Raw genomic sequence first — 56652 nt, forward strand, 5'->3', positions numbered from 1 at the left:
TGGCAAACAACGCAACAACGATTGTTGCTCACGTTATTTACTGGCCGTTCACAAAATTATCTTTATTTAGCGCCCACCGATACGGATATCGATGGTATTGCGGATCGTGTGGATGATGAAGGTGTGTTGGCCAGTGATGGAGAATTATTGCGGGCTCAATATCAACAACACACGGCCACGTTTCAAGGTTATGAAATAGAAGCGTTGTGGTCGCTGAGCGAACAATTAGGCGAGGGTTGGGATTTGCGTGTATTTACTGATCGTGTGCGTGGTCGTCTTACCGATGATCGTTATTTACCGCGTATGACGCCTCCGCGTGCAGGTGTGGCGATGTTGTATCAGGTGCAAGCATGGTCAGCGGTGTTAGAAAATATGTACATCGCACGTCAAAATGAGCTTGCTGAATTAGAAACGCCGACACAGAGTGCGACCGTGTGGGGCGCGAAACTCGCTTATGATATTGCGTTGGGTGAGCAAACACTGAGTTTATATGCGCGCGGTGAAAATCTTACGGATGAAGTTGTGCGCCGTCATACTTCCTGGATCAAAGCACAAAGTCCGTTGCCGGGACGTAATTGGCAATTAGGGTTGAATTGGAAATTTTAAAAACCAAATGTTTTATATTTTGCGGCCGACAATGACATTCTAAAGGTGCAATTAGGGTCGCTGGCGTGATAAATTTGAGCGAGGTATTGTTGCAAAGCGATACCTCGTTTTTTATTGCAGCGGATAATGATCACGATGAAAAAAATGTTGTTACGTACGTTCCTGTTATTAAGTTGCGCAGGGTCGGTATTATTTATTGATAGTGCACAAGCCGACGAAGAAAAAAATCCAACCGTATTTATCCGGCCCGCCATATTAGAGCCAGCGGTATTGTTTTGGCGGCGCATTTACACTGAAGTAACAACTAAGCAAGGCTTGATTCATGATAATGAACGCCTTGATATTATTTATCAGGCCATTAATTTAGACGTGACTGTTTCTAGGCGTGAGCGTAGCGCTACGATTGAGCGCATTAAAGATCGTTATCGCGATGCTTTATTAAAATTAGCACGCGGTGAGCGTAATGACTTAACGCCTGAAGAGCGGCGTGTCTTAGCTTTGTGGGGCGAATCAACATCCGAAGATGAGTTTAAAGCTGCCGCAGGGCGAATTCGTTTTCAATTGGGACAAGCAGATAAATTTCGCGATGGTTTAGTGCGTTCGGGTCGTTGGATGCCGTTTATTCGTAAAACCTTGAAAGACGCGAACATGCCCTTGGAAATAGCGGCATTACCGCATGTTGAATCTTCTTTTAATCCTAGCGCGTATTCATCTGTTGGCGCTGCGGGGATGTGGCAGTTTACGCGTTCAACGGGTGAGCGTTATATGCGTGTTGATCATGTCGTTGATGAGCGACTTGATCCGTACGTTGCAACCGTCGCCGCGAGTCGCTTGCTGCAATATAACTACAATAATATTAAAAGCTGGCCATTAGCGATCACTGCTTATAATCATGGTCTGGCCGGCGTAACGCGCGCGGCACGAGAAACAGGTACTACGGATATTGAGACGATTATTAAGCAATATAAAGGTCGCGCGTTTGGTTTTGCATCACGGAATTTTTATACGGCATTTTTAGCGGCGGTTGAAGTTAATTCAAACCCTAAGCGTTTTTTAGGTGATATTGAATTGGAACCAGTGGAGCAATCTACCGCGCTAGCGTTACCTTATTATGTTCCTTCCTCACAATTAGCCCAAGTGTTCGCTCTCAGTCGCGAAGAATTACGCGGCTGGAACCCTGCTTTACGGCCACCCGTGTGGGAAGGTAGTAAACATGTGCCGAAAGGTTACTCTTTAAGATTGCCCGCAAAACAATATCCAGCAGCGCCTATGACGTTATTGATGGCTATGCAAGAACGGCATGCGCAGCAAAAACCAGATTTAACGTATCGAGTACGACGGGGTGATTCTTTATCGGCGATTGCGGATCGTTTTAACGTGAGTCCGCGCACTTTAATGGCGTTAAATAATTTAAATAATCAACATCTGGTTCGTGAAGGGCAATTGCTGCGTTTACCAGCTGCGTCTAATGCGCCAGCTGCCGTAATTGCAACTACCAGCGCCACGTCAGTCAGTGATGTTGCAAGCGTTAACACTACTAATGCGCCGGTGATTACTCAGCCTTTAGTGAAGAGTGATGGTTTATATACAGTGCAACCAGGCGATGCAATTTCGACTATCGCCGCACGTTTTGGGGTTTCGCAAACTAATTTAATGTTGTGGAATAATTTAAGTCAGCCGCGTGCCTTATTAGCGGGGCAAGTATTGCGTTTACAAGCACCTATAACAGATGTGAATGTTTTGGCGGGCAGCACAGCAAAAAGTCGTGAGAGTAATCGAGATAATAAAGTTCCTAAAGGTGCAGTCAGCACCGTGTTAGCGGGCACTCAAGCTGAATTACGAGTGCCGACAGAAGATAAAGTGGAAACCGCAGAACCAGTAACTGCGCAAGAAGCAGAATTGATCGCGCCGGTGCAACCCGCTGGTTTGCATCCAGGTTTATCAGCCGATCCTAGTGATTATACGGTTGCGAGTGATGGCACTATTCGTATGCAAGCGGTGGAAACGCTGGGGCATTATGCGGAATGGTTAGATATTCCTACGCAACAATTACGTGATGTCAATCGTTGGTCACGGAATAGCACGGTGAAACTGTATGCCAAAGTAAAATTGGATTTTAGTAAAGTTGATAAAAACACTTTTGAAGCGCGGCGTGCGGCTTATCATCAACAATTACAAGGCGAATATTTTAATCGTTATCAAATTGAAGGCTCTAAAAATCATGTTTTGCGTAAAGGGGAATCGGTTTGGTGGTTAGCGAATAATCGTTACCATGTACCGGTATGGTTATTATTACAATATAATCCCGGTATGAGGTTGGACAAAGTAAAAGCAGGTGATGCAGTCGTCTTTCCTATTGTTCAGCTTAAAGCCGAATCCACGACACCGTAGTGTCATGTCGACGTGCCATAAAATGCGCAACTAAGTTCTAGAGTATTCCTAACGATAATATGACATTCATTCTCTAGATAAATGTAAAGCGAATGAATTAATAAAGACAGGTTGGCAATGACAACAATCCAAAAAGACAATACTGTGTTTACCGTAATTATTGAAATTACGACTGAGCCTGAATATCAAGCAGAGTTAGTGCAGTTATCGCAGGGCAGTCTCGATATTATGGCGACGATGGAAGGTTTTTTGTCAGCCTCTTTATATCGTAGTCATGATGGTACAAAAATTATCCGTCATATTCATTGGCGTAACCGACAAGATCATGATAACTGTATTAAGCACCCGCGTTGGATTGAAGAAGGCCGCGACATTAAGCGCTTCATCGACCAAGGCCGTGGCAACATTATTATGAAAACTTATGATTCAGTAATCAATTTATAACTCACAGCTGCTTTTTTTGAGCTAATTAAATAAGTAGAAATTTATTAATTGAGGTGAGCCGATGCGCATTAAGTGGTTATTCCTCGGCCTAGCGCTGTTATTGGTAGGTTATGTATTTATTTTGTACGCTTTTTTTCAACACCATGCATTTGCATTTGATGTATTTCTGAAAATATCGATTTTATTCTTAGTTATTTTATTTTTGTTTTTTATCGCTTTAATGCACCGTCACATGTTTCCTACTGAGCCTTCAGAAGCAGAGAAATTGCGTGCAGACGAACGCAAAAATGGCTGGGTTAATTTTAAAACCCGCGATTAATGTTTTTTTGGCAATGGATGATTTATATGCCTAGATTGCTCAGCGTGACAGCAATGTCATTCAAAATGGCGGTTAGTCGCGGATATTCAGTTTCAAATTCGGTTATAGATTTTTTTAATTGCACTGCATTGTTATCGTTATCCGTGCTCGAATCTAGTTGGGTTTCAATTTGATTGATTAAATCTAACAGTGCCGTGTGCCGTTCTGTATCAAGACCTTGTGTTTGCGCTAATTCTTGTTTAAGTGCCGCTAAATTATTGCGTATCGATTCGCTAGACATAATAGGGTTCCCGTTTTTAAATTAAGGTGCGCTTGCTTCGGGTGGCAAAGTCCCTAAATCGCTAGCCGGTAAAGGTGCAGGTAATACAGGCGGCGCGTCGATTATTGCTGCAGGCGCAGCGCTTGGTGTAGAGACTGGTTCAGGGGTTGGCGGATTTTCATTAGTAGGCGAGACGCTCTTAGCGGGCGGCACCGGAATATTTTTACGTGCTTCCAGCGCGGAAGGCCCACTAATGAAAGCGCGTGGAGGCAATGGGGCTTGCGCGGGGGGCGGTGCGATTAATCGTTCTTCAACGGTGACCGGCGTGCCTGCGAAAGCGAAATATTGATTAATCGGGGGTTTTTCATAGCTACGTACACGGCCATTGGTTTGAGTAATTTCTAAACGTGAAGCGGCGGTTTGCACACCTAATCCTAAATTCATTGTCCACGCTTGCGACGCGGTTAAACCTTGATTAACTAAAAATTGTTGATGAATAATTCGGCCATTATTTTTTTCCACCATCACGCGCATGTTTAAATAATCCGGTGTGGTAGGAATAGGCAGACTGATTTGATTTGAATCAAAGCCGCCGGAATTAATAAAAGCTTGGCTAGTGCCATCAAAGTTTAGAAAAATAATATCGGTATAACCGTCGGCGTTAACATCTGCGATTAATGGTGAAATGCCGTAGCGTTGATTGTTGATGCCAGCGGCTTTTTCGACCGCAGCGAACATGTCGTTGTCAGTTTGAACTAATAAGCGTCCCGGTTGTTTATAAGCCCAATGCGGCGGAAAGCTCATGTAATTAGATGCAACGACAATATCTTGCAAACTATCTGAGTTGAAGTCGGCCATCACCGCACCCCAACCAAATTCATAATTGGCTAATTTGAGCGCGTCAGCTGTATTGGTAAAATGAAAATCGCCATCGTTATGCAAGAATACCCATTGCGGATGATAACTTTGGCTATCACGTAAATCGCCGCGTGATAAATAGGGTAAAGACATAGTGCCGATATTGGTTACTAAAATATCTACGAAACCATTGTTATCAATATCACCTAATGCGAGTCCCATCGGATAACCATAAAAATCTTGTGTAGGATTAGGTTTTTGTTCAAAGGTGAGATCATGATTATTGCGATAAGTTAAAACTTGTCCAGCATCTTGATTGATTACTAAGTCAGGCCAGTTGTCGTTATCTAAATCCACAAAACTGGCCGTTAAGACATTGTGTTTGTCGCGTAAGCCAGCGGCTGTTGTAATATCACGGAACGTATTGTCGCCATTATTAAGTAACAATAAGCTGGTCGCGGCATATTCTGTGTCATTAAAAGCATGACGATGTTTAAAATAATTTTTTGGATGCATATTGGTGCTAATAAATAAATCTACTTTGCCATCTAAATTAATATCTCCCAATGCAATGGCGGTTGGTACGGAATTGTCATCAAAGGCCACGTCGATTTTTTCGCTAACGAACACACCATTCTGATTACGCAAAAAATACAAGCCACTATCACGCGCGACAAATAAATCGGTAAAGCCATTGTAATCAGCATCAATCGCGGCGGCACCATAAGTCGCATCGCCGGCTTTTTTGGTAATGCCTGATTCGGAATAGATATTAATGAAACTGTTATCTATGTACGTAAATAAACCATCGCCTTGTAAGGCTCCGCCGCCAATAAAAATTTCTGGTTTACCGTTATTGTCGATGTCGATGACCGCGCCGCCTATGAAGGGCAAGGCGCGTAAATGTTTGTAATCATGCGTAAAAGGGATGGGAATGGTCGCGAAAGTTGGGATTTTGGAAACGTTAATGCTCACTGAATAGGGTGGACGATAAAAATAATAGCCCGCATAGCCTAGGCCGCCGAGGAGTAGGAGAAATATAAACAGTGTCCGCAAGCGCATAAGAAAACCTCTGGCAAGTATTAAGTCCCTATCTAGCCGTAGTAAGAATCATGGTCTAGGGGTCGTTTCAATGAAGCTAGCTATAATGTAAAGAAAAAATGCGCATGAAGCCAATTTTCCTAGCAATCAGTGCAGTGCTGATGTGATTTTAGGTCGATAACAGTCGGTTGTTTCGATAGAACTAATTCTTGTTAGGCCACTGTGCTCTCTATGACTACAATGCAGCCTGCATATTCAACAAGGAGTATTTTATGAGCTTACGTTTAGGTGATATCGCCCCAGATTTTACGCAAGAATCTACCCAGGGCGTGATCTCGTTTCATCATTGGATAGGTGATAGTTGGGCAGTGCTGTTCTCTCACCCCGCTGATTACACGCCGGTTTGTACGACAGAGCTGGGCATTGTTGCGCGCCTGCAAACGACGGAATTTAAACCTCGGAATGTTAAAGTGATTGCAGTCAGTGTGGATCCGTTGGCATCACATCATGGATGGGTTAAAGATATTAATGAAACTCAACAATGTGAAGTTAACTACCCTATTTTAGCGGATGCTGATCGTAAGGTTGCTGAGTTATACGACATGTTACATCCCGGTGCTGGGGATAGTTCAACAGTGCGTTCGGTGTTTGTAATTGATCCGCAGAAGAAAATTCGTGCGACTATTACTTATCCGAAAAGCACAGGCCGTAATTTCACAGAAATTTTGCGTTTAATTGACTCTTTGCAGTTAACGGATAACTACAGCGTGGCAACTCCCGGCGATTGGCAGCAAGGCCAAGACGTGGTGATTGTGCCTAGCATTACTGATCCGGTGGTAATTGCGCAAAAATTTCCTAAAGGCCACAAACAAATCAAGCCATATTTGCGTTTAACACCGCAACCTAATAAATAATATTTATGCTATTAAGACTTCTTTGTAAATTGCGGCAAGCGTAGAATTTGCCGTTCTGTTAATCCGTACTGGGACGAGAATATGCAAAAGTTAGTATTAATGACGGGTTTATTATTAGCGACCAGCCTGGTTTGGGCTGCAGGCGATAAAGTAGCTGGGGAAAAAGCCTTTAATAGTAAAGCATGCATGGGTTGTCATGGACCCGCAGGCAAGCAACCGATTGATAAAAGTTATCCGGTGTTGGCGGGTCAGCCAGTGGCTTATACCATCGCACAATTAAAAGCTTTTCAAACGGGCAAACGTGACAATCCTTTAATGAAACCAATGGCGATGCAATTAACGGCACCCGATATTGAAAACATTGCGGCGTATTTAGCGGCACAAAAATAATATCGAATGCTTGATATAACGAAGCCCGCGGAAGCGGGCTTCGTTATGATTTTAAAAATTGTTTTTTATTAAAATTCAAATTTTGCATTGATGGTAAAAGTTTCAACTTCCATTTCGCCTCGCCAATCCGTATCTAAACGATATAATTCTTTTTCTAAGGTGATGTATTTGAAGTCTAAGGCGATACCATAAAAAACATCTGTACCGTTTTCAGAAATATCATCGTTAGCATTGTAGGGTAAGTAATTGTAATAATTTAACTGCGCGCTTTCTGTTCATTTGCCCTCATAACCCCATAGTAATAGACCGATTCTGGCATTTACAGAAAACCACTCTTTACCAATAGGCGACTCAAAGACGCCGGCGGCATAAGCACCTTTGATTTCGCTTTGTTCATGAAAATAATATGAATAGGGAGCGTAGGGTCCAGTGTAAGCAGAGGCTGCTTGTATTTCATATTGCCCGAAATTAATTAAACCACCTTCTATTGCCCATATACCATTAAAGCGAGCGCCACCAAATGTTTTTATTCCATTGGGTTGATCATCGACAAAAAGGTCAACAAGAAAGGGGCTATAGCCGCCATTCGAAGGGTCGGCGTAAAAATATTGGTAAGTGCCGCTGGCTAATGAGTTCTCAATAAATTTATAGGCGCTATTAACCACGCCCACACCAAAATAAGGAACCGGACTAGTATCCAGCGCCGCGATCGCGGATAAAGACCATAAGCTGTTAATTACCAATAGAATTGAAATGACACGTTTTTGCATTAGGAGCGCCCTTAGGAAGTTTGTTAGTATTGCCGCGCACATTTTAAGCATCTTGAGGTGACCTATCAATGACTGCCATGACTACTAAAATTTCTCCGTGGATCGCCCCGTCAATTTTATCGGCGAACTTCGCTTGTTTAGGCGCAGAGGTTGATGCAGTGTTAGCCGCCGGCGCGGATGTTGTGCATTTTGATGTAATGGATAATCACTACGTTCCTAATTTAACGATTGGTCCTTTAGTATGTGAAGCGCTGCGTAAGCATGGCGTGACTGCACCGATTGATGTGCATTTAATGGTGCAACCGGTTGATCGGATTATTCCGGATTTTGCTCAAGCAGGCGCGACCTATATTACGTTTCATCCTGAAGCGTCAGCGCATATTGATCGCACTTTGCAGCTAATTCGTGACAATGGATGCAAATCCGGTTTGGTGTTTAATCCTGCAACACCGTTACATTATTTAGATTACGTTATGGATAAAATCGATATGATTTTATTAATGTCGGTGAATCCTGGTTTTGGCGGGCAAAAATTTATTCCAGCGACCTTAGATAAATTGCGTCAAGTACGACAACGCATTGATGCATCAGGTTATGCGATTCGCTTAGAAGTCGACGGTGGTGTTAAAGCCGATAATATCGCAGCGATTGCGGCTGCAGGTGCCGACACTTTTGTGGCGGGCTCAGCAATTTTTGGTGCGCCCGATTATAAAACGGTCATTAGTCAAATGCGCGCAGAAATTGCGCGCGCGCTTGTTTAATTAATTTTTTCATAAAGTTAGTCTGCATGTATCTTGATAAAAAACCAGAATTGGTTGCTTTCGATTTAGACGGCACGTTAGTTGATAGCGCGCCTGATATTGCACATTGCATAGACCTTATGTTTCGGGATCTAGGCTTGCATGCCACAGATTTACGTCAAGTACGCAATTGGATGGGTGATGGTGTTGAGCGTTTAATTAAACGAGCGTTAACCGGCGATATGAATGGTGAGCCGGCAGCTGGTTTATATGCGAAAGCATTAGATGAATTTCTAGCAGCCTACGCGCAACATTATGCGGTTAAAACTAAAGTGTATCCTGGCGCAGAAAAAGTTTTGAAATATTTAATCAAAGAAGAAATTCCTCTATGTTGCATCACTAATAAACGTCGGCAATTTACTGAGCCTTTATTAGAGCGTTTGAAATTAACGCAATATTTTGCTTGCGTGGTGTGTGGAGATGATTTGCCCGAACGCAAGCCTGATCCGAAACCATTGTTACACGCGGCAACTTTATTGGGCGCTAATCCTAAACGCAGTTTAATGGTTGGCGATTCTGCCAATGATGTGGAAGCCGCGCGGGCGGCGGGTTTTAAAATGATTGCGGTGAGTTATGGTTATAACCAAGGTGTAGAGATTGGGTTATCGCGGCCGGATTTTATCGTTGATTCCCTTAGTGAATTACCGCATTTCGTGTACAACTTATTTTAAGTTCTAAGGTTTTATTGAGCGTCTTATTATGTTGTTAATGATCGACAATTTTGACTCGTTCACTTATAACTTAGTGCAATATTTTGCGGTGTTAGGTGAAAACGTTAAGGTTGTGCGTAATGATGAAGTAAGCATCAGTGCGATTGAACGTTTGCAACCGCAACGCATAGTTATTTCGCCGGGTCCGGGTTCGCCAAATGAAGCCGGTATTTCTTTAGAAGCCATCAAACATTTTGCGGGCAAGTTGCCGATGTTGGGCGTATGTTTAGGCCATCAATGTATCGCGCAAGCGTTTGGTGGTCGCATAGTGCATGCGAATCAATTGATGCATGGCAAAACGTCTGCTATTGCGCATGATTATTCCGGTGTGTTTCATGATTTGCCGCAACCTTTTATTGCCACTCGTTATCATTCTTTAATTGTTGAAACACCTAGTTTGCCGAATTGTTTACAAGTGAATGCGTGGACTTCGTTGTCTGCACCCGCTGGCGCAAGCCCAGTAGAAATTCCCGTGGAAATCCCTTTGGAGATTATGGCTATCCAGCATACCCGTTGGCCTATTGTGGGCGTGCAGTTTCATCCCGAATCTATTTTGACGAGTTGCGGCGCGCAATTGCTAAGGAATTTTCTAGCGATCCCATTACAATAGCGACATTCCGCAGCGACATTCCGAGTGGGTCGTCGCGCTTAACTATTAGCAGAAAGGATCCCCATGAGTTTGCCAGAAGCCATTCGCGCGGTTGTCGCGGGGCAACATCTGAGCTATGCGCAAATGACGGTTGTGATGCAGCTGATCATGACGGGAGAAGCGACGCCGGCGCAAATTGCTGCGTTGTTGGTAGGCTTGCGAATTAAAGGTGAAACGGTGGAAGAAATTGCCGCCGCCGCTACGGTGATGCGAGAGTTATCGGATCGTGTTGATATTCCTGCAAAACATTTGCTGGATACATGTGGCACCGGTGGTGACGGCGTAGGTACGTTTAATATTTCCACGGTGTCGGCGATGGTCGCCGCCGCTGCGGGTGCCAATGTCGCGAAGCACGGCAATCGTTCGGTGACCAGTCGTTCGGGTAGCGCCGATGTATTAGAAGCCGCGGGCGCACGCATTGATTTATCGCCGCAACAAGTCGCAGCCTGTGTCGCAAAATGCGGTGTGGGTTTTATGTTTGCGCCTTTGCATCACAGCGCCACACGGCATGCGGTGAAACCGCGCAAAGAAATTGGTGTGCGAACTTTATTTAATGTCTTAGGCCCTTTAACGAATCCGGCCGGCGCACCCAATCAAGTGTTGGGTGTGTTTAGTCCAGATTTAGTGAAACCGCTTGCTGAAGTATTGCAGCGTTTAAAAAGCGAACATGTGTTAGTGGTGCATGCGGATGATGGTTTAGATGAAATTAGTATTGCCACGGCGACCCAAGTAGCAGAATTAAAAAATGGTGCGGTGCATTGTTATAGTATCCAGCCGGAAGATTTTGGTATTACGCGTCAAGCAATTACTGGCTTACAAGTTACTACCGCCGAAGAAAGTTTAACGATGATTAATAGCGTGTTAGATAATCAGTTGGGCGCAGCCTATGACATTGTTCTATTAAATGCAGGTGCGGCGATTTACGCGGCAAATTTAGCAGACACTTTAATTAACGGTGTTGAGCGCGCGCGCGAAGTTTTAATGAACGGCAGCGCCAAGCGTAAATTTGCCGATTTTATTCAAACCACGCATAACGTGTAACCCCCGTGTTTTTAAAAACGTAATTAGCCGTAAGCGAGCGATTTTGTATGGCCACCGATATTTTACAAAAAATTCTTAATCATAAAGCTCAAGAAATTACCGAGCGCGCAGCGCGTGTGTCATTAAAAGCCATGAGCGAACGTGCCGCCATTGCAGGTGCGCCACGCGGCTTTCGCCAAGCATTAAGCAACAAAATCGCGGCTCACCAAGCAGCAGTTATTGCGGAAATTAAAAAAGCTTCGCCTAGCAAAGGTTTAATTCGTGAGGATTTTGAACCGATTAGCATTGCGCGTAGTTATGCGGCAGGCGGCGCGGCGTGTTTGTCGGTATTAACAGACGAAGCTTTTTTTCAAGGTCATGATGATTATTTAGTGCAGGCGCGTGCTGCAGTTGAGCTGCCCGTATTACGTAAAGATTTTATTATTGATGCATATCAAATTTATGAAGCGCGCGCATTAGGTGCTGACTGTGTGTTGTTAATTGTTGCGGCATTAGGCGATGCCGTATTAGCGGAATTATTAGGATTAATTCGACATTTAAATATGGATGCCTTGGTCGAAGTTCACGATGCAGAAGAATTACAACGCGCGTTGGCAGTGGGTTCGGATTTAATTGGCATTAATAATCGTAATTTGCGCACATTTGAAACTAGCTTAGACACGACTATCAATTTGTTAAGCGCGGTTCCCGACAATGTTTTGTTGGTCACTGAGAGTGGCATTCATACGCATGCAGACGTGGCGAAATTACGCGCAGCGGATGTACATGCATTTTTAGTGGGTGAAGCATTTATGCGAGCGCCAGAACCTGGACAAAAACTCGCCGAGTTATTTAATTAAAATAAAAATAGTTAATTAACGCGCGCCTAATACGACAATTGTTTTTCCATGCGCAGTCACTAAGCCTTGTATTTCTAAATCTTTCAAGACACGGCCTGCCATTTCCCGCGAGCAACCCACGATGCGCGCAATTTCTTGGCGCGTAATTTTTAATTGCATGCCATTAGGATGAGTTACCGCGTCGGGTTCGCGTGCGAGTTCGAGTAAGGTATGCGCGACGCGGCCGGTGACATCAAGAAAAGCTAAATCACATACTTTTTGGCTGGTTTTGCGTAAACGAATGGCAATTTGTGAGGCGAGTTTAAAAATAATTGCCGCATCATTCATGGCCAAGTTTTTGAATTGGTCGTAATGAATTTCAGCAATTTCGCAAGCGCTGCGAGCAATAACCCAAGCACTGCGTGCTACTTGTGGATCGAATAAACCCATCTCTCCAAAAAAATCACCGCTGCTTAAATACGCCAGCACTAGTTCGCGACCTTGATGATCTTCGATCAGTACGCTGACCGAACCTTTAGTAATATAGTAAAGCGTGTCGGGACGATCGCCACCATGAATGATGGTGGTGCGTGCGGCATAACTGCGACGATGACAATGCTGTAAGAAGCGTTCAAGTGCCGGATCTTCTTTGTCGATTTTTTTAAGTGGCATGAACTTGTCCGGTGTTATAAGTTATCCTTTCGCAAAGCATTCTAGCAGCAAATCAAAAGCAGACAACGTAGGAGCTCGCATGAAAGCGCGTGTTAAATGGTTAGACCACATCAGTTTGGTAGGCGAATCTGCCAGCGGTCATTCTGTAGTGATGGATGGACCACCAGATGTAGGCGGACGTAATCTCGGTATTCGTCCAATGGAAATGGTCTTGCTCGGCTTAGGTGGTTGCAGCGCTATTGATGTGCTGCATATTTTACAAAAAGCCCGCCAACCTATTACAGGATGTGAAATTGAATTAGAAGCCGAGCGTGCCGATGCAGTGCCGGCTGTGTTTACCCAAATCCATATGAAATTTATTATTTTTGGTCACGACCTGTCTGATAAACAAGTGGCGCGTGCGGTCGATTTATCGGCTGATAAATATTGTTCAGTTTCTAAGATGCTGGAGCATGGTGTGAAAATTTCTCACAGCTACGAAATTCGCACGACATGAGTACTGATGTATCTAATTGGCCTATGGATTTACCGGCTACCGCGGGTATGCGGCATGTTGCGTTTTATGTGGCGGATTTAGAAGCGTGCGAACAATTTTATACGCGCGTGCTAGGCATGAGCGTGGAGTGGCGGCCGGATGCCGATAATGTATTTTTAACCAGCGCGGGCCAAGATAATTTAGCCTTGCATCGGCGCGCAGCGTCCAATGTTGAAGGTGCCGAGGGTATGCAGCGCTTGGATCATATTGGTTTTATATTACGCAAGATTGAAGACGTAGACCGTTGGCATGCGCATTTTCAGGCGCAACAAGTCCCTATTACCGCGCAACCCAAGACCCATCGAGATGGCGCCCGCAGTTTTTATGCAAAAGATCCTGCCGGAAATAGCGTACAAGTCATTTACCATCCACCAATTTCCGATAAACTCTGACCCCCAATCATTAGGTTCCCCCCACGATTACCCGGAACCCCTTGTCACGAGGATTTACTGCATTGTCTCAGGCCGCCCAGAAAAAATTGAAATTGCATGGTTTTAATAATTTAACTAAAACCCTTAGTTTCAATATTTACGATATTTGCTACGCAGAAACTAAGCAAGAGCAACAAGAATATATTGAATACATCGATGAAGTGTACAACGCTGAACGTTTAACCACCGTGCTAAAAGAAGTTGCGCACATCATTGGCGCAAATATATTGAACATTGCGCGCCAAGATTATGATCCGCAGGGCGCGAGCGTGACCATGTTGATTTCCGAAGAGCCAGTTAAAAATTTAGAAGGCGCGGAAATTGAAAAGCCAGGCCCGTTGCCTGATGCAGTTGTTGCGCATTTAGATAAAAGTCATTTAACCGTGCACACCTACCCAGAAACGCATCCTGAAGAAGGCATTAGTACTTTCCGCGTTGATATTGATGTTTCAACCTGCGGTAAAGTCTCGCCGTTGAAAGCGTTAAACTATTTAATTCATAGTTTTGATTCTGATATTGTCACCGTAGATTATCGTGTGCGCGGCTTTACGCGGGATATTCGCGGCCATAAATTATTTATTGATCACGAAATTAATTCTATTCAAAATTTCTTGTCTTCTGATACGCGTGATCGTTATCAAATGATAGACGTGAATGTGTTCCAAGAAAATATTTTCCACACCAAGATGATGTTGAAAGATTTTGAAATGAATAACTACTTGTTCGGACGACCAAAAGATTTGTATACCGCAGAAGAATTAGTGCAAATAGAAAAATGGTTACGTCACGAAATGGCTGAAATTTTTTATGGCAAAAACATGCCCGTAAAAAGTTAACGGTTAAAAGCTAGTTAACTCCATAAATATTTTTCACCATCGATAAGCGGCAAAGCGCATGACGTTTGCAAGTTGCGTCATGCCGCTTTGTAACCATGGCGGCAAACGGCGCGCGCCAGCGACATGCGCCGCATTCGCGTGTCGGGTTTCATCAGCGTGCATTTGCTGAAGAATAGCGCGACTACGCAGTTCGGTGCTCGATAGCTTATTTAAGTGATCTTCTAAATGTGTTGCCACTTGCCGTTCGGTCTCTTCTAAAAAACCTAAACTCCACGCATCTCCTGCCAGTCCTGCTGCGGCGCCTATACACCAAGAACTGGTATACCAGACTGGCGCCAAATAACTGCGGTGATCTGCTAATTCATCGAGCCGTTGTTGGCACCACGCTAAGTGTTCTTGCTCTTCGGCTGCGGCTTGTAGCAGTGATTTGTGTAATTCTGGCGTTTGAGCGGCCCATGCTTGACCGCGATACAGGGCTTGAGCCGCAATTTCGCCGGTATGATTAATGCGCATCAAAGCGCCTTCATCGCTGCTATCGTTATTGCTAAGTGATTGATCAATCAAGTTTTTTGCAGGATAGCGGTTACTGCGCGCGGGTTTTAGTACACACGTAGCCAGGCCGTGCTGCACTTCGGCCAATAGTCGATCCATAGCATTCAGTTGTCGCACGCTGATTTCCTCTTTATTGGCTTGTTTCAGGAGCCGGCTTTCAGTAAGATTAGCGCCCCTTCGCGCCCGGCTGTCTGGCGCAAGCGGATCGGGACAAAGTGCTTTTCGAATGTCGCTTCAATATCTTATGAATATCTTGGATATTGGTGGCTCTGGGAATCCTTTGAACGACCAGCGAATCGACAATTGTTCGATTCAGCGCGACAGTGATTGTAATGGATAGAATGAAAAATGAAGACGTTTAGTGCAAAAACAGAAACTGTAAAACGCGATTGGTATGTGGTTGACGCCGCTGGCAAAACGCTGGGTCGTTTATCTACCGAAATTGCGCGTCGTTTACGTGGCAAACATAAAGCTGAATATACGCCGCATGTTGATACAGGTGATTACATCGTCGTGATCAATGCTGAAAAAGTCGCCGTAACGGGTCGTAAAGAAACCGACAAAGTTTATTATCATCATACCGGTTACATTGGCCATCTGAAGTCCATTACCTTGGACAAACTACGTGCGAAAGCACCTGAGCGGATTATTGAAACAGCGGTAAAAGGCATGTTGCCAAAAAATCCTTTAGGTCGTGCGATGTTTCGTAAACTGAAAGTATATGCTGGTACCGAACATCAACATTCGGCACAGCAACCCAAAATTCTTGATATTTGATTTAGGTGATCCAAATGGCACAAGCCGAACAATTTTATGGTACTGGTCGTCGCAAAACTTCTAGCGCACGTGTTTTCTTGCGTCCGGGGACAGGCAAGATTCAAGTTAATGATTTAGCGTTGGATGAGTATTTTGGTCGCGAAACGTCACGTATGATCGTGCGTCAGCCTTTAAACACAGTTGCGTTGTTAAATAATTTTGACATCGTTGCTACGGTTGCTGGCGGCGGCGGTAATGGTCAAGCGGGCGCTTTGCGTTTAGGCATTACTCGCGCTTTGATTGAATATGACGAAGCTTTACGCCCACCTTTACGTAAAGCTGGTTTTGTAACTCGCGATGCTCGCGAAGTTGAACGGAAAAAAGTGGGCTTGCGCAAAGCTCGCCGCGCTACGCAGTTCAGCAAGCGTTAAGATCTACGAACCCCTGCAATCGCAGGGGTTCTTTTTTATCCCTCGGTATTTTTTTTCAATATTTTTTCGGCGTGAAGATTTTATTCTTTGAATAAAATGAGCGATTAACTGCGAATAATCTTTATTACAATAAAGGACTAAATAGCCAGCAAAACGCATCTCTGAAGCGCTGCCAAAGAGGACGGGCGTGTAAACGTTCTAGTGAAATTGTTTCAGCCTTTTTAAGGCACTCATCAAAATGTTCTATCATTTGCGCGCCAAACGCGTGATCGTAAATTTCTACAACTAATTCAAAATTCAATCGTAAACTTCGCATATCCATATTGGCCGAGCCGGTATGCATATAAAAATCATCGACAATAAATAATTTTGTATGCGGAAAAGACGTAAGTTGATAATAAACATTCACGCCATCGTTCAGTAATTCCCATAGCATATTGCGCGTTGCCCAATCCACAAAGCGACGGTCGCTTCTACGCGGCAGCAAAATATCCACTTGTACACCGCGTCGTGCCGCTGTTTGTAAAGCGCCTACTATTTCACGCGGCGGTAAAAAATAAGGTGAAATAATTGCTAATCGGCGATTAGCTGCACCGATCGCGCCTAATAGAACAGCGGTTATGCCGTCTTGGTCGTCATCTGGGCCATCCACAATGACGCGACATAAACTCCCCTGTTCTGTTGATAATGAGCTTGGCTTAGAAGAGGTAACGGGGGAATTTTTTGGAACGATTAAGTTTTCACCGGTTACAAATTCCCATTCATCGAGAAACACATTGTAAAGTTGCTGCAAAATAGGGCCGGTAAATCGGAAAGACAAATCAATGATATGAGCTGAAGATTGATCGTCAATAGCACAATGTTGTTTGGCAATATTCATTCCGCCAGCAAACGCAACGGTGTTGTCGACAATAAGAAGTTTTCGATGATTGCGCAAATTAATATGAATATTGGGAGGAAATAATTTTATAGGATTGAACAATCCAACAGGAACACCTGCTTTGCGTAATCTATTGGCCATGCTAAAAGTAACGGGCCACTGGCCATAGCCATCAAGCAAGACCCTAACAGTAATGCCGCGTTGATGTGTTTTTATCAGCGCGTTCATAAATTTTTCGCCGCAGGCATCATTTTGAAAAATATACATCGACAAATAAACATGTTGAGTAGCGTTGGCAATAGCATCAAGCATGACCGGATAAGCGTTTTCGCCATTGTGTAAAGCGGTTACGGAATTGCCCGGCAATAAAGGTGATTGCGTCATAGCCGTAGTGGTACGGATTAATTCGCTGAAGCGAGTATATTCGCCGCCGTTGAGCTGTTGATCCTGTTCTAAATGATTCTTGTGCAGTGAATGTGTTTTATTTTTGCGTAATTTCCGCGCTCGACGTTGAATGCGATTAATACCAAAAAGACAATAAGCCACGGAACCGATGAGAGGGATTAATAAAGACACAATAATCCACATGGCGGCAGCGCGTGAGTCACGTTTGTTAAATAAAGCATGAAATGCAGTAGTGGCACCACAAAGGCTTAACACAAACGTTAAGAACCAATACACATTATTGTTCACTTAATCTACTCCGCGTTGTTTGATGCTGATTTCATTGTTTGCTAATAAACGATAGAAAAATGAAGCTTTTGTTATCATGCCGTAAAATAGCAGCGCCGAAGATATTGCTTCAAGAGGTTATAAGAAACCGTGCTATAGGCCGCTTCCGTAGATTAGGCGATGAAATCTAGGTTAAGAGCTTTTTTTTCGGAATTATGACAACTTGCACGACTAAGTTACCTGGAATTTGTTAGGTAAATTCTTTAAAAATAAGCGCCGCAATATCAATAAACAGTGATCTCATAAAATTTAGCGAGCGTGCAGAACACGAGGGCCATTGCTACTACCTAAGATTAAGACATCCGCCGGGCGTTGCGCAAATAAGCCCACCGTAACTACGCCGGTGATCTGATTAATGGTTTGTTCGGTTTTGATTGCTTCCATGATCTGTAGATTGTGAACATCCAAAATAATGTTGCCGTTGTCAGTTTTAAAATTTTCGCGTAATACCGGATCACCGCCGAGTTTTTTTAAAGCCCGCGCGACATAACTACGCGCCATAGGAATAACTTCAATCGGCAAGGGAAACGTGCCAAGCACGTCTACTAGTTTGGATTCATCAGCAATACAAATAAATTTCTTCGCGACGGCCGCCACAATTTTTTCACGCGTCAGCGCACCGCCGCCGCCTTTAATGAGCTGTAAATAATGATTAGATTCGTCTGCGCCATCGACGTATAAAGGTATCTCGTTGACCGCGTTAAGTTCTAATACTGGAATTCCGTGTTTTCGTAGACGTTCTTCGGTGGCTTTTGAGCTAGCAACGGTGCCTTCAATCAGATGCTTCATCGACGCTAATAAATCAATGAAATGATTAGCGGTTGAACCCGTGCCCACGCCTACAATCGTGCCTTCTTCTACATAAGTGAGTGCTGCTTCGGCGGCTTGGCGTTTTAAGTCATCACTGTTCATGGAAGGTTCCTAATTGTGCGGGTTGATAGGCTAGGCGGCATATTGTGCGTAGGCTTGTATTACAATACAAGACATTATCAGCGACTCAGATTTTATCGAGTAGTCGCCTCACAGTAGGATTAGCAGCGATGCCACCGAATTATTTGCAAAAAATCCTTAACGCTCGCGTTTATGACGTCGCAGAGCGTACGCCTTTGCAATATGCAGAAAAACTTTCCGCGCGTTATCACAATCGTATTTGGTTAAAACGCGAAGATTTACAGCCGGTGTTCTCATTCAAACTACGGGGCGCTTACAACAAAATCTATCAACTGATGCAGCAGCAAAAAGTTGAAAAAGTGGTTTCTGCGTCTGCAGGTAATCATGCGCAAGGTGTAGCGCTTGCGGCGCAACGCTTAGGCATTAAAGCCATCATCGTCATGCCTAAAACCACGCCGCCGATTAAAGTGGAAGCGGTGCGTGCCTTGGGTGCGCGGATTGAATTAGTCGGTGATACCTATGATGAAGCGTACGAATACAGCCTGACCTTGGTAGAAAAAGAAAACGCATCGTATATCCATCCTTATGATGATCCTGATGTGATTGCGGGACAGGGCACGATCGGCATGGAAATATTACAACAACATAAAACCGGCCCTGACATGGTATTTGTGCCAGTAGGTGGCGGTGGTTTGTTGGCCGGTGTGTGTGCATATATAAAAGCTTTGCGACCGCACATTAAAGTCATTGGTGTTGAATCAGAAGATTCGGCTTGTTTAGCCGCCGCGATGCGTGCGGGGAAACGCGTGCGTTTGTCACAAGTAGGATTATTCGCTGACGGCGTGGCGGTGCGTGAAATTGGCAAAGAACCTTTTCGCGTAGTGCATAAAATATTAGATGACGTGATATTGGTGAATACTGATGAAATTTGCGCGGCTATTAAAGACGTGTTTGATGCTTCACGTTCGATTGCCGAACCTGCGGGAGCGCTGGCATTAGCGGGATTAAAAAAATACGTGCAACAACACGATATTAAAAACCAAGAACTGGTTGCCATTGTGAGCGGCGCCAATATGAATTTTGATCGCCTGCGTCATGTATCTGAACGCGCTGAATTAGGTGAACATCGTGAAATGTTAATGGCCGTTAAAGTACCCGAACGCCCCGGCAGCTTTCGCGCGTTTTGTCGCGCCTTAGGTAAACGTAGTATTACAGAATTTAATTATCGTTATGCCGATGCTGAAAAAGCTTATATTTTTGCTGGTATCGAATTAGCACGAGGCCCTGATGAGCAAGCAGAGCTATTAGCGCGTTTAGCCAACAAAGGCTTTGAAGTCGTCGATATGACGGATAATGAAATGGCCAAAATGCATATTCGTTATATGGTTGGTGGTCGCCCGCAAAATTTACAAGATGAATTGATTTTGCGTTTGGAATTTCCCGAACGGCCAGGCGCGTTAATGACTTTCTTAGATAGCATCGGTCAAGCCTGGAATATCACGTTGTTTCATTATCGAAATCACGGTGCAGCGTATGGCCGAGTTTTGGTGGGTCTACAAATCCCCAATAGTGAGCGTGCACAACTGCATAAAAGTTTGCGTGCGTTGGGTTATGATTATCACGAAGAAAGCAGTAATCCCGCTTATCAATTGTTTCTTGGTTGAAAGTTCTTTTAGCTAAGCCGCAGGACATTTTCTGTGGTTTTTTTAAGATGTTGAGCATAAAAAAAGGCCCGCAATGCGGGCCTTTTTAATTCCGAACCTAGGTTCGAAAGGGTTTTGCTTACATAGCAGCTTCAGGAGCAGCCATAGAAGCGGTTTTCTTTTTCTTACCACGGCGCTTTTTCTTGCCTACTTTCTTAGCAACCTTGGCTACTTTCTTTTTCTTACCAGCTTTCTTTTTGCCGGCTTTCTTTTTGCCAGCTTTCTTAGCTACTTTCTTTTTGGCTTTCTTTTTGCCAGCTTTTTTAGCTACTTTCTTCTTAGCTTTCTTTTTGCCAGCTTTTTTAGCTACTTTCTTCTTAGCTTTCTTTTTGCCAGCTTTTTTAGCTACTTTCTTTTTCTTACCAGCTTTCTTCTTGCCTGCTTTCTTTTTGGCTTTCTTGGCTACTTTCTTTTTAGCCTTTTTCTTGCCAGCTGTCTTAGCTACTTTCTTTTTCGATTTACGACGTGCTCCAGATTTCTTTTTTGGAGCGGCTTTTTTTGCAGTTGCTTTCTTAATGGCCATTATTTTCCTCCGGACGAATATGAATTGCCGCAGTGAGTATAAACAAGAATATAAAAAATGCTAGCAAATTTATAAAAAACGCAAGAGTGAAATCAAAAATGCGCAAATTTTTAAAAAATTTGTTGGTGATTGACGAAAAAAGTACGTGTTGGACATGATCAAAGACATTTTTGAGTGTGTTTTAAACCGTGTTGATCGATCATCATCGTTGTTAGCGACCATGATTGGCATTACTCAAGCGTTAAGATCAGTTGCCATTGAGCTGCGGTTACTGGCATCACTGATAAACGATTGCCGCGATGCACTAATGCCATATCGCGTAATGCATCAATTGATTTGAGTTCGGTTAATGTCAGGGTGCGCGTGAATGTTTGGACATATTCCACATCAACGGCGAACCAACGCGCGTGTTCAGCGCTACTTTTTGGATCGTAATAAGGACTTTCTGGATGCCATGAACTTGCATCGGGATAAGCTTCACGAGCAATACGCATAATGCCGACGATGCCAGGTACTGTGCAGTTGGAATGATAAAAGAAGGCTAAATCACCTTGTTTCATCTGATCGCGCATCATGTTTCGTGCTTGATAATTGCGAACACCATTCCAAGGTTCAATGCGATCTTGTTCCAGTTGAGTGATGCTGTAAGTGTCTGGTTCGGATTTCAATAACCAATAAGCCACGAAAAAAATTCCTTAATTGAAGAGAAAAAGTGCGTTAAGCGCGGCAATCATAAAAGGACTGTTCGGTAATCACAAAGTCTAATGACACATCCCAGCTGCGTTGTGGCAATGTATCTTGAAGTTGAAACTCATATGCGAGCCCGACTAACAGCGGTTTTCCACGGATGTGTTGCGTCAAACTGCGATCGTAATATCCACCACCCATACCTAAGCGAATGCCTGTCAGTGTGAATGCTAATAACGGCATGATGAGTAAATCGAGCGTGGCTGCATCGTGCAAAGCTCCCGCAGGATCAACAGGTTCTGCAATATTGAATTGATTAAGTCGTAATGGACTAGCAGAGAACCACGGCGCAAATCGTAATAGTGGTGGCGTTTGCACGATGGGTAAATAGAGTTGTTTACCGTTGTCACGGAGATTTTTTACTATCGCAGCAGGATCTGCTTCGTTGTGTACGGCAAGATAAACGCCGATATGTTGCGCATTTTGTAAAAGGCTTTGTTGACTAAATTGCACCGCAAATTGCTGTGCAGCGTGCGCTTGTTGTGCAGTGCTTAATGCAGCACTACGTCGCGTGCGTAAGCGAGTACGCAAGGCAGCAAGATCAGTGGGATTTATATCTAACATAATTAAAAGTGCGAGCAACCTCCGCAAATACCGTTGCAAACTTTCGACCTTGAACCAGAGGTTCAGGTGGGGAACGATGTCCGATCTTTAGGCTTCCCACTCGAGGTGGGCATGCACACGAACCGGGCAAACAATCCCCGGGGTACTAAAATAGGCTCAAGGATATACCCAGCTCACTATCGAATACCGCAGAGGTTACTCAACGATTTAATTCTAGTTCATTTTGTTCATTAATGGGATGTAAGACAGACGAGATGGATTGTTGCAGCCGACCAATATGGTCTGCTGCTTGTAGGCAATCATGCTCTAGCGTTTTAAGATTTAATAATTCACGGGTGATATTTAAAGCCGCCATCACTGCAATGCGGTCGGCGCCTAAGACTTTGCCGTTATCGCGAATTTCACGCATGCGCTGACTTAAATACTGTGCAGAAGCGCGTAAGGCATCCACTTCTTCTGCTGGGCACGCTACTTGATATTCTTTATCTAAAATCGTAATTGTGACCGGCACACCACTCATGCGTTATTTTCCATCGTCTTTAGGCGACCGATCATGGCTTCAACACGACTTCTCGCCATTTCATTTTTTTCGATTAGGCCTGCGCGTTCAGTCACCAGTTGAGTCTGCTGTTGGCGCAAAGAGTTATTTTCATCGCGCAAGCGCTGACACAGCGCGAGTAATTCACGAAGCTGTAGATCGAGACCTTGTAGGTCTTGGGAAAGGTATTTGTTAGCCATGGCGAAAATGGTATGCCCCGTCTTAACGTTGGTCAACAGCGGAAACAAAATTCCTAAACTGAGTTGAGTATTTTGGCGATTCAGGCAGGAATGGTAGCATTGGCGCCTAACGAACGCATGGGTTGTTAACGAATGAATTACATTGATATTCAAGACGATATTGACGATGTCAGCAGCAGTAGCTCTGCGGCTGAATGTCATGGTGCATTGTGCGGCATGTTCTGCGCGGGTATGCCGGTAGATGAGCAGCATTGGGCGAAAATTGCATTACATGTTGAGCAATTAGAATATTTGCCAATCAACTTGCAGAATTTGTTTAATGAAACCCAACAGCAATTAGATGGACCGGAGCTCGCTTTTAATTTGTTATTGCCGGATGACGATGCGGTTTTAGGTTTACGTGTCGATGCTTTGCGTGATTGGTGTAGCGGATTTTTATATGGCTTGGCCGCTGCTGGGGTCGATCCTAACGCCTTATCTGATGATGAAGAAAACTTACAAGACACGGCAGAGTTATTGCAAGATTTTATGGAAATCACTCGCATGGCAGAACCCGATGATGAAAGCGATGAAGAAAATGCGTTTGCGGTCGAAGAAATCACCGAATATGTGCGGATGGGCGTGTTATTAATTAATGAAGAACTACGCCCACGCCATCAACAGGACGCGCCGCGTCAATATTTACATTAATTCAGCCTATTGAAAAACCGAGTAGCGTAATGAGCACAGATGAATTTGTTCGTCGTCGTCGACAATTAATGCGCAGTATCGGCAGCGATGCAATTGCCGTCATTCCTGCGGCACCTGAACGGATTCGTAATCGCGATGCGTATTACAGCTATCGTCAAGACAGTGATTTTCTCTACATCAGCGGCTTTAACGAACCGGAAGCGGTGTTGGTATTAGTGCCGGGTCGGCCACAAGGCGAATACATTTTATTTTGTCGTGAAAAAGATCCTGAAAAAGAAACTTGGGACGGTCGCCGCGCAGGTCAAGAAGGCGCAACGGCGCAATACGGTGCAGATGATTCGTTTCCGATTAGCGATTTAGACGACATCTTGCCCGGTTTAATGGAAAACCGTGAAAAAGTGTATTACACGATGGGCCGTTACGCCGACTTCGATAAACAAATGATGGTGTGGTTGAATCGCTTGCGTGAACAAAGTCGCGCGGGCGTGCATGCACCGAATGAATTTGTGTCGTTGGAATTCATTTTAAATGAAATGCGTTTATTTAAATCGCGCGCCGAAATCCGTTTAATGCGTAAAGCCGCTAAAATCGCTTGTGACGCACACAAACGCGCTATGCAAGCGTGTCGCCCCGGTATGATGGAATATGCCGTAGAAGCAGAACTGTTGTATGAGTTTCGTCGTAACGGCGCACAGACGGCTTATTCATCAATTGTAGGTGGTGGTGCTAATGGCTGCATTTTGCATTACGTTGAAAACAATGCTGAATTAAACAACGGTGATTTATTGTTAATTGATGCGGGTGCTGAATATGAAGGTTACGCTTCCGATATCACGCGTACCTTTCCTATCAATGGTTGTTTTAATGATGCACAACGCGCGGTCTATGAAATTGTCTTAAACGCACAATACGCAGCGATTGCTGCCGCCATTCCAGGTAATCATTGGAATGATCCACACGATGCGGCGGTAAAAGTATTAACCCAAGGTTTGATTGATTTGGGTTTATTAAAAGGCGATTGCGCGCAATTAATTCAAGACGGAGGATATAGACGTTTTTATATGCATCGCACGGGTCATTGGTTGGGTTTGGATGTGCACGATGTCGGCGATTACAAAATTGACGATGCCTGGCGTTTACTCGAACCCGGCATGGTATTAACCGTGGAACCTGGTTTATATATTAATGCGGCCAATGACATTCCTGAAAAATTTCACAACATCGGTATTCGCATTGAAGACGATGTGTTGATCACTCGCGAAGGCCATGAAGTGTTAACCGCGCAAGCGCCCAAAACGGTGGCTGATATAGAAGCGATCATGGCGCACGCTTGACCCTATGTCTGCACACTCTTATGTCTGAAAAAACGGTTGATATTGCCATTGTTGGTGGCGGCATGGTCGGCGCCACGCTGGCGCTGGCGTTAGCGCAGTACACAAAATTTAGTATTGCCGTCATCGAAGTGCAGCCGTTAACCGCCGCAGCGCCACAAGAGCAATCGAATCATTACGATGAACGCACCGTTGCATTAAGCGAGGGCTCAAAGCGTTTTTTAGCAGCCTTATCGTTATGGGATTTGTTAGCCGCACATGCCGCGCCAATCACCACGGTGCACGTTTCTGCGCAAGGTCAATTCGGCGCCACGCGCATTCACGCTGCAGATGAAAACGTTCCCGCATTAGGTTATGTCGTACCGAATCGCGCTTACGGCGCCGCTGTTGCGCAGTTAATTAAAAAAAATAATAGCGTTATTCAATGGCGCGCACCCGCACGTGTTCAAGCACTGCAATTACATACAGACGATATTGTGTTGCAGCTCGATGCTGCTGGCGTGAATAACATCTTGCGCGCGCGCCTGGTTATTGCGGCTGACGGCAGTGAATCGAGTATTCGTGAGCAACTACAATTGCCGATTGAAAGCTTGGATTATCAACAAACCGCAATCATTGCGAATCTATCATTAAGTCGTGCGCATCACGGCCAAGCCTTTGAACGTTTTACCGCACAAGGCCCGATTGCGTTGTTGCCCTTACGTGCATTACCGCAACAAGCATCGCGTGCTGCATTGGTGTGGACATTACCCACATCTATTGCAACTGACATGTTAGCGTTAAGTGATGCAGAATTTTGTCAGCGCTTACAAGTCGAATTTGGTTGGCGTTTAGGGCGCATTCAACACGCAGGTGTGCGCCAAGCGTATCCTTTGCATAGACAACAATTATTGCAACGGCGCGTTGATCGTCTGGTGTTTATTGGTAATGCCGCGCAAACCGTGCATCCGGTTGCGGGCCAAGGTTTAAATCTTGCATTGCGGGATGTTATGCAACTCGTTGAACAATTATCGCAACAAGACACAGATGCAGGTAATGCAACATTATTACAACATTTTGTAGATGCCTGCGAGGCAGATCGACAAACCACTTTGGCCGTTACGCATGGCTTAATTAAAGGTTTTGTTGCATTGCCTGCGCCATTAACGCAAATGCGCGCATTAGGCTTGGGCGTGTTATCAATGCTGCCGTTTTTAAAACAGCCATTAACTCGTCGCATGATGGGCATGGGCGCAGCCATGTCACCGTTACTACGCGATCACATCCAAGATTCTTTGCAAAATAAGCAGCCTGCGCCATGAGTGCAGCGACATTGAATCGTGAAATGATTGATGTGCTAATCGTAGGCGCGGGCATTACTGGCAGCTTATTAGCACTACAATTACGCGACGCCGGTTTAAACGTTCACATTATTGAAGCCGCAGCAGCGCCCGTGCATACGCTTAAACCACAAAACGAATACAGCCTGCGTGTATCCGCCATCAGTCCCGCATCAGTAACTGCTTTGCAAAGTGTCAATGCGTGGCGACATTTGCCGCAACAACGCATCATGGCTTATCAACGCATGACCGTTTGGGAAAGTCATGGTGCGGCCGAAATTAATTTTAGCGCTACTGAGATTTGGCAAGATCAATTAGGTTTTATTATTGAAAACGATGAATTGCAATTAGCGCTGCTGCAAGAAATAAATCAAAGCATGGCGCACACGATTCATTTTGAATTACAACCTTTGAATTACACCATCACAGACGATGCAATTAACGTGCTTTTATCCAACGGTGAAACCTGTCGCGCGCGTTTAGTCATAGGTGCAGATGGTGCGCGTTCACCGTGGCGTGCGGCGATCAGTAGTAATCTAGCGATGAAATCCTATTTTCAAAAAGCCATCGTCGCGCAAGTGCGCACCGAACACGCGCATCAAAACACGGCATGGCAACGATTTTTGTCAGGCGGGCCCTTAGCTTTTTTACCATTAGCCGATGGCAGTAGTTCCATCGTCTGGTCATTACCGCAAGCACAAGCAGCGCACTATTTAGCAGAAAGCGAGACTGAGTTTTGTGATGCATTAAGTCGCGCGCTCGATTTTCGTTTAGGCAAAGTGCTTAGCTGCGGCACGCGTGCTGCATTTGCTTTGCAACATCTTCACGCCGATCACTACGTCGCACCGCATGTCGCGTTAATAGGCGATGCTGCGCATGTTGTGCATCCACTCGCAGGCCAAGGCGTTAATTTAGGCATAGCGGATGCCGTGTGTTTAGCGGATGTTTTACGAGTAGCTGCGCAACAGAATAAAAAACAGCTGGGTGATCTCTCAGTACTAAAACGCTACGAACAACAACGCCGCGTGATGAACGCAACCATGAGTCTGGCGTTAGATGGTTTGCATCATTTGTATATCAACCAACATCCGCTGGCGATTTGGTTGCGTAACACCGGCGTTAACGCGATAGAGCATTTGCCGATGTTGAAACGGTTGTTGATGCAACAGGCCATGAGGACATAACGCTGGGGGATTTTTTGAAGTTATATGTAGCCTGGATGGAGCCGAATTTATTCGGCGGAATCCGGGAAGATTTTTGCATCAATATGCTCTATTCAAGCTCGGTTTTGTAGGCTGGGTTGAACAAAGTGATACCCAACGTTTATTTATAAAAAAGATAAAAGCATTTTATTAGCCGGTTGCGCACCGGCGGGCGGTTACTTTCTTGTCGCGACAAGAAAGTAACCAAAGAAGCGCTCCCCGATGTCACGTACTGGAATGGAATAAAATTCCATTCCAGTATTCCTTCGTCATCTTTAAAGGCTGACGCGTCGCCTCAACGCAACATCCTGTTGCGATCGGCTCACCTGAACATCCCTGTTCAGGTGTCGCTAGCCTTTAAATCTTCCTCAGCGTGTCATAACGGGCATTAATCGCTAATTTCATAGCAATTAATTAAATTATTTCCAGGTTTCTAATGCCAAAAGGTATGTGAACAGAAGGTATATTCTTGGCGACAGGATCTATATGTTTCATTTGATCATCAAAAAATATATGAGGTTTCAACACTTGGAGAATGTTATTTTTTTCCACTCCTCCTAAGAAAAATGTTTCGTCGGGCAATACGCCCCATTCATTAAGGGTAGTAATTACTCTTTGGTGTGCTGGCGCACCTCGTGCCGTGATAATAGCAATCCGAATTATTCTCTTATAATCGTTTTCGTTGCGTTCTTTTTTAATTTCCATTTTTTGTAAAGCGGATAATTTTTTAAAGAAGTCGCTTAATGGGCCGGGATTGTGAGAAGTGTCCACATTTTTATTTTCATAGTCGTGAAAGTCATCTAGATTTTCTTGTCGTTGATATTGTGTTTCTGCTTCGTCGTCCGCAATTACTCCGTCAAAATCAAAAGCAACACGCAGTTCGTTATCGGTTTCGGCATCTGTGAACTCAGAAGGAATAACAGTACCTGCTGGGTACCCTGCTTTAATAGCTTCCTTAGCATCAGAGGCATTAGCGGACAAGAACAGAGACACGTTAAAGGCTGGAATGTATTTGTAGGGTGATTTGCCTGATAAAAATGCTGCTCTTGTAATATCTAGCCCATAGTGTTTGATAGAATTAAATACTCTTTGGCCTGTATCCGGATCATTTCTTGAAAGTAAGATGACCTCAACCGGCATATCTTCTTGATGATTTTTGTTGATGCCAAGAAATCTTTTTATAAAAGAAAAGGCCACACCTTTTTGTAAAACAACATCCAGGTTTTTTTTTTGATGTTCTCTGTATTTTTCTTCTCCCTCTGCCACAAAAATGGCATGAGACTCTTCTAAGTCAAACAAGGCGCTAGAAGCTATGCCTATAACTAGTTTTTTATTTATAAGGTAGGCCATTCTTGATCCTTCTGAAGAATAATTTCAGGTTAATTTTTCTTTTTGGCAGGCGCTTTTGGTTGGTACATCGCCATAAAATGACTCGGCGAAAATCCGCTCATACGTTGTTCGCCGACTAGAATTAATGGCACGCCTCTGCCATTTAAGCGTTGGTATTCTTGTGCGGCTACAGCTGATGTTTCGATGTCGTATTCGCTGTAGGCAATATTATTTTTTTGAAAAAAATGCTTGGCTGTTTTGCAAACGCCGCACCAGCTCGTGCTGTACATAATCACTTTAGGTGTTTTGGGTTTTTGTTCGCTGACGGGCATGTCGCCAGGAATTCCTGCGCCATAGTTGCTGACTTTGCCTTCAATATTTTTTTCTTGTTGGTCTGCGGGTACGGTTTCGCCGTAATGTACTTGGCCGTTAGCGTCGATCCATTTGTGTAATTCGCCGCTATAGGTGTAGTGGCTTATCATGGCTAATAAAAATAATGCAGCACTGTGTAGTGCGAAGTATTTAGTTTTCATAAAAGTGTTCATTTTTATTAAATTCCATTTGCAGACGTTGTTATGTAACGATGATTAAATTTGCATGGCTACATATAGTGTAATGAAGCATGCGGTTGTTTGTATGACGGCGGCAATTTTTGCATATTGGGCAGTAGTAAAACCCACGGGACTAACAGTTTAGATGAGTTCAGGACTTCTGACTGCTGTTTGGTTTGGCCGTTGAGAGGCTTATTTCGGCAAAATGGCGGGTTTTTAGGGTTCCGGCTGGACTGATTGGGCTGGTATAGTAGCCGCCACCAGTTATGCTGGTTTTTGCAGGAGAGATTCGCCGTTCAGTTTTATGATTGGCGGACGCCGAAGGCGCAACCCACCCGGAAACGCTCAGGCAAAAGGACTGCAAAAACCGTCAATGATGTGGTGTTGGAAGCCCCTTCGCTAAGATGGGGTAGCTGCACTATATATATAGACAAACTGGCTCTGGAGAGTGGCACCCCTTATGAAGATAAGCAGGGCGGTAGCCCACCGAAGGTGACGGCAATACCCTTTATTTTCAATGCGGGTATTCCCAATCTCTCAGGTTCCCGGACAGAGGGGTGACGATCGGCCAAACAGCTCGACGTTTTCTTTAATTATTGCGGCCGACACTCAACGGGAGCCTACATGTCTTTGCGTACACCTTTATACGACGCCCACGTTGTGGCCGGCGCTAAGCTGGTTGATTTTGCGGGTTGGGAAATGCCCATCCATTACGGCTCACAGATGCACGAGCACCAATCCGTGCGCAGCGATGCGGGCGTGTTTGATGTGTCGCATATGACGGTAGTGGATGTTCGCGGCAGTGAAGCGCAAGATTTCCTGCGTTATTTATTAGCGAATGATGTCGCGAAATTAACTGCCAATCCAATTGAAGCAGGCAAAGCCTTGTACAGCTGCATGCTGAATCAACAAGGCGGCGTGATTGATGATTTAATTGTTTATTACTGCGCGCCTGATTGGTATCGCGTAGTGGTTAATGCCGGCACGCGCGAAAAAGATTTGGCGTGGCTGCAAACACAGATTGCCCCGTTTGCGGCAGAGCTAACTGAGCGTACGGATTTAGCGATGTTAGCGATTCAAGGCCCTCACGCGATTCGTAAAACCTTGCCATTGTTGCCGACGCATTTACAAGATGCGGCGGCGAGCGTTGATCGTTTTCAAGCGGTGTTTGATGCAGAACATTTTATCGCGCGCACGGGTTACACCGGCGAAGACGGTTTTGAATGGATATTGCCAGCGGCGCAAGTAGAAAAAGTGTGGCAACAATTATTACAAGCGCAGATTGCGCCGATTGGTTTAGGTGCGCGTGACACCTTGCGTTTAGAAGCGGGCATGTGTTTGTACGGCAATGATTTAGATGAAACGGTTTCACCATTGGAATCAGGTTTAGCGTGGACAGTAGCGCTAGATGCATCGCGCGATTTTATCGGTCGCGCCGCATTAGAAAAACAACGTGCAGCAGGGTTGCAGCGTCGGTTAGTGGGTTTGGTATTAGAAACCAAAGGCGTGTTACGCGCGCATCAAACCGTCAGTGCGATCATCAATGGTGTAAACGTGAAAGGTGAAATCACCAGCGGCACTTTCTCGCCGACATTGCAGCAAGCAATTGCGTTGGCGCGCATTGTATCCACAGAAACTTTAGCGCCGATTGAGATCGGTACGATATTTGAAGTGAATATTCGTGACAAATTATATCCCGCACGGGTAGTGAAATATCCTTTTGTGCGCGATGGCAAATCTTTAATTTAAATCTATTTTTTTAATTGTTTATTGGCAGGAGTATTAATCATGAGTCAAACACCGAGCGAATTACGTTATGCAAAAACCCACGAGTGGTCGCGTGTTAATACCGATGGCACGATTACGGTTGGCATCACCGATCATGCGCAAGCCGCATTAGGCGATTTAGTTTTTGTTGAATTACCTGAAGTTGGCAAAAATGTTAAAGCTGGCGATGCCAGCTGCGTCGTTGAATCAGTAAAAGCCGCGTCTGATGTTTACAGTCCTGTCGCGGGTGAAGTGATTGCGGTGAACACAGCATTAAGTGAAGCGCCAGAATTAGTCAACGAAGCACCGTATGGTGATGGCTGGTTATTTAAAATCAAACCAACTGATGCTGCGGCAGTAAATGGTTTGTTAGATGCTGCGGCTTATCAAGAATCTTTAAGCCACTAATTTTTTTAGTTCATTAATTTAAATTTTACGGAAATTTTTATGCCTTTTATTCCTCATACGCCCGCCGAAGTAACCACCATGTTAGCGTCGGTGGGTGTAAAAAATATCGAAACCTTGTTCGATGAAATTCCAGCGGTGTTGCGTTGTGGTGAGTTAAATAATATTCCTGCTGCGTTAACCGAACAAGAAGTCACGCGTTTAATGCAAGCGCACGCAGTCGCCGATGGGTTGCCTATCTGTTTTTTAGGCGCTGGCGCGTATGAGCATCATATTCCCGCCGCAGTGTGGCAAATCACTACGCGCGGTGAATTTTATAGCGCGTATACACCGTATCAACCCGAAGCCAGCCAAGGCACATTGCAATTGATTTATGAATATCAAAGCATGATGTGTAGCTTGACCGGTTTAGATGTATCAAATGCCTCGTTATATGATGGTGGTTCAGCATTAGCCGAAGCGGTATTAATGGCCGTACGTGCGAATCGCAAAAGTCAAAGCCGTAAAATTTTAGTACCAACGACCGTAAATCCTTTGTATCGCAAAGCCACGCACGCGATTGTAAAAAATCAGCAAATTGAATTAGTGGATCTACCGTTTAATGCGCAGCAAGGTGTAGTGTCGACAGACACTTTAAAAGCGCATGAAGGCCAAGATTACGCCGCATTAGTGATTCAGCAACCTAATTTTTTTGGTTGTTTAGAAGATGTCGATGCGTTAACTGCATGGGCGCATCAACAAGGCATGATAGTCATTGCAGTGTGCAACCCAATGACCTTAGCGGTGTTAACACCACCGGGACAATGGGCGCAGCACGGTGTTGATATTGCGTGTGGTGATGGCCAGCCTTTAGGTATTCCATTATCAAGTGGTGGACCGTATTACGGATATTTATGTTGCAAGTTGGAACATGTGCGCCAAATGCCCGGACGCATTGTGGGTCGCACACAAGACATCGAAGGCCGCGAAGGTTTTGTGTTGACGCTGCAAGCACGTGAACAACATATTCGCCGTTCTAAAGCGACATCAAACATTTGTACCAATCAAGGTTTGATGGTGACGGCATCAACTATTTTTATGTCCATCATGGGCCCGCAAGGTTTGCAACACGCCGCCGCTGCAAGTCATGCTAATACGCGTTATTTAGCAGCAGAGCTTGCGAAATTAAAAGGCATCCAACAAGTTTTTAGTGCGTCGTATTTTCATGAAGTCGTATTGCGTTTAAATAAACCCGTTAAAGCAGTGCTCGCAGAACTTGCGCAGCATAATATTATTGGTGGTTATGATCTTGGCGCAGACTATCCAGAATTAGAAAATTGTTTATTGTTGTGCGTGACCGAAACGCGCAGCGTCGCTGACATGCAGCAGTATGTCGCGTTGATACAAAAATTAATTTAAAGGCGAATGATGTCATGTTGATATTTGAACAAAGCGTTAGCGGTCGTTGCACGACTAGCCAATTTCCGGCGATTGATGCGCAACAAGCATTAGCTGATATTCCTGCACAGTGGCGTCGTCAAGATAAACCCGTGTTGCCAGAAGTATCAGAGTTACAAGCGGTGCGGCACTACACACGGTTATCGCGCAAAAATTTTTCCATCGATACAGAATTTTATCCATTGGGTTCGTGCACGATGAAATACAACCCACGCGCGTGTAATAGTTTGGCGATGTTGCCAGGTTTATTAAATCGTCACCCACTTGCGCCCGATACACATAGCCAAGGTTTTTTGGCCATCATGTTCGACTTGCAAGAAATCTTAAAAGAAGTAACCGGCATGCGCGGTGTATCGTTAACACCGATGGCGGGTGCGCAAGGTGAATTTGCCGGCGTTGCAATGATTCGTGCGTATCACGATGCGCGTGGTGATCATGCGCGTGATGAAATTTTAGTGCCCGATGCCGCGCATGGTACTAATCCAGCGACTGCGATTATGTGCGGTTATAAAGTTCGCGAAATTCCTACCAATGCAGAAGGTGACGTGGATTTGCCTGCATTGCGTGCCGCGATTGGTCCACAAACCGCCGGCATCATGTTAACCAATCCTTCTACGCTGGGCGTGTTCGAACGCAACATCAAAGAGATTGCCGACATTGTGCATACCGCAGGTGGATTGTTGTATTACGACGGCGCGAATTTAAATGCCATTCTTGGCAAAGTGCGTCCCGGCGATATGGGTTTTGATGTGATTCATATGAATTTGCACAAAACTTTTTCTACACCGCATGGCGGTGGTGGCCCAGGGTCGGGTGCTGTAGGTGTATCTGAACGTTTGTTATCTTTTTTGCCGGTGCCGTTGGTGGCGCAAGAAGGCGCAACTTATCGTTGGTTAAATGAACAAGATCGTCCGCAAAGTATTGGACGTTTATCTGCCTTTGCAGGCAATGCAGGTGTATTGTTACGCGCTTACGTTTATATTCGTTTGCTGGGTCGGCAGGGCATGCCGCGAGTAGCGGAATACGCTACGTTAAATGCTAATTACTTAATGGCGGAATTAGCCAAACGTGGTTTTGATTTAGCGTTTCCAAAACGGCGCGCCAGTCACGAATTTATTGTAACGGTAAAACAACAAGCAAAAAATCTAGGTGTAAATGCGCTCGGCTTTGCCAAGCGTTTATTAGACAAAGGGTTTCACGCGCCGACGGTTTATTTTCCGTTGTTGGTGCCAGAATGTTTGTTAATAGAACCAACCGAAACTGAAGCTAAAGAAGACATTGATCGTTTTATTGCGGCGATGGCAGAAATTTTACAGGAAGCAGAACACACGCCCGATTTAGTAAACGGCGCGCCGCATACCTTACCGGTGCGGAAGCTGGATGAAGTTAGAGCGGCGAAGCAATTAGATTTGCGTTGGCGCGCGCAGCCACTGCAATAATGATGTGAATAAAAACGCGCAGTAGTAATTAATCAGATTATTTATTGAGCTAACAAAAAGGAACGACTATGCGTGCAGCAATATCCACAACGCAAGCCGATGGCATGAAAGCCGCATTGCTCAGTGAGCAAATTAAATTATTGATCGCGCAATCACCCACCAGCATTGCGATGAATTTTTTGCTGGTGAGTTTTGTAGTCATTATTTTTAGCGACAGCTTGCCGCCGTTATTTGCTTTAGGTTGGTGGTTTATGCAGGCGTTGTTATTCGCCGTGCATTACGGCACCTACATCGCCTTTCGTCGAATGAGTCCAGTAAAGATTAATTACGCGCGTTGGCATCGATTATTATTAGTAGGCGCCGTAATTGGCGGCTTGTCTTGGGGTTTAGGTGTGACGTACATCATTGATGTCACGCTGCAAGAAACCCATATCTTTCTTATCATCTTGCTTATCTCTTTAGCGTCTGCGGGCATTACTTTAGCGGTGCGCTTGGAAATGTATTATTTATTTCAAATATCCGTTTTGCTACCCGCAATCATTTGGCTGCTTAGCCATCAAAATATCACCAATATAATATTAGGTGTGTTCTTGATGATTTATACCGTAGCCATGTGGTTGTTTGCTTATCAAATGCATCGCACGTTGACACGTTCGTTTCGTTTGCAGCTAGAAAATCAAGGCTTAGCCAATTCTTTACGACATTCGAATGCACGCTTACAAGTGTTGAATGAAGAACTAACGCAGCTATCGGCAACCGATAGTTTAACCGGCGTTGCTAACCGCCGTTACTTTGAAGAAAGATTAGCGTATGAATTCTCACGCGCAATGCGCGATCACACGCCATTATCGGTAATGATGATTGATGCCGATTATTTTAAAAATTATAACGACAGTCTTGGCCATGTCGCCGGCGATGAATGTTTGCAGCGTTTAGCTTTATGCGTACGCGATTCCTTAAAACGTCCGGCCGATTTAGTCGCACGTTATGGCGGCGAAGAATTTGTCGTCATGTTGCCGAACACCGACGCGCAAGGTGCGCATCGTTTAGCAGAAGAAATTCGTACGCATTTAAAAGAGATGAAAATGCCGCATCCTGATTCACCACTAAATGGTCTGGTCACCATGAGCTTTGGTATTTGTGGCGTCATGCCAAAAGAAAATACCAGCAAAGAAACACTTATTAAACGCGCCGATGAAGCTTTGTACATGGCAAAAGCCGCAGGCCGTGATCGCGTGCAAAAACTGGAATACATTTAAAAATATCGACAGCGATGAGGTTGCGAATATGTTAATAATAAAACGCATGTTAGTAGTAGGATTGGCGCTAAGTTTGTTAAACGCGTGTTCTGGCGAACCGCCAAAAAACATCGGTGTACGTGATGGTTTGTTAGCAGCATGTCCCGATACACCGAATTGCGTGCAAAGTCAGACTAAAGAATTGCCTAGCTACATCGAGCCTTTAGTTGTTGCTGTCAATGCTGATATTAATATAGCGGGCGCAGATACAGCAGTTGCTGATGCGACTGCAGGCGCGGCTGCGATTACGCAAATAGCTAGCATCATTAACAGCTTGCCACGCACTAAAATTATTAATCAAACGGAACATTATTTACGCGCGGAATTCACCTCGCGCTTAATGCGGTATGTAGATGACGTAGAATTTTATTTCGATGCAAAAAAAGGTGTATTGCAAGTACGTTCAGCATCGCGCATGGGGCATTCCGACATGGGCGTAAATCGTGAACGCATTGAACACATTCGCGATTTATACAAAGCTAAAATTGAATCATATACACAAAAATGATTTTTTGCAGGCGTGCGTTAACTTTAATTCACTAAACCCCACTTAATTGGGTTAGGCGCGCCACAAAGTCCAACATCCCACCATAATAAAACCAACACCCGCCAAATAACGTAAATAACGCTCAGGCACATACGCGCTGACCCACTGCCCAGCGATGACACCAATTGCAGCCGCTAATATTAATGCGGTAGCAGATGCACCAAACACCACCCATTTGCTAACGGTTTTGTCGGATGCGTATAACATCGTAGCTAGTTGAGTTTTGTCGCCGATTTCTGCAATAAACACCGTTGCAAAAATTGTTATAAACGTGCGCCAGTCCATATATATTCCTTGTGTAATTTAAATCTAAAAAATATCTTAGATTATCGATCGTTCATTATGAACGAGACGTTGCTCGAAGCAAAAAATAAAAAATAGCCTGGATAAAGCCGAATATATTCGGCGGAGCGTGGTTGTCGCCGCCTTGGCGGTTTACAACCACGGCCTACCCCTTGCGGGTGCAATCCGTGAAGGCTTTTTGTGTGAGCATCCGATTACCAATGGCCAAGGCGGTTACGGCAGTCAGCAATTCGGCTACGACAGCGTCGGCAATCGTTTATCGCTGGTTAACAACAGCCAAACTCAAAACTATCAATACCCAAGCACTACGCATCGCTTAAGCAGCATCACCGGTAATCAAGCAACGAGTCTTACCTATGATGCGAATGGCAACACCTTAACTAAAAGCGGCATGACGTTTACCTACGATGCACGTAATCGCCTCGTCAGCGCCATTAACGGCAGCAACAATGCTAGCTACAATTATCTGGCCACTGGCGCACGTTCTACCAAAGTGTTGAATGGCACAACCAATATTTATCATTACGATTTAAACGGAAAACTCATCGCTGAAACGAATGCCACAGGCCAAACGTTACGCGAATATGTTTATCTTGATAATCAACCATTGGCGTTAATCAATGCGAGCAATAGTGCGATCTATTACTACCATACTGATCAATTAAGTACACCGCAGAAATTAACTAATCAAACCCAAGCGATTGCATGGGATGCGAGTTATGAGCCGTTTGGCAAAACCAATGTAGCCGTACAACAAGTCACGCAAAACCTGCGTTTTCCCGGACAGTATTTTGACAGTGAGACCAACTTACACTACAACCACTTTCGAGATTATGATCCATCAATCGGACGATATATTGAGAGTGATCCGATTGGATTACGAGGTGGGGTGAATACATATGGATATGCGTTACAAAACCCAGGACGTTACAAGGATATTTTTGGCTTAGAAACATATCAATGCACTCGGCCTTTAAACGTTCTTCCTATTAGCATAGGACTTCTACACCATCAATATATTTGTGTAGGAAATGAAAAAGAGGGTTATACCTGTGGAGGATTAGGTCCTACTGGAGACATTAATGGTAGTCCTGGCCAAATAGAACCAGACAAATATAAACCAGACAACTGTAAAAAAACTCAGGACAAGGACGATTGCATAGAAAGCTGTATTAAGAAAAAACTGAGTGAACCACCACCATATTATGATATTCGATTAAACAATGGAGCAAATTGTCAAACCTATGCGCCTAATACAGAAACTGAATGCGTTATGATATGTGCTATGAAAAAACCATGAGTTTTAAGTTAAAGTTATTAGCATTTATTTGGTTGATTATTAGTATTCCACTGAGTATTGGCCAATCCTCGGGTGGTGATACTGCGGTTTTGTCGTTTTGGTTGGCTTTAGTGTGGCATGCACCATTTAGTATTATTTGGAGTTTTTATGTGGAGTCTTATATTTCAGATATGTTCCCATTATTGCGCTCGCTACGCATTTTTGATGTTTTTGGAGATATCTTAATAATTAGTGGATCATTTATGTTTTGGTTTGTCTGGATTCCCAAGGTGCGAAATTTTTTGTATAGAATGAAAGAAAAATATTTAAGTGATTAGAGCGGAAATAAGGGGGCGCCTTGAATTCAAGCGAATCAAGGGGTAGCGAATCAAGGGGTCAGACTCCTTGATTCTAAAGTGCTCTCACTGCTAAAGTGCCTGCCATTGACTGAATGAGCAGAGAACTACACACCATGCCCCGCCTCCCGCGTTTTGTGATTCCCGGCCAACCGCAACACATCATTCAGCGCGGCAATGATCGCCAAGATATCTTTCGATCCAACGATGACTATTCCTTTTACCTAGAAAAGCTGGGTGAAGCGGCTGATAAACATCGTTGTGATATCCATGCCTATGTACTGATGACGAATCATGTGCATTTATTAATGACGCCGCATGAAGAAAACAGCATTAGCAAAGTCATGCAATCTGTTGGGCGATATTACGTACAGTATTTTAACCATAGCTATAAACGCACCGGCACTTTGTGGGAAGGGCGTTACAAAGCAGCTTTAATAGACAGTGAACAATACTTATTAACCTGTATGCGTTATATAGAACTTAATCCCGTCAGAGCACGAGACATGGTCAAACACCCAGCGGATTATCCCTGGTCAAGTTATCGGCATAATGCCTTGGGCGAAGCTAATCCTCTGATCGCCGCACACAAAGAATACAAACGATTAGGTAAAGACCAACTTGAACGCCAAGCCGCCTATCGCCAACTGTTTCGTACCCGTATCGCGGAGCAAACGTTAGAGGCCGTAAGAGATGCAACCAACAAAGCATGGGTGTTAGGCAGTGATCGTTTTAAACGGCGGATGGAAAAACAACTGGATAGAGCGGTAGAATCAGCAGGCCATGGCGGGGATCGGAAATCGATGGCTTACCTTAAAGATCAAGGAGTCTGACCCCTTGATACTATGTGACCCCTTGATACTATGAAATTGTTGGGCATGCTATACCACAACTTCTAGATGATGAGATGCATACAAATTCTGTCGAACTTGAGAATATAGTGAATCGAGAAAATGGCACACAAGAAAGAAAGGGGCACGCGCACACAACGCGCGATTATTAAAATATGAAAAAATTGCGTATTTTATTGCTGGTATTATTGTGTGTGCAGTCAGCATATTGTTTTTCCTCAGCAGGAATAAATTTTGCAGAAGGAATAACATTTTTAGATATTACAAAAAAAAATGCAAATAAGTTTAATGTAAGCGTGACCTTCACCGAAAAAATTTATTCATATGCTGTGGCTACGTATTATAGATATAGAGTAATGTGCCCTCTTAAAACAGAACTAGGTTTAACATTTAATCGTGCTATATTTTGGATAGATTATAGAGGAGATGACAGGGAGCAGTTTGGAGCAGAAATAAAAATGGATATGGTTTCTGATAAAAATGGATTAAGCGGGGATATTACCATCACAAAAAATATAGCAAAAAATTTACGCGTTTATTGTGACTATCATTCCGGCCAGAGTGCTTATTCTACAAGATATGTTATCTATATTGGGACCTTTACGAATCAATAGGGAATCACTTGAATTCAAGAATCAAGTGCAACATTGAATAATCCCTTAAAGCGCGAATGCGGAAAATGTTTTGTTTGCTGCTGTGAGCGTATTGTTAATATCTTCCGCACTATGCGCACTCGACACAAACCCTGCTTCATACGCCGATGGCGCAAGATAAACTCCTTCGTTTAGCATGCCATGAAAAAAGCGTTTGAATTTTTCGGCGTCACAGGCCATGACATCGGCAAAACTATTTACTTGTTTTGTTTCGGTAAAAAATAAACCAAACATGCCGCCGACTTGGTTGGTGGTGAAAGCAATGTTGTGTTGTTGTGCGGCGTGTTGTAAGCCGCTTAATAAATCGCTAGTGGTTTGTGTGAGTTTTTCAAAAAAATTCGGCGCTGAAATTAACTCCAAGGTTTTTAAACCGGCCGTCATCGCGATGGGATTGCCGGATAATGTACCTGCTTGATAAATGGGTCCTAGCGGTGCCAATTTTTGCATAATGTCTTTACGTCCACCGAATGCACCCACTGGCATGCCGCCACCGATAACTTTGCCCAAAGTAGTTAAGTCTGGTGTGATGTTGTACAGCGCTTGCGCGCCACCCAGTGCAACACGAAAGCCGGTCATGACTTCATCAAAAATTAATAATGCGCCGTATTGATCACACACCTCACGCAAGCCTGCTAAAAAATCCGGCGCAGGTGGAATGCAATTCATATTACCCGCAACGGGTTCAACAATAATGCAGGCGATGTGTTTACCTTTTTGTTTGAATAAATCTTTTACAGCTTGCAGATCGTTATACGGCAATGTCAGTGTGTGTGCGGCTAATGCTTTGGGTACGCCGGGTGATGTTGGTTCGCCGAGTGTTAATGCGCCGGAACCGGCTTTGATTAAAAATGAATCGCCGTGACCGTGATAACAACCTTCAAATTTTAAAATATCATCACGACCCGTGTAGCCGCGTGCTAAACGAATGGCGCTCATCGTCGCTTCGGTGCCGGAGCTCACCATGCGCACCATTTCTATTGATGGAATTAATTGGCAAACACGTTCGGCCATTTCGCTTTCTAATTGTGTGGGCGCGCCAAAACTTAAACCTTTCGTTGCTGCGTGTTGCACGGCAGCGATGACGTCGGGATGTGTGTGTCCGACAATCATCGGGCCCCATGAACCGACATAATCAATATAACGTTTGCCTTCGCTATCAAAAAGATACGCACCTTGCGCACGTTCGATAAAAACCGGGGTGCCACCGACACCTTTGAAAGCACGCACCGGTGAATTTACACCGCCAGGAATATGTTGTTGGGCGCGTTCGAAGAGGGTTTTGGAATCAGAAAAGTGGCCAGCGCTCATGCGAATATCTCAATGAAGGGAAGACGTGAATCAATAGCGTTGGATTATAAACGTCTAAGGCTTTTGAAGCAGTAGCGCGAGTTGCCTTGTGGCTTCTTGAATATCGGGTTGGTCGAAAATGGCAGAAACCACAGCGAGCATGTCTACCCCACTGGGTAATAATGTCGTGGCATTGTCGGCGCTAATGCCGCCGATGGCGCAAATCGGAATGGCCAGCGTTTGTTTGGCCATTTGTAATAAATCAATGCTGGCTGCTACTGCATTGGGTTTAGTGCGCGAGGGAAAAAAACTCCCGAACGCGACGTAATTAGCGCCACTGCGTTGTGCGATTAAGGCTTTATCTAGCGAGTGATAACAGGACACACCGATGATAACGTCATCGCCTAATTTGTCGCGCGCGCGGCGCGGGTCTGTGTCTTCATCGCCCAAATGAACGCCGTCGGCGCGACAGCTGCGCGCCAGTTCTACATCATCATTAATAATGAGCGGCACCGCATAACGTTGACAAAGATATTGCAGCGCTTCGGCTTCGCGGAAACGTTCGGCGGTGGAGCCGGTTTTATTGCGATATTGAATAATTTGCGCGCCACCTAAAATCGCATCTTCTACGGCGCTGGCTAAATGCGAACTCGGAATTAAGTTAGCATCGGTAATGGCGTATACACCACTTAAGCGATAGCGCGATTGCCAATTACTCATCGTCGTCGCCATCTTCAAAGTCTTCAGGGGTTTCTTCATCTTCGTCAGATCCTTCTGCCCAAAATAAACGATTAGGATGCCATTGACCCATTCCCAATCGATAACCGCCAACTAAGCTTTGCCAGGTATAAGCTTGCGCTTCTTCAATGGCTTGCACCGGATCGGTGCCTTGCGCTAATAAACCGGCAATTGCGGAAGCGAGCGTACAACCGGAACCGTGATATGTATTAGGTAACCGATCCCATTCGTAGGAGTGTAGTTCTTTTTGCTGATGGAATAGGCGATTGATAACTTTAGTCGTGTTTTCATGGGTGCCGGTGACTAACACATATTCGCAGCCCCATTCTTGTAGTGCCGCGCAGGCGGCTAGCGAAGAATCTGCTTCGGGCACCAGCAGACGAATTTCATGGCTATTCGGTGTCAGCACATCAATTTGAGGTAATAACAACTCACGCATCATGTCGAGCATGCCGGTGTCGGCGAATGCTAAACCGCCGCCTGCGGCGAGCACCGGATCCATCACCACGGGAATATGCGGATAGTCGCGCAACAATAAACTGACCGCTTCGATAATTTCTTCGCTGCCTAATAATCCTAATTTAATGACATCGACCGACATATCTTCAAGCACTTGGCGCGCTTGTTGGCTGACCAAAGTGGCATCTAAGGGGTTAATGGTTTTGACGTTACAGGTATCTTGAACCGTCACGCAGGTGACTATTGGCAACGCTTGCACGCCTTGGCTTAAAATCGCCTCGATATCGGCGCATAAGCCCGCACCACCACTGGGATCATTTCCCGAAATCGTCATTACGGTGGCAACTGTGGTCATAACATTCCTCTGGTGAATCTCTGGCGAAAGTGAAGTCGAAGTTTACTCTGTGTCAGCAAGCTGGGAAAATGCACACTTCGGAATTAAAAAACAGCAGTGAGAATACCTCAATGAAGTGTTATATGTGTGTGGTCTGTGGTTATATCTATGATGAACAAAAAGGCGATCCTAAACACGGGATTCCCGCCGGCACCAAATGGGATGATGTCCCGGAAAATTGGTTGTGTCCTGATTGCAGCGCCGTTAAATCTGATTTTCAAATGATTGAAATCTAGTTCGACACTTTTTTAATTTCCTAACATGCTAAATTTTTCCTTATGGCGCCAACGCGTAAGCGATCGCGCGGCGCATCATCGCGTCTGGGTTTTAGCCTTCCCCATGATATTGTCGAGTTTAACGGTGCCGCTGTTAGGTATCGTCGATACGGCCGTGGTGGGACATTTAGCCAGTGCGCATTATATGGGTGCGGTGGCGATCGGCAGTTTGATTTTTAATTTTTTGTTTTGGGGTTTTGGTTTTTTGCGCATGTCTGCGACGGGTTTGACCGCGCAAGCGTTTGGACAAAATGATGAGCACGCTATTCGAACCATTTTATGGCGTTCTTTATTGTTAGCCGCCATCTTGGCTTTTATTCTGTTATTACTTTCACCGATATTATTAAGCATTGCTTTGCACTGGCTACAGGCCAGCGCACAAGTGGAACCACTCGCTGCGGAATATTTTCATATTCGCGCGTGGGCAGTGCCGGCTATCTTAATGCGGTTTGTGATTATGGGTTGGTTGTTGGGTTTGCATAACGCCCGTGGCACTTTATGGATTTTATTATTAGTAAATGGTTTGAATGCTTTATTAGATATTATTTTTGTCGTGTACTGGCATTACGACGTGGTGGGTGTAGCGTGGGCGAGCACCATCGCGGATTACGCAGGTTTGTTATTAGCTTTTTATTTAGCACGTAAACAATTGCAGCTTTATAAAATAAATAACGCCCCTAAGGTTTCGTGGATTACTTTATTTAATGGGCGAGAAATTTGGCAGTTATGGAAGCTCAACCAAGACATTTTTATTCGTACTTTATTAGTTATTAGCGCGTTTTCTTTTTTTACCGCGCAAAGCGCAACATTTGGTGATACCACGTTAGCAGCCAATACCGTTTTATTAAATTTAGTATTGTTATTGGCGTTTGCTTTAGATGGTTTTGCGCATGCGGCGGAAGCATTAATAGGTCGCGCCATTGGACGAAAAGATCGTTTGCAATTTAAGACAGATGTTTGGATCACCGGTTTGTGGTCGGTGGTGTCGGGTGTGTTGTTCACATTATTATTTTGCTTAAGTGGTCACACCTTGATTCGTTGGATGACCAGTATTACTGCCGTGCAACAAGTGGCTGATGAATATCTTATTTGGTTAATAATAAGCCCGCTGATTAGTATTTGGGCGTTTTGGTTAGATGGCATTTTTATCGGTGCAACACGCGTGGTGATATTACGCAACAGCATGATTGTGGCAATAGTGATTTATAGCAGCGTTTGGTATTTAACAACCGCATGGGCTAATCACGGTTTGTGGTTAGCGTTATTGAGCTTTTTAGGTGCACGGGGTTTAGTGTTAGCGTTGAGTTACCATTGGATAGAACGTCGTGAAGGATTTATTGTCGGCTAAGTATTTAGTGAATGTGCAAATCACTGTGTTGTAAACGAATCACTTCTGCGCGCACGCGTTCGGCTTCATCATCGCTAACATCCATGTGCAAATAATGTTGGTAATCTTTTAAAGCCGGCAAATAACAATCCAGTTGTTGATAGAGTTTGCCGCGCATTAAATATTCATCGGCATTATCAGGCGTCAGCCGAATAATCCAATCACTGTAATGCAGCGCTTTTTCAGCGGCGGCTTTTTGGATATGAATGACGCGCAAGTTACGCAGTAAACGCACCAAAATAGCTTTGTTGCTAGCAGGCGCTAAATAATCTTCTAATGATTCGTCGGTCTCGAGTTCAACGTGTTGTTCTAGGCGTTCGTAAAGTTCGGTTTCATCTAAGGACATGCCACCAAAAAATGGATCTAATACAATCGCGCCGCCGGCAACATTAAAGCGTACTAAGAAATGTCCAGGAAAACACACGCCTTCTAAATCTAAACCTAAGCGTTTGCCGATTTCCATATAGATGATGCTCAGTGAAATCGGAATGCCGCTTTTACGATCAAGCACATCGTTGAGCAAACTATTACGCGGATCATAATAGTCATCTAAGTTGCCACTAAAACCTTGTTGCTTGAATAAGTAATTATTTAATGTTTCTAGAATATGTTCGGCATCGGTGGCGTCATTGAGCTGATGTTGCACAGCCTTCGCATGCGCGTCAATTTGCGCAAGATAAGTGGGAACGTCTAAATCGGGGTATTCGCGCTGAGCAATAAACAAAGCGGCTTGGATTAAATCAATGTCGTGGTCGGCAAGACCCGCGAGCTGCTCAAAGTTGTTTAGCATGAATCGTTTATACCGTAAAAAAGTGACGCTGCAAAGCAAGCAGGCTTAAAAGTGTCGTTGTCATCAACGTTAAATGTTTGTTTTGTATGATGTTTTAGAGTTTGCTGCAAAAATCTCGACACGCCTGTTGAGATTTGGTTGAGATTCGCGCATAAGCATCCGTTGAGCGCGGTAAATCAACCGATGTGTGTCGCGGATTTGAGCCTGATATCTGGGTTTGATATTCGACAAAGCGCTAGTCGGCTGCTTAGAATCGCCATGCCCAGCCAGCGCCCTATGCTGACTGATGTAAGTGAGTAGTGCGGGAGCGGTTTGATGTCCAGTCGTAGCATTCAATTATCAGATGCCTTGTATGACTATATGTTGTCGGTGTCTTTGCAAGAAACCAGTTTGTTGCAGCGGTTACGTCTTGAGACCGCAGAGTTGCCCGATGCGCGTATGCAAATTTCGCCCGAGCAAGGCCAGTTTATGGCTATGTTGGTGGAGTTAATGCAGGCGCGGCGCATTATCGAAGTAGGCACCTTTACCGGTTACAGCGCTTTATGTATGGCGATGGCGATGCCTGCCGATGGCGAGATGGTCTGTTGTGATGTAGAAACGGAATGGACGGATATTGCGCAAAAATATTGGGAAGAAGCGGGTTGCCGATATTTAATTGATTTACGCATTGCGCCGGCGGTAGAAACCTTGGATCAGCTATTGTTGCAAAAACGCCAAGGTCATTATGACTTGGTTTTTATTGACGCGGATAAAGGCAATTATGACGCCTATTATGAACGTGCCATACAGCTCGTTCGTCGGCGTGGATTAATCATGATTGATAACACGCTGTGGGGTGGTTCGGTTATTGATGGCAATAATCAAAAACCCGATACCTTGGCAATTCGCGCGTTAAACCTAAAACTGGTGCAAGACTCGCGCGTGCAAGTTTCCATGTTACCGTTAGGTGATGGCCTAACATTAATTCTTAAAAAGTAAAATGCGTCAGCACGCTTAGTCATCAAACCGTCATATTTAAAATATAAAGCTGTAACACTCGTTCGCCAAAATCCGCTTGTTTTTAATTGTAACCAACCATCAAGGGTGGATAGCTCATGAAGAATGTACGTACATTGTTGATCGCTTCTGCGGTAGCGGCCAGCGTAGTATCCCCAATGGCAGCAGCTGAACTAAAAGTTTATGGTAAAGCTAGCTTGTCATTGGAAAATGCAGAAACCAAAGGCATTTCAAGCGTTAGATATTTAACAGCGGGTGATGCGGCAAGCCGTGTTGATACCACCACTTTAGATGATAAATGGCAAGTAACCAGCCATGCATCACGTTTTGGTGTCAAAGGTGATAATGAATTAAATGATTGGTTGAAAGCTGTATACATCATGGAATGGGAAATAGACATGGCTGATAACACCAATAGCAGCGCTGACCACATCAAAGCGCGTAATCAGTATGTTGGTTTAAAAAGTAATTCCTTCGGTGAAATCATTATTGGTCGTAACGATACGCCAGTAAAAACTGCACAAGGTAAAATTGATTTATTTAATGATTTGCCGGGTGACATTAAAAACGTCATGGAAGGTGAACAACGTCAAAACAATATGATTCAGTACAGCACGCCTAATTTCTTGGATCTTGTGCAAGCTAAATTGATGTTAGTGCCTGGTGAATCTGGTGCGCAAGGTTATGACGATCCGTCAACTGCCGCTAAAGATTGCGATACGCTTTCTACGCCTGAAGATGAATGCACACTGAGCGTACGCGATGGTATTGCTGATGGTAAGTCGCTCTCTGTTGTTGTTGAACCTGGTAATTTTTATATTGCAGCAGCAGTGGATATGGACATGCCAGCAAAAAATAGCGGTACCAATTTCACTATTAAAAATGGTGGTGGTGCAGCAATTGACTATACCCCAAATCAAGGTTTTAACGGTTATACATCCGCTTTTCGTTTTGTTGACACTACGCGTTTAGTGTTTATGTATAAAGTAAAAAGCTTTGGTGGTGGTGTGTTAGTGCAAAGCTCGGAATTGTCCAATACCAATGGAAACGTTGCAGCAAATACAATTACTGCTGCTAATCCTAATGCTAGAAGTAATCCGGGCAAAGAAGAGTCAATTATGTTTAGTGGTTATTACAAGTTAGCCTTCGCTAAATTTAAGGGTCAGCTGATTGAAACTGAGAATTTTGCAGGTGATGATATTGATGCGACTTCATTAAGCGTTGGCGTAGACTTCCAATTGGGTGAAAAAACCATATTGGGTGTCTATAACACGCAAAATGAGTTCGAACACAATGGCGTTTCGATTGCCAATTTTGATGGTTTAGGTAATGCCTATGCTGCTAATGCCGGCACCGTAAGCGAAGTAAACACCTTCGGTGTGAATTTAGAACATAGTTTCTAATTTATAATAAGTAAGTTCTATATGAAGCGCCCTTTTAAATAAGGGCGCTTTTTTTATGTCTGGTGTTTTGTATTTTAAGAGTGTGCGTTATTAGATATATAAAATGCGATTTAGAAAGTCAGACTAAGGCAGAAAAGTTTTTACAAACCCGCTGATACAAATTGATCGCGCAAACGATTGGCGCAGGCTTGCCAGCTTTGTTGCAAAGCAAAATCTCGACAGGCTTGTCGATCTAGTTTTAGCGCGCCTTCAATAGCAAGGGCGAGATTCTCGTTTAACACGCCGGTAATGCCTTGTTGTACGACATCAAGCGGGCCCGGCACTGGATAGGCTGCCACGGGCGCACCGCACGCCATGGCTTCTAACATGACTAAACCAAAGGTATCGGTGCGTGATGGAAATACAAACACATCGGCCTTTTGAAAATAGTCGCGTAACTCCGCGCCGTATTTAAAGCCGACAAACTCTGCATTCGGGAAACGTTTTTGAAAACCAACACGACTAGGGCCGTCGCCGACAATAATTTTGTGGCCGGGGATGTCTAGTTTTAAAAAATCATCAATGCTTTTTTCCACCGCTACGCGGCCGACGTAGATCATCACCGGATTTTTCGGGTCGGTCGGTTTACGATTAGGATTGGGGTAATAAAGCTGAGTATTAACACCGCGGCCCCACACCACCATATTATTAAACCCTTGCTGTTTTAAATCACGTTCCATGCTGGGCGTGGTGACCATGATTTTTTGACTGGGTTTATGAAACCAACGGAGAAAAGCATAACCACTGGAAACGGGGATGAGTGATAAACGTTTATTAATGTATTCAGGAAACTTAGTATGAAACGAAGTAGTGAATTTATAACCGCGTCGCGTCATATAATGCCGCGCCGCGATGCCTAAGGGGCCTTCAACAGCGATATGCATAAAGTCGGGTTGAAATGCTTTGATATGTTTGCCGACATCCCATAAATTTAAGCTCAGATCAATTTCTTCATAACCCGGGCACCTAAACGATGTAAACAAACCGGGTTGCAAAATTAAAATTTCAAAACCTTGTTTTTCTAATTCGTGCGTGACGTTTTTGATCGTGGTGACTACGCCATTTGTTTGTGGTTCCCAGGCATCGCTTACAATTAATAATTTCATGAAGCAATAGCCTCCTCGGCGAGATCCGTTTCGTTTTCTAAATGAGTCCAATGCACTAATTCAATATGGCCGTTGAAGTCTTCGATTAAAGCGGTGCAAGATTCAACCCAGTCACCACAATTGTAATAATCGATATTATCAATCCGTCGAATTTCGGCGTGGTGAATGTGACCACAGACAATGCCGTCATAACCACGGCGTTTGCATTCGTCGGCTAACGCTTGTTCATAATCACCAATAAAGCTGACTGCTTGTTTGACGCGATGTTTTAAATAACCGGACAATGACCAGTAACCATAACCAAAATGTTGTCGGCAATAATTAAACCAGCGATTAAGCAGCAAAGAAAATTCATACGCTTTGTCGCCGAGGATCGCCAACCATTTATGATAACGCACGACCACGTCAAATTCATCACCATGCACGATTAATAAACGTCGACCATCACGCGTCAGGTGCGCGGCGCGATCCACTAAATGTATATTGCCAAAATCAGTATCGCTATATTTACGAAGGAATTCGTCATGATTACCGGTTACATAGGTAACCGTCGTTTCGCGTTTCGCCATAGTCAAAATACGGCGAATAACATTGCTATGAGATTGTGGCCAATAAGCGGATTTACGCATGCGCCAGCCGTCAATAATATCGCCGACCAGATAAAGATTTTCACAGTGATGAGATTTTAAAAATTCGGTGAGATATTCTGCTTTGCAACCGCGGGTGCCAAGATGGGTGTCTGATATCCAAATAGTGCGGACGCGCCGTTTCTTTTTTGATTCACTCATGCCGATACCTGCTACGAGACGCGGCTGAGAATAATAGGCTTTGATGACAAATTGCTAACTGTCACATGAATTAAATATGACAGTTCATATTTGCTGTAACTGTCACAAAAATGACATGAAGCGTGGCTAAGGTGGCGCCGGCAATGACAGGAGTTATACACATGTTAGCCACAATGCAGAAGCAGACCTCAGCAATGCTCAATATTTTTAATATGACTGATAAGGCTTACGTTGATTTGAATCAAGGTCGGCTTAACAATTATTTTATTGATAATTTGTTTCAGGGTTATAACGGTACCGAAGGTTTAGATTTTATTGATTACGCCTTAGATCGTTGGAACGTTAAATATTTAAGCACGCAACAAAGCCGTTTAAATATTCCCGCGACCGGCCCCGTGATTCTGGTGGCGAATCAGCCCGCCAATTTGGCAGATGTATTTGCTTTGCTACATTGTGTCGCTGATGTGCGTGATGATGTGAAGATTGTATTGCAAGGGCATATTGCAGCGCTGCCCATGTTACAGCGCCGTGTCATTCCCGTGCAGCAACAGGGTAAACATATTAGTCTATCGACGATTCGTGAAATTCAAACTGCATTGCAGGAACAACGGGTCATTATTATTTATCCGGCAGCCAAGCCGGCCAAGATCAGCGCCTCTGGCATGAAAGACGGTCGTTGGGGCACTGCGTTTATTCGCTTAGCGATGAAATCCGGTGCATCGATTGTAACCGCGTGTATTGAAAGTGGTTCGGCGCGTTTGAAATTGCATTCCAGTATTTTGCCGCCGTTCTTGCATAAGATGGCGGAAAAGTCGTTTAAGCAACCGTTGTATGAAATAAAAATTAATATTTCAGAATCGATTACCAGCAATGAGCTGATTAAATTACCAGTGGCGTTGCGCGAAAAAGCCAAATTATTAAAACGTCACTTATATGCTAGCGCAAAAGGTAAGCGTTCTTTATTGTCCACCGAGCGCACTATTAGCCATCCGCAAAATCCATCGGCCGTGCGTCGCGAATTAGATCAAGCCGATTTATTAGGCGAGACTCAAGATGGCCATCGAATTTTTTTATACGATTACAAAACAGATTCATCGTTGATGCGCGAAATTGGTCGTTTGCGTGAAATGAGTTTCCGTGCAGTAGGTGAAGGCACTGGCCTATCACGCGATTTGGATTTATATGATCAATATTATCGACACGTCGTATTGTGGGATGAGCGCAATCTCGAAATAGTCGGCGCGTATCGTCTAGGTGAGTCTGCAAACATAATGGCAAATAAAGGTGTAAGCGGTTTATATACCACCAGCCTGTTTGATTTTATGCCAGGCATGCAACCTTATTTAAATAATGGTTTAGAGTTAGGCCGTAGTTTTGTGCAACCTAAGTACTGGGGTAAACGCAGTTTAGATTATTTGTGGTTTGGTTTAGGCGCGTATGTGCGTAATCATCCGGAAGTACGTTATTTATTTGGCCCGGTAAGTTTGAGTGATCATTACCCCGTATTAGCTAAAGATATGTTGATACATTATTACCAGCATTATTACGGCGCCCAAGAGGTGTATGCAAAACCACGTTTGCCGTATGTGATACAAGCAGCAAATGAAAATCGCATGCAGAGTTTATTTAAAGGTGATGACGTTGAAGCTGATTTTGTCACCTTAAAAGAACAGCTCATGCATATTAACGTGCGCATTCCTACTTTATATAAACAATATACTGAACTCACTGAGCCGGGCGGCAGTCAGTTTTTGGCTTTTAATGTTGATCCTAATTTTGGTTTTTGTATCGATGGTTTAGTGTTGGTCGATGTAATGTCAATCCGCGATAAAAAACGTAAACGCTATATCGGTTAAGTTATAGCGTTTGACAGCTAGAAAAACTACTCGCTAATTGTCGTAGCAGTGCTGGATAGATAGCTTGATTTTGCGTAACACCGCTAACGCCTAAATGGTCTAGTGGGATTTTTTTGATGGCCGTATTTTCCGTTAATAATGCCACGTATTGTTCGCCCAAGCGTTTTTCATAAAAAACGCAATCTATTTTTGTGTTTAATACCTGCTTGCGTAATTCATTTAAACGGCGCGCGCTAGGAATGTGCTCGTTATCTAAGGCGACTAATCCTGCGGGCGCTAAGCCATATTCTTTTTCGAAATATTGATAACCGTCATGACTGATAATATAGCGCAGCTTTTTAAGAGGTTGCATTTCTTTTTGTAAATCTTTTTCTAACGTGCTTAGTTGTGCAATAGCGGCGTTACTATTTTTTTGCCACACAGAAATTTTCGCAGGCGCTACCTTGATAAGGTGGTTAGTGATTGCCAATACTATTTGTTTCGCGTTCTTAATCGATAACCACATATGCGGGTCGATAGTGTGAAGATTATTTTGTGTATGATCGTGCGCGTGGTCCGCTGTATGTAAATCAAAACCACGATTTTGCAGAATAGACAACGTCGTTAACGATTGCAGTTGTAAAATCCGAAAGGGTTTGCGAGTGTTAGTGCTGCCTTCCCAAATACGTCCTTCTAATGTTGGTCCAACACCAATTACTAAATCTGCGTTCATCAACTGTACACGTTGTGAGGGTTTGAGTTGGAAATCATGCGGGTCAGCATTCGACGTTAACAGTGTTGTGACTGTCGCGTGCTCGCCGGCAACCATACTGGCAAGACTGGCTAAAGGCGCCAAGGTCGCAACAATGTGTAAGCGGCCACCATTTGTATCTGTAGCAGCTGTAGCCGCATGCAGCGTCGTTGATACGCTTAGTGTCACGCTCAGTAACGCGCTTATATATAGAACAAATAGAGGTTTGGGCATAGGCTTTCAGTATAATGATCGGCTTGAAATTAAACGTTAATAGGTTGCGTATGCCGCAAACGCTTTTGGTTGCTGAGCAAGTCACATATGAACGTCACGGTCAGTGCATTGTCCATGATGTTTCGCTAAGACTCCAGCCCGCAGAAATTGTTAGTTTAATCGGCCCCAACGGCGCAGGTAAAACGACGTTGGTGCGTTTACTGTTAGGGTTGGTCGCGCCTACGCACGGACGCATCACACGCAAGTCGGAATTACGCGTTGCTTATTTGCCGCAGCGCTTTACAGCGGATCCGGTTTTTCCTATGAGCGTGCAACGCTTTTTGGATGTTGGCGTGCGACACAGTGCTCAGATGCGCATTGATATAATGCGCGAGATTGGTATTGAAGCGTTGGGCACACGGGCGTTGCATAGTTTATCGGGTGGTGAATTACAACGAACGTTGTTAGCGCGTTGTTTGTTGCAACAACCTGAATGGCTGGTGCTCGATGAGCCTGCGCAAGGTGTTGATGTTGCAGGGCAGCAATCTTTATATAGTTTGATTGCGCGCATTCGTGATCGTTATGGTTGTGGCATTTTAATGGTGTCACATGATTTGCATTTAGTAATGAGCGCCACCGATCAAGTCGTCTGTTTAAATCGCCACATTTGTTGTTCTGGCAGACCAGAATCTATTCGTCAACATCCTGAATTTTTACAATTGTTTGGTCCGCATGCGGCACATGATGCGGATGGATTTGCCGTCTATACACATGAACATAATCATCATCATGATTTGCATGGAGATGTCGTTGATGAACATTGAGTTTTGGCCAGACTTTGTTTGGCGCGCATGGATTGCCGGCGCTTTAATTGCTTTAGTGGCAGGGCCTATGGGTTGTTTGGTTGTATGGCAACGCATGGCGTATTTTGGTCACACGTTATCGCACAGTGCTTTGTTGGGTGTCGTTATTGGTTTAACGTTCGGCTTGTCGATTGATGTGGGAATTTTTTTAGTCTGCATCGCGGTCGGCAGTTTATTGGTGTTATTGCAAAGTAAAACCTTAGCGGCAAATCGCTGGTTACCTAATGACACCTTACTCGGCATTATGTCGCATAGCTTATTAGCGTTAGGCGTATTGTTGTTGGCTTTGCAACCCAATTGGCGAGTGAATTTAAATAGTTATTTATTCGGCGATATTTTATTAGTCAGCTGGCACGATCTTATCAGTGTTGCCATTGTGGTATTTATTGCATTAGCGGGTTTGTGGTGGATTTGGAATCGCGTGTTAGCGATTGCTGTGAATGCGGATGTTGCTCAGATAGAAGGTGTCGCCGTGCAACGCGTGCGTTTTATCATGATGGTGTTGCTGGGTTTAGTGATGGCCTTGGGTATGAAGTTAGTCGGTATTTTAATGATTGCATCATTATTAATAGTGCCTGCTGCGAGTGCGCGACCATTTACTAAATCACCGGAAAGCATGGCGATATTGGCAGGAATATTTGCGCTGCTGGCGGTGAGTTTGGGTTTGGTGCTGTCTTGGTATACGGATGTGCCGGCGGGTTCCGCCATCGTGGTGGTGAGTGCGATAGGATTTTTATGTGCGTTGCCGTTTGGCCGTAAACAATTTTAATTTTCGGTGGAACGGCATGCGCCGTAAACAATTTTAATTTTCGGTGGAACGGCATGCGCAGTAAACAACTTTGAGTTAATTCACTTTAATTTAGTTTGTAATATTAGCTTGTAATACGGCATGCGCATCCGCTACCCATTGACGCGTGTATTGCGCTAATGCACGTTTATCCCACTGCGGGTCGAGTTGTTGCACTTGACCGAAATGCACATACACATCAATGATCGGTACTGAAAATACGCGGAAAGCATGTTTAGCAAAAGTATCGTTGCCAATAAAAGCGAGTTTTTTTTGTGGTAAAGCAGAGCTGCGATATTGCAAGGCAACGGCTTGCACCACTAAACCAAAGTCGGCAGCAGGTTGTAATAAACGGGTTTTAAAAGGCGCTACTTGATCGCCGTTGGTAGTAGTGCCTTCTGGGAAAAGTAAAATACCTTGTTTATGAATTAGGCGCGTCGCTAAAGCCTCGCGTAATTCCGTGAATGAATCATGTTTGCCGCGTTTTACAAATAAAGTACCACCATGATAAGCCACCCAACCAATAATTGGCCATTGCCGCACTTCGGCTTTAGAAACAAACGAGGCAGATACTAATGATTGCAAGACAGGAATATCTAACCAAGAAATATGATTGGATAAAAACATCGCACTGTCAGTAGCCGGCGTACCCGATACGTGCACACGTAAACCTAAACGTTTGCATGCACCTTTTGACCAAGCATTAATAGAACGCCATTCGGCTGGGGTTCTCGTTTCGGGAGGATTTTTTAATAAAAATAATACTAAGTGGACTCCGCGTAGTACTTGGATAAAAACACTGATGATTCGCCAAAGGCAGCGCAGGGAGCGCCAGAAAGATGTCACGAACGTATTTTCCTTTATTTGAAGTATAAGTACAGGAGTAGCGAGTTTAAGCAATGGCAATTGCAACAGATTTATTAACCGGAATTTTAAAAAAGAAAGTAGTGCCTTTGTTAATCTCGGATTGTACGCCAATCGCGCCGCCGTAGGCTTCAAGAATTTGTTTGCAATAAGCCAAACCTAAACCGGTGCCGTGTTGTTTGGTGGTGAACATGGCTTCGAAAATATGTTCTTGATCTTGATGGCGAATACCGCAGCCATTATCGGTGATTAAACATTCCACAAAACCATGATGGAATTGGGTTTTAATAAGTAATGTTGGGTTTTGCGTTTTGTTCGTGGCATCAACGGCATTTTTAATCAAGTTCGCGATCAGTTGATTGAAATGATTGGGCACGCCCAGGAAACTGGGTAACAGCATTAGCTCGGTTGAGGTTTTAATTCTATAAGCGAATTTTTTATCTAATTTAAAAAACTGTAATTGTTTTTCTATAACGATATTGAGATCAACATCTTCGGTATGACTTTGTAGATCCGCGCGTGCAGAAGATAAAATAGAATCTACGATTTGATTTAATTCTTCTGCCGCTTGGTAAATGTGAAACAGACTTTGGTCATCAGGATATTGTTTGTGCAAAATTTTAGAATTCAAACTAATGACATGCAAAGGATTACTTAAGTTATGCACGATCTGCGCGGTGTGCGTACCGATGAAAGCCATTTTTTCGGCTTGTAGCAATTGTTCGGTGCGCGTTTTTACTTCTTTTTCCAGCGTTTGATTAATATTGCGTAGGCTTTTTTCCGCATGCAGTAATTTTGTGAAAACGCTCACTTTGGCTTCAAGTTCTTGGCGAATAAAAGGTTTGGTAATGTAATCGTCCGCTCCGCAGGCATAACCTTGCAAGACTTCATCAATCATTGCTTTGCCTGATACCAGCAAAATTTTACTTAAGCCGGTTTCATCTAATTCACGCATGCGTCGACAAATAGTATAACCATCTTCGCCGGGCATGATGACATCGAGTAATACCACGCAAGGTGCGTGTTGGAGAAACAGTTTTAAACCTGCTGCGCCGTCATTGGCGCTGATCACGTGATAGGGCTGGTCGAAAATATGATGCGCAAGCCGTCGATTGCCTGGTTCGTCATCAATCACCAACAGAATATGTTTGCTGTCCATCATCGTCGCCATTGTAAGGGCTTTCCTACAAGGCGGCAGTTAAAAGCGAATCTTTATGTGACGGAACTAACAGAAGTGTCGCATGGGCGGTAGGTCACGCTCAGCTTATATAAATAGGGTAAAAGTACTGCCCAGATGATTGCGAGTACGCAATATCCTGTGGGGTTTACATATTAGAAACGCCAGTGAATATAACAAGCTGCCCCCAAATAATGCCCATAACAGCATTAAGCAGACGGGAATAATCAAGCCGTTATCATGCGGAAATTGTAATAAATCTAATAGCGCTAAAGTGGAATCAATACAAAAATCGATGGTGGCGCACAGCGATACCACTGTAGTTCGCGTAGTCGTTGTTGACTGATTAAGGATTGCGCCATGAAGTATATGGCTACCCTTTCGAGATAACTTAGTCACTTTTATGTCACGGGCATAGCGTATGCTGAGGCCGAACCATGAAAAAGCAGCTTGTCCTTGTTGGTCTAAGCCTTCCAAATTAAGCGACGGTGGCGGCAGTGGTTTACTTGTATTGGCCGGCATAACAAACAACCTTGTGAAGTTTGTATAAGTTATAGCGTCATTTTTAGACAAAAAGCTTACAAGCTGCAATTAATGAAATAGTTAAAATGTTGATAGTGCCCAGATTTTGAGAGCGTATCCTTTTTTAAAACAAGCACTTACCTGCTGTTTTAGGCTCTTAAACAAAGCGTTTTGTGGCATAATAAGCGCTACAAAAACTTATACAAAAGCTCTCTAATTA

At 44.2% G+C, this 56652-nt stretch carries 63 protein-coding genes, 1 other RNA gene and 2 riboswitches (1 of these 66 running past the window's edge); of the genes, 38 read left to right on the forward strand and 26 right to left on the reverse strand.

Annotated elements, in window-relative coordinates:
- The 4 genes from H0W44_03850 to H0W44_03865 all read left to right on the forward strand — a co-directional run.
- Positions 1 to 606, forward strand: the final stretch of a protein-coding gene (locus H0W44_03850) for a TonB-dependent receptor (GenBank protein MBA3581567.1). 1446 nt of this gene lie to the left of the window's left edge; only the last 606 of its 2052 coding nucleotides appear in the window; the start codon falls outside the window, past its left edge; it ends in the stop codon at positions 604 to 606.
- A gap of 144 nt (positions 607 to 750) precedes the next feature.
- Complete coding sequence (locus H0W44_03855; GenBank protein MBA3581568.1) at positions 751 to 2997, forward strand: LysM peptidoglycan-binding domain-containing protein; 2247 nt, start codon at positions 751 to 753, stop codon at positions 2995 to 2997.
- 117 nt (positions 2998 to 3114) lie between these two features.
- Complete coding sequence (locus H0W44_03860; protein ID MBA3581569.1) at positions 3115 to 3441, forward strand: antibiotic biosynthesis monooxygenase; 327 nt, start codon at positions 3115 to 3117, stop codon at positions 3439 to 3441.
- Between the two features lie 61 nt (positions 3442 to 3502).
- Complete coding sequence (locus H0W44_03865) at positions 3503 to 3760, forward strand: hypothetical protein (GenBank protein MBA3581570.1); 258 nt, start codon at positions 3503 to 3505, stop codon at positions 3758 to 3760.
- Positions 3761 to 3782: 22 nt separating this feature from the next.
- Here the strand turns inward: H0W44_03865 and H0W44_03870 are convergent, their stop codons facing one another.
- Positions 3783 to 4040 (reverse strand): DUF4404 family protein, encoded by a 258-nt coding sequence (locus H0W44_03870; GenBank protein ID MBA3581571.1) that lies wholly within the window; start codon positions 4038 to 4040, stop codon positions 3783 to 3785.
- A gap of 21 nt (positions 4041 to 4061) precedes the next feature.
- Positions 4062 to 5852: a CRTAC1 family protein gene (locus H0W44_03875; GenBank protein MBA3581572.1), complete on the reverse strand. Its 1791-nt coding sequence runs from the start codon at positions 5850 to 5852 to the stop codon at positions 4062 to 4064.
- A gap of 338 nt (positions 5853 to 6190) precedes the next feature.
- Between H0W44_03875 and H0W44_03880 the strand changes: the two genes are divergently transcribed.
- Together H0W44_03880 and H0W44_03885 are read left to right on the forward strand one after the other, a co-directional pair.
- Complete coding sequence (locus tag H0W44_03880) at positions 6191 to 6832, forward strand: peroxiredoxin (GenBank protein ID MBA3581573.1); 642 nt, start codon at positions 6191 to 6193, stop codon at positions 6830 to 6832.
- An 81-nt stretch (positions 6833 to 6913) separates the two neighbouring features.
- Entirely contained in the window at positions 6914 to 7222 is a 309-nt protein-coding gene (locus H0W44_03885) for a cytochrome c (protein MBA3581574.1), read from the forward strand.
- A 275-nt stretch (positions 7223 to 7497) separates the two neighbouring features.
- Here the strand turns inward: H0W44_03885 and H0W44_03890 are convergent, their stop codons facing one another.
- A complete protein-coding gene (locus H0W44_03890) occupies positions 7498 to 7992 on the reverse strand; it encodes a hypothetical protein (GenBank protein ID MBA3581575.1) in 495 nt (164 codons plus the stop codon).
- A gap of 77 nt (positions 7993 to 8069) precedes the next feature.
- Between H0W44_03890 and rpe the strand changes: the two genes are divergently transcribed.
- The 5 genes from rpe to trpC all read left to right on the forward strand — a co-directional run bounded on the left by rpe (position 8070) and on the right by trpC (position 12031).
- Entirely contained in the window at positions 8070 to 8753 is a 684-nt protein-coding gene (rpe, locus tag H0W44_03895; GenBank protein MBA3581576.1) for a ribulose-phosphate 3-epimerase, read from the forward strand.
- A 26-nt stretch (positions 8754 to 8779) separates the two neighbouring features.
- Entirely contained in the window at positions 8780 to 9463 is a 684-nt protein-coding gene (locus tag H0W44_03900; protein ID MBA3581577.1) for a phosphoglycolate phosphatase, read from the forward strand.
- A gap of 28 nt (positions 9464 to 9491) precedes the next feature.
- Positions 9492 to 10112: an aminodeoxychorismate/anthranilate synthase component II gene (locus tag H0W44_03905; protein ID MBA3581578.1), complete on the forward strand. Its 621-nt coding sequence runs from the start codon at positions 9492 to 9494 to the stop codon at positions 10110 to 10112.
- 63 nt (positions 10113 to 10175) lie between these two features.
- On the forward strand, positions 10176 to 11192 hold the full coding sequence (gene trpD, locus H0W44_03910) for an anthranilate phosphoribosyltransferase (GenBank protein MBA3581579.1): 1017 nt from the start codon (positions 10176 to 10178) through the stop codon (positions 11190 to 11192).
- 47 nt (positions 11193 to 11239) lie between these two features.
- Positions 11240 to 12031, forward strand: coding sequence for an indole-3-glycerol phosphate synthase TrpC (trpC, locus tag H0W44_03915; protein ID MBA3581580.1), 792 nt, complete (start codon positions 11240 to 11242; stop codon positions 12029 to 12031).
- A gap of 15 nt (positions 12032 to 12046) precedes the next feature.
- Here trpC and crp read toward each other — a convergent pair whose 3' ends face one another.
- Entirely contained in the window at positions 12047 to 12682 is a 636-nt protein-coding gene (gene crp, locus H0W44_03920; GenBank protein MBA3581581.1) for a cAMP-activated global transcriptional regulator CRP, read from the reverse strand.
- A gap of 79 nt (positions 12683 to 12761) precedes the next feature.
- Here crp and H0W44_03925 point away from each other — a divergent pair, with 79 nt between their 5' ends.
- The 3 genes from H0W44_03925 (at position 12762) to speD (ending at position 14484) form a co-directional block, all read left to right on the forward strand.
- On the forward strand, positions 12762 to 13178 hold the full coding sequence (locus H0W44_03925) for an OsmC family protein (protein ID MBA3581582.1): 417 nt from the start codon (positions 12762 to 12764) through the stop codon (positions 13176 to 13178).
- Positions 13175 to 13609, forward strand: a complete 435-nt coding sequence (locus H0W44_03930; protein MBA3581583.1) for a VOC family protein — start codon at positions 13175 to 13177, stop codon at positions 13607 to 13609. The genes H0W44_03925 and H0W44_03930 overlap by 4 nt, the downstream gene beginning before the upstream one ends.
- Positions 13610 to 13671: 62 nt before the next feature.
- A complete protein-coding gene (speD, locus tag H0W44_03935; GenBank protein ID MBA3581584.1) occupies positions 13672 to 14484 on the forward strand; it encodes an adenosylmethionine decarboxylase in 813 nt (270 codons plus the stop codon).
- A gap of 33 nt (positions 14485 to 14517) precedes the next feature.
- On the opposite strand, the gene coq7 is transcribed toward speD, so the two are convergent.
- Positions 14518 to 15135 carry a 2-polyprenyl-3-methyl-6-methoxy-1,4-benzoquinone monooxygenase gene (gene coq7, locus H0W44_03940; protein MBA3581585.1) on the reverse strand — a complete coding sequence of 206 codons (618 nt, stop codon included), beginning with the start codon at positions 15133 to 15135 and terminating at the stop codon, positions 14518 to 14520.
- Between the two features lie 249 nt (positions 15136 to 15384).
- Here coq7 and rplM point away from each other — a divergent pair, with 249 nt between their 5' ends.
- Both rplM and rpsI read left to right on the forward strand, forming a co-directional pair.
- A complete protein-coding gene (gene rplM, locus H0W44_03945; GenBank protein MBA3581586.1) occupies positions 15385 to 15813 on the forward strand; it encodes a 50S ribosomal protein L13 in 429 nt (142 codons plus the stop codon).
- A 14-nt stretch (positions 15814 to 15827) separates the two neighbouring features.
- Positions 15828 to 16223: a 30S ribosomal protein S9 gene (rpsI, locus tag H0W44_03950; GenBank protein MBA3581587.1), complete on the forward strand. Its 396-nt coding sequence runs from the start codon at positions 15828 to 15830 to the stop codon at positions 16221 to 16223.
- Positions 16224 to 16347: 124 nt separating this feature from the next.
- Here the strand turns inward: rpsI and cls are convergent, their stop codons facing one another.
- On the reverse strand, positions 16348 to 17796 hold the full coding sequence (cls, locus tag H0W44_03955) for a cardiolipin synthase (GenBank protein ID MBA3581588.1): 1449 nt from the start codon (positions 17794 to 17796) through the stop codon (positions 16348 to 16350).
- Positions 17797 to 18084: 288 nt separating this feature from the next.
- Positions 18085 to 18747: a ribose-5-phosphate isomerase RpiA gene (rpiA, locus tag H0W44_03960; protein ID MBA3581589.1), complete on the reverse strand. Its 663-nt coding sequence runs from the start codon at positions 18745 to 18747 to the stop codon at positions 18085 to 18087.
- Between the two features lie 128 nt (positions 18748 to 18875).
- Here rpiA and ilvA point away from each other — a divergent pair, with 128 nt between their 5' ends.
- Positions 18876 to 20390, forward strand: coding sequence for a threonine ammonia-lyase, biosynthetic (gene ilvA, locus H0W44_03965; GenBank protein ID MBA3581590.1), 1515 nt, complete (start codon positions 18876 to 18878; stop codon positions 20388 to 20390).
- 118 nt (positions 20391 to 20508) lie between these two features.
- On the opposite strand, the gene H0W44_03970 is transcribed toward ilvA, so the two are convergent.
- The 6 genes from H0W44_03970 to H0W44_03995 all read right to left on the reverse strand — a co-directional run bounded on the left by H0W44_03970 (position 20509) and on the right by H0W44_03995 (position 23001).
- Positions 20509 to 20952 (reverse strand): hypothetical protein, encoded by a 444-nt coding sequence (locus H0W44_03970; GenBank protein MBA3581591.1) that lies wholly within the window; start codon positions 20950 to 20952, stop codon positions 20509 to 20511.
- Between the two features lie 230 nt (positions 20953 to 21182).
- Positions 21183 to 21635, reverse strand: coding sequence for an EVE domain-containing protein (locus H0W44_03975; GenBank protein ID MBA3581592.1), 453 nt, complete (start codon positions 21633 to 21635; stop codon positions 21183 to 21185).
- Positions 21636 to 21669: 34 nt separating this feature from the next.
- Positions 21670 to 22263 carry a 5-formyltetrahydrofolate cyclo-ligase gene (locus tag H0W44_03980; GenBank protein MBA3581593.1) on the reverse strand — a complete coding sequence of 198 codons (594 nt, stop codon included), beginning with the start codon at positions 22261 to 22263 and terminating at the stop codon, positions 21670 to 21672.
- Between the two features lie 14 nt (positions 22264 to 22277).
- A non-coding RNA gene (gene ssrS, locus H0W44_03985) (6S RNA) lies at positions 22278 to 22461 on the reverse strand.
- A 1-nt stretch (position 22462) separates the two neighbouring features.
- On the reverse strand, positions 22463 to 22783 hold the full coding sequence (locus H0W44_03990; protein ID MBA3581594.1) for a cell division protein ZapA: 321 nt from the start codon (positions 22781 to 22783) through the stop codon (positions 22463 to 22465).
- A complete protein-coding gene (locus H0W44_03995; GenBank protein MBA3581595.1) occupies positions 22780 to 23001 on the reverse strand; it encodes a TIGR02449 family protein in 222 nt (73 codons plus the stop codon). Before H0W44_03995 ends, H0W44_03990 begins: the two co-directional genes overlap by 4 nt.
- Positions 23002 to 23133: 132 nt before the next feature.
- On the opposite strand from H0W44_03995, the gene H0W44_04000 reads away from it, so the two are divergent.
- Genes H0W44_04000 through H0W44_04015 form a run of 4 tightly spaced genes read left to right on the forward strand, consistent with a single transcriptional unit; the run spans position 23134 to position 27525 of the window.
- Entirely contained in the window at positions 23134 to 23691 is a 558-nt protein-coding gene (locus H0W44_04000; protein MBA3581596.1) for a UPF0149 family protein, read from the forward strand.
- A 29-nt stretch (positions 23692 to 23720) separates the two neighbouring features.
- Positions 23721 to 25025 carry a Xaa-Pro aminopeptidase gene (gene pepP / locus H0W44_04005; GenBank protein MBA3581597.1) on the forward strand — a complete coding sequence of 435 codons (1305 nt, stop codon included), beginning with the start codon at positions 23721 to 23723 and terminating at the stop codon, positions 25023 to 25025.
- 20 nt (positions 25026 to 25045) lie between these two features.
- Positions 25046 to 26323, forward strand: a complete 1278-nt coding sequence (gene ubiH / locus H0W44_04010; GenBank protein ID MBA3581598.1) for a 2-octaprenyl-6-methoxyphenyl hydroxylase — start codon at positions 25046 to 25048, stop codon at positions 26321 to 26323.
- A complete protein-coding gene (locus tag H0W44_04015) occupies positions 26320 to 27525 on the forward strand; it encodes a UbiH/UbiF/VisC/COQ6 family ubiquinone biosynthesis hydroxylase (protein MBA3581599.1) in 1206 nt (401 codons plus the stop codon). The genes ubiH and H0W44_04015 overlap by 4 nt, the downstream gene beginning before the upstream one ends.
- Before the next feature lie 432 nt (positions 27526 to 27957).
- On the opposite strand, the gene H0W44_04020 is transcribed toward H0W44_04015, so the two are convergent.
- Together H0W44_04020 and H0W44_04025 are read right to left on the reverse strand one after the other, a co-directional pair.
- Positions 27958 to 28893: a 5'-nucleotidase gene (locus H0W44_04020; protein MBA3581600.1), complete on the reverse strand. Its 936-nt coding sequence runs from the start codon at positions 28891 to 28893 to the stop codon at positions 27958 to 27960.
- 29 nt (positions 28894 to 28922) lie between these two features.
- The gene (locus H0W44_04025; protein ID MBA3581601.1) at positions 28923 to 29405 is read right to left on the reverse strand and encodes a glutaredoxin family protein; all 483 of its coding nucleotides are present in this window, start codon (positions 29403 to 29405) and stop codon (positions 28923 to 28925) included.
- A gap of 287 nt (positions 29406 to 29692) precedes the next feature.
- A riboswitch (glycine riboswitch) is annotated at positions 29693 to 29794 on the forward strand.
- A gap of 60 nt (positions 29795 to 29854) precedes the next feature.
- Positions 29855 to 29986, forward strand: a riboswitch (glycine riboswitch).
- 61 nt (positions 29987 to 30047) lie between these two features.
- Between H0W44_04025 and gcvT the strand changes: the two genes are divergently transcribed.
- The 6 genes from gcvT (at position 30048) to H0W44_04055 (ending at position 36277) form a co-directional block, all read left to right on the forward strand.
- Positions 30048 to 31172, forward strand: coding sequence for a glycine cleavage system aminomethyltransferase GcvT (gene gcvT, locus H0W44_04030; GenBank protein MBA3581602.1), 1125 nt, complete (start codon positions 30048 to 30050; stop codon positions 31170 to 31172).
- A 39-nt stretch (positions 31173 to 31211) separates the two neighbouring features.
- Entirely contained in the window at positions 31212 to 31598 is a 387-nt protein-coding gene (gcvH, locus tag H0W44_04035) for a glycine cleavage system protein GcvH (protein MBA3581603.1), read from the forward strand.
- Between the two features lie 39 nt (positions 31599 to 31637).
- Entirely contained in the window at positions 31638 to 32993 is a 1356-nt protein-coding gene (gcvPA, locus tag H0W44_04040) for an aminomethyl-transferring glycine dehydrogenase subunit GcvPA (GenBank protein ID MBA3581604.1), read from the forward strand.
- A gap of 14 nt (positions 32994 to 33007) precedes the next feature.
- A complete protein-coding gene (gene gcvPB, locus H0W44_04045; protein ID MBA3581605.1) occupies positions 33008 to 34471 on the forward strand; it encodes an aminomethyl-transferring glycine dehydrogenase subunit GcvPB in 1464 nt (487 codons plus the stop codon).
- A gap of 68 nt (positions 34472 to 34539) precedes the next feature.
- Positions 34540 to 35730, forward strand: coding sequence for a GGDEF domain-containing protein (locus H0W44_04050; protein MBA3581606.1), 1191 nt, complete (start codon positions 34540 to 34542; stop codon positions 35728 to 35730).
- Between the two features lie 28 nt (positions 35731 to 35758).
- Positions 35759 to 36277 (forward strand): DUF1499 domain-containing protein, encoded by a 519-nt coding sequence (locus tag H0W44_04055; GenBank protein MBA3581607.1) that lies wholly within the window; start codon positions 35759 to 35761, stop codon positions 36275 to 36277.
- A gap of 51 nt (positions 36278 to 36328) precedes the next feature.
- Here H0W44_04055 and H0W44_04060 read toward each other — a convergent pair whose 3' ends face one another.
- Complete coding sequence (locus tag H0W44_04060; protein ID MBA3581608.1) at positions 36329 to 36601, reverse strand: TMEM165/GDT1 family protein; 273 nt, start codon at positions 36599 to 36601, stop codon at positions 36329 to 36331.
- A gap of 127 nt (positions 36602 to 36728) precedes the next feature.
- Between H0W44_04060 and H0W44_04065 the strand changes: the two genes are divergently transcribed.
- From H0W44_04065 to H0W44_04080, 4 genes are all read left to right on the forward strand, one after another.
- Complete coding sequence (locus H0W44_04065; protein ID MBA3581609.1) at positions 36729 to 37919, forward strand: RHS domain-containing protein; 1191 nt, start codon at positions 36729 to 36731, stop codon at positions 37917 to 37919.
- Positions 37916 to 38236: a hypothetical protein gene (locus tag H0W44_04070; GenBank protein ID MBA3581610.1), complete on the forward strand. Its 321-nt coding sequence runs from the start codon at positions 37916 to 37918 to the stop codon at positions 38234 to 38236. The genes H0W44_04065 and H0W44_04070 overlap by 4 nt, the downstream gene beginning before the upstream one ends.
- A 134-nt stretch (positions 38237 to 38370) precedes the next feature.
- Positions 38371 to 39087: a transposase gene (locus H0W44_04075; protein MBA3581611.1), complete on the forward strand. Its 717-nt coding sequence runs from the start codon at positions 38371 to 38373 to the stop codon at positions 39085 to 39087.
- 173 nt (positions 39088 to 39260) lie between these two features.
- On the forward strand, positions 39261 to 39719 hold the full coding sequence (locus H0W44_04080; protein ID MBA3581612.1) for a hypothetical protein: 459 nt from the start codon (positions 39261 to 39263) through the stop codon (positions 39717 to 39719).
- Between the two features lie 45 nt (positions 39720 to 39764).
- Here H0W44_04080 and hemL read toward each other — a convergent pair whose 3' ends face one another.
- From hemL to H0W44_04095, 3 genes are read right to left on the reverse strand one after another with little or no spacing between them, the layout of a single operon-like run.
- Positions 39765 to 41066, reverse strand: coding sequence for a glutamate-1-semialdehyde 2,1-aminomutase (hemL, locus tag H0W44_04085; GenBank protein ID MBA3581613.1), 1302 nt, complete (start codon positions 41064 to 41066; stop codon positions 39765 to 39767).
- A gap of 54 nt (positions 41067 to 41120) precedes the next feature.
- On the reverse strand, positions 41121 to 41765 hold the full coding sequence (locus tag H0W44_04090; GenBank protein ID MBA3581614.1) for a thiamine phosphate synthase: 645 nt from the start codon (positions 41763 to 41765) through the stop codon (positions 41121 to 41123).
- On the reverse strand, positions 41758 to 42597 hold the full coding sequence (locus tag H0W44_04095) for a hydroxymethylpyrimidine/phosphomethylpyrimidine kinase (GenBank protein MBA3581615.1): 840 nt from the start codon (positions 42595 to 42597) through the stop codon (positions 41758 to 41760). Before H0W44_04095 ends, H0W44_04090 begins: the two co-directional genes overlap by 8 nt.
- Positions 42598 to 42707: 110 nt before the next feature.
- Here H0W44_04095 and H0W44_04100 point away from each other — a divergent pair, with 110 nt between their 5' ends.
- Entirely contained in the window at positions 42708 to 42872 is a 165-nt protein-coding gene (locus tag H0W44_04100) for a rubredoxin (GenBank protein MBA3581616.1), read from the forward strand.
- A gap of 25 nt (positions 42873 to 42897) precedes the next feature.
- On the forward strand, positions 42898 to 44259 hold the full coding sequence (locus H0W44_04105; GenBank protein MBA3581617.1) for an MATE family efflux transporter: 1362 nt from the start codon (positions 42898 to 42900) through the stop codon (positions 44257 to 44259).
- A 4-nt stretch (positions 44260 to 44263) separates the two neighbouring features.
- Here the strand turns inward: H0W44_04105 and H0W44_04110 are convergent, their stop codons facing one another.
- The gene (locus H0W44_04110; GenBank protein ID MBA3581618.1) at positions 44264 to 45088 is read right to left on the reverse strand and encodes a tetratricopeptide repeat protein; all 825 of its coding nucleotides are present in this window, start codon (positions 45086 to 45088) and stop codon (positions 44264 to 44266) included.
- A gap of 315 nt (positions 45089 to 45403) precedes the next feature.
- Between H0W44_04110 and H0W44_04115 the strand changes: the two genes are divergently transcribed.
- Both H0W44_04115 and H0W44_04120 read left to right on the forward strand, forming a co-directional pair.
- Positions 45404 to 46066, forward strand: coding sequence for a class I SAM-dependent methyltransferase (locus H0W44_04115; GenBank protein ID MBA3581619.1), 663 nt, complete (start codon positions 45404 to 45406; stop codon positions 46064 to 46066).
- 116 nt (positions 46067 to 46182) lie between these two features.
- The gene (locus H0W44_04120; GenBank protein MBA3581620.1) at positions 46183 to 47487 is read left to right on the forward strand and encodes a porin; all 1305 of its coding nucleotides are present in this window, start codon (positions 46183 to 46185) and stop codon (positions 47485 to 47487) included.
- A gap of 140 nt (positions 47488 to 47627) precedes the next feature.
- Here H0W44_04120 and H0W44_04125 read toward each other — a convergent pair whose 3' ends face one another.
- Both H0W44_04125 and H0W44_04130 read right to left on the reverse strand, forming a co-directional pair.
- On the reverse strand, positions 47628 to 48632 hold the full coding sequence (locus H0W44_04125; GenBank protein MBA3581621.1) for a glycosyltransferase family 1 protein: 1005 nt from the start codon (positions 48630 to 48632) through the stop codon (positions 47628 to 47630).
- On the reverse strand, positions 48629 to 49420 hold the full coding sequence (locus H0W44_04130; GenBank protein ID MBA3581622.1) for a UDP-2,3-diacylglucosamine diphosphatase: 792 nt from the start codon (positions 49418 to 49420) through the stop codon (positions 48629 to 48631). Before H0W44_04130 ends, H0W44_04125 begins: the two co-directional genes overlap by 4 nt.
- 161 nt (positions 49421 to 49581) lie before the next feature.
- On the opposite strand from H0W44_04130, the gene H0W44_04135 reads away from it, so the two are divergent.
- A complete protein-coding gene (locus H0W44_04135) occupies positions 49582 to 51276 on the forward strand; it encodes a GNAT family N-acetyltransferase (protein ID MBA3581623.1) in 1695 nt (564 codons plus the stop codon).
- Position 51277: 1 nt separating this feature from the next.
- On the opposite strand, the gene H0W44_04140 is transcribed toward H0W44_04135, so the two are convergent.
- A complete protein-coding gene (locus tag H0W44_04140; GenBank protein MBA3581624.1) occupies positions 51278 to 52195 on the reverse strand; it encodes a zinc ABC transporter substrate-binding protein in 918 nt (305 codons plus the stop codon).
- A 95-nt stretch (positions 52196 to 52290) separates the two neighbouring features.
- Between H0W44_04140 and H0W44_04145 the strand changes: the two genes are divergently transcribed.
- Both H0W44_04145 and H0W44_04150 read left to right on the forward strand, forming a co-directional pair.
- On the forward strand, positions 52291 to 53043 hold the full coding sequence (locus H0W44_04145) for a metal ABC transporter ATP-binding protein (protein MBA3581625.1): 753 nt from the start codon (positions 52291 to 52293) through the stop codon (positions 53041 to 53043).
- Complete coding sequence (locus H0W44_04150) at positions 53033 to 53851, forward strand: metal ABC transporter permease (GenBank protein MBA3581626.1); 819 nt, start codon at positions 53033 to 53035, stop codon at positions 53849 to 53851. The genes H0W44_04145 and H0W44_04150 overlap by 11 nt, the downstream gene beginning before the upstream one ends.
- 90 nt (positions 53852 to 53941) lie before the next feature.
- Here H0W44_04150 and H0W44_04155 read toward each other — a convergent pair whose 3' ends face one another.
- The 3 genes from H0W44_04155 to H0W44_04165 all read right to left on the reverse strand — a co-directional run bounded on the left by H0W44_04155 (position 53942) and on the right by H0W44_04165 (position 56432).
- Positions 53942 to 54715, reverse strand: a complete 774-nt coding sequence (locus tag H0W44_04155; GenBank protein ID MBA3581627.1) for a 1-acyl-sn-glycerol-3-phosphate acyltransferase — start codon at positions 54713 to 54715, stop codon at positions 53942 to 53944.
- A 46-nt stretch (positions 54716 to 54761) separates the two neighbouring features.
- Entirely contained in the window at positions 54762 to 55904 is a 1143-nt protein-coding gene (locus tag H0W44_04160; GenBank protein MBA3581628.1) for a response regulator, read from the reverse strand.
- A 93-nt stretch (positions 55905 to 55997) separates the two neighbouring features.
- On the reverse strand, positions 55998 to 56432 hold the full coding sequence (locus tag H0W44_04165; protein ID MBA3581629.1) for a DUF2878 family protein: 435 nt from the start codon (positions 56430 to 56432) through the stop codon (positions 55998 to 56000).
- Between the last annotated feature and the right edge of the window lie 220 nt (positions 56433 to 56652).

This window comes from Gammaproteobacteria bacterium (assembly GCA_013817245.1).
In the GTDB taxonomy this organism is placed as follows: Bacteria; Pseudomonadota; Gammaproteobacteria; order HTCC5015; family HTCC5015; genus JACDDA01.

Bases quoted from the DNA above. Each gene is read 5' to 3' on its own strand.
- H0W44_04075 (MBA3581611.1), top strand. From the start codon at position 38,371: ATGCCCCGCCTCCCGCGTTTTGTGATTCCCGGCCAACCGCAACACATC.
- H0W44_03990 (MBA3581594.1), bottom strand. From the start codon at position 22,783: ATGAGTGGTGTGCCGGTCACAATTACGATTTTAGATAAAGAATATCAA.
- H0W44_04100 (MBA3581616.1), top strand. From the start codon at position 42,708: ATGAAGTGTTATATGTGTGTGGTCTGTGGTTATATCTATGATGAACAA.
- pepP (MBA3581597.1), top strand. From the start codon at position 23,721: ATGAGCACAGATGAATTTGTTCGTCGTCGTCGACAATTAATGCGCAGT.
- H0W44_04070 (MBA3581610.1), top strand. From the start codon at position 37,916: ATGAGTTTTAAGTTAAAGTTATTAGCATTTATTTGGTTGATTATTAGT.
- H0W44_03890 (MBA3581575.1), bottom strand. From the start codon at position 7,992: ATGCAAAAACGTGTCATTTCAATTCTATTGGTAATTAACAGCTTATGG.
- rpiA (MBA3581589.1), bottom strand. From the start codon at position 18,747: ATGAACAGTGATGACTTAAAACGCCAAGCCGCCGAAGCAGCACTCACT.
- H0W44_03905 (MBA3581578.1), top strand. From the start codon at position 9,492: ATGTTGTTAATGATCGACAATTTTGACTCGTTCACTTATAACTTAGTG.
- H0W44_03880 (MBA3581573.1), top strand. From the start codon at position 6,191: ATGAGCTTACGTTTAGGTGATATCGCCCCAGATTTTACGCAAGAATCT.
- H0W44_03855 (MBA3581568.1), top strand. From the start codon at position 751: ATGTTGTTACGTACGTTCCTGTTATTAAGTTGCGCAGGGTCGGTATTA.
- ilvA (MBA3581590.1), top strand. From the start codon at position 18,876: ATGCCACCGAATTATTTGCAAAAAATCCTTAACGCTCGCGTTTATGAC.
- gcvPA (MBA3581604.1), top strand. From the start codon at position 31,638: ATGCCTTTTATTCCTCATACGCCCGCCGAAGTAACCACCATGTTAGCG.
- H0W44_04000 (MBA3581596.1), top strand. From the start codon at position 23,134: ATGAATTACATTGATATTCAAGACGATATTGACGATGTCAGCAGCAGT.
- H0W44_04025 (MBA3581601.1), bottom strand. From the start codon at position 29,405: ATGAAAACTAAATACTTCGCACTACACAGTGCTGCATTATTTTTATTA.
- H0W44_04120 (MBA3581620.1), top strand. From the start codon at position 46,183: ATGAAGAATGTACGTACATTGTTGATCGCTTCTGCGGTAGCGGCCAGC.
- H0W44_03970 (MBA3581591.1), bottom strand. From the start codon at position 20,952: ATGGCCATTAAGAAAGCAACTGCAAAAAAAGCCGCTCCAAAAAAGAAA.
- H0W44_04165 (MBA3581629.1), bottom strand. From the start codon at position 56,432: ATGCCGGCCAATACAAGTAAACCACTGCCGCCACCGTCGCTTAATTTG.
- H0W44_04115 (MBA3581619.1), top strand. From the start codon at position 45,404: ATGTCCAGTCGTAGCATTCAATTATCAGATGCCTTGTATGACTATATG.
- H0W44_04080 (MBA3581612.1), top strand. From the start codon at position 39,261: ATGAAAAAATTGCGTATTTTATTGCTGGTATTATTGTGTGTGCAGTCA.
- H0W44_04020 (MBA3581600.1), bottom strand. From the start codon at position 28,893: ATGGCCTACCTTATAAATAAAAAACTAGTTATAGGCATAGCTTCTAGC.
- rpsI (MBA3581587.1), top strand. From the start codon at position 15,828: ATGGCACAAGCCGAACAATTTTATGGTACTGGTCGTCGCAAAACTTCT.
- H0W44_04015 (MBA3581599.1), top strand. From the start codon at position 26,320: ATGAGTGCAGCGACATTGAATCGTGAAATGATTGATGTGCTAATCGTA.
- H0W44_03930 (MBA3581583.1), top strand. From the start codon at position 13,175: ATGAGTACTGATGTATCTAATTGGCCTATGGATTTACCGGCTACCGCG.
- rplM (MBA3581586.1), top strand. From the start codon at position 15,385: ATGAAGACGTTTAGTGCAAAAACAGAAACTGTAAAACGCGATTGGTAT.
- H0W44_04145 (MBA3581625.1), top strand. From the start codon at position 52,291: ATGCCGCAAACGCTTTTGGTTGCTGAGCAAGTCACATATGAACGTCAC.
- H0W44_03900 (MBA3581577.1), top strand. From the start codon at position 8,780: ATGTATCTTGATAAAAAACCAGAATTGGTTGCTTTCGATTTAGACGGC.
- H0W44_04060 (MBA3581608.1), bottom strand. From the start codon at position 36,601: ATGGACTGGCGCACGTTTATAACAATTTTTGCAACGGTGTTTATTGCA.
- H0W44_03885 (MBA3581574.1), top strand. From the start codon at position 6,914: ATGCAAAAGTTAGTATTAATGACGGGTTTATTATTAGCGACCAGCCTG.
- H0W44_04105 (MBA3581617.1), top strand. From the start codon at position 42,898: ATGCTAAATTTTTCCTTATGGCGCCAACGCGTAAGCGATCGCGCGGCG.
- H0W44_04055 (MBA3581607.1), top strand. From the start codon at position 35,759: ATGTTAATAATAAAACGCATGTTAGTAGTAGGATTGGCGCTAAGTTTG.
- H0W44_04150 (MBA3581626.1), top strand. From the start codon at position 53,033: ATGAACATTGAGTTTTGGCCAGACTTTGTTTGGCGCGCATGGATTGCC.
- H0W44_04090 (MBA3581614.1), bottom strand. From the start codon at position 41,765: ATGAGTAATTGGCAATCGCGCTATCGCTTAAGTGGTGTATACGCCATT.
- rpe (MBA3581576.1), top strand. From the start codon at position 8,070: ATGACTACTAAAATTTCTCCGTGGATCGCCCCGTCAATTTTATCGGCG.
- trpC (MBA3581580.1), top strand. From the start codon at position 11,240: ATGGCCACCGATATTTTACAAAAAATTCTTAATCATAAAGCTCAAGAA.
- H0W44_03865 (MBA3581570.1), top strand. From the start codon at position 3,503: ATGCGCATTAAGTGGTTATTCCTCGGCCTAGCGCTGTTATTGGTAGGT.
- H0W44_04125 (MBA3581621.1), bottom strand. From the start codon at position 48,632: ATGAAATTATTAATTGTAAGCGATGCCTGGGAACCACAAACAAATGGC.
- H0W44_04050 (MBA3581606.1), top strand. From the start codon at position 34,540: ATGCGTGCAGCAATATCCACAACGCAAGCCGATGGCATGAAAGCCGCA.
- gcvPB (MBA3581605.1), top strand. From the start codon at position 33,008: ATGTTGATATTTGAACAAAGCGTTAGCGGTCGTTGCACGACTAGCCAA.
- gcvH (MBA3581603.1), top strand. From the start codon at position 31,212: ATGAGTCAAACACCGAGCGAATTACGTTATGCAAAAACCCACGAGTGG.
- hemL (MBA3581613.1), bottom strand. From the start codon at position 41,066: ATGAGCGCTGGCCACTTTTCTGATTCCAAAACCCTCTTCGAACGCGCC.
- H0W44_03860 (MBA3581569.1), top strand. From the start codon at position 3,115: ATGACAACAATCCAAAAAGACAATACTGTGTTTACCGTAATTATTGAA.
- H0W44_04110 (MBA3581618.1), bottom strand. From the start codon at position 45,088: ATGCTAAACAACTTTGAGCAGCTCGCGGGTCTTGCCGACCACGACATT.
- H0W44_03870 (MBA3581571.1), bottom strand. From the start codon at position 4,040: ATGTCTAGCGAATCGATACGCAATAATTTAGCGGCACTTAAACAAGAA.
- H0W44_04130 (MBA3581622.1), bottom strand. From the start codon at position 49,420: ATGAGTGAATCAAAAAAGAAACGGCGCGTCCGCACTATTTGGATATCA.
- crp (MBA3581581.1), bottom strand. From the start codon at position 12,682: ATGCCACTTAAAAAAATCGACAAAGAAGATCCGGCACTTGAACGCTTC.
- ubiH (MBA3581598.1), top strand. From the start codon at position 25,046: ATGTCTGAAAAAACGGTTGATATTGCCATTGTTGGTGGCGGCATGGTC.
- H0W44_04095 (MBA3581615.1), bottom strand. From the start codon at position 42,597: ATGACCACAGTTGCCACCGTAATGACGATTTCGGGAAATGATCCCAGT.
- H0W44_03980 (MBA3581593.1), bottom strand. From the start codon at position 22,263: ATGTTAGATATAAATCCCACTGATCTTGCTGCCTTGCGTACTCGCTTA.
- coq7 (MBA3581585.1), bottom strand. From the start codon at position 15,135: ATGGATCGACTATTGGCCGAAGTGCAGCACGGCCTGGCTACGTGTGTA.
- trpD (MBA3581579.1), top strand. From the start codon at position 10,176: ATGAGTTTGCCAGAAGCCATTCGCGCGGTTGTCGCGGGGCAACATCTG.
- H0W44_03925 (MBA3581582.1), top strand. From the start codon at position 12,762: ATGAAAGCGCGTGTTAAATGGTTAGACCACATCAGTTTGGTAGGCGAA.
- gcvT (MBA3581602.1), top strand. From the start codon at position 30,048: ATGTCTTTGCGTACACCTTTATACGACGCCCACGTTGTGGCCGGCGCT.
- H0W44_04160 (MBA3581628.1), bottom strand. From the start codon at position 55,904: ATGGCGACGATGATGGACAGCAAACATATTCTGTTGGTGATTGATGAC.
- H0W44_03995 (MBA3581595.1), bottom strand. From the start codon at position 23,001: ATGGCTAACAAATACCTTTCCCAAGACCTACAAGGTCTCGATCTACAG.
- H0W44_04135 (MBA3581623.1), top strand. From the start codon at position 49,582: ATGTTAGCCACAATGCAGAAGCAGACCTCAGCAATGCTCAATATTTTT.